This window comes from Pseudomonas sp. MF6751 (genome assembly GCF_016613265.1).
Lineage (GTDB): Bacteria > Pseudomonadota > Gammaproteobacteria > Pseudomonadales > Pseudomonadaceae > Aquipseudomonas > Aquipseudomonas fluorescens_BV.
In genome coordinates this window covers 1-43391 of record NZ_JAENSV010000038.1, presented here as the reverse complement: position 1 = coordinate 43391, position 43391 = coordinate 1, and the positions used below count along the sequence as shown (strand labels likewise).

At 60.3% G+C, this 43391-nt stretch carries 33 protein-coding genes and 2 pseudogenes; 28 read left to right on the top strand and 7 right to left on the bottom strand.

The annotated features are described in order from the left end of the window. Positions 1-213: 213 nt before the first annotated feature. A complete protein-coding gene (gene glnA, locus JJD66_RS22460; protein ID WP_003187811.1) occupies positions 214-1620 on the bottom strand; it encodes a type I glutamate--ammonia ligase in 1407 nt (468 codons plus the stop codon). Positions 1621-1954: 334 nt separating this feature from the next. Between glnA and thiI the strand changes: the two genes are divergently transcribed. Together thiI and typA are read left to right on the top strand one after the other, a co-directional pair. Then, positions 1955-3409, top strand: a complete 1455-nt coding sequence (thiI, locus tag JJD66_RS22455; RefSeq protein WP_034125541.1) for a tRNA uracil 4-sulfurtransferase ThiI — start codon at positions 1955-1957, stop codon at positions 3407-3409. A gap of 139 nt (positions 3410-3548) precedes the next feature. Beyond that, positions 3549-5369 carry a translational GTPase TypA gene (typA, locus tag JJD66_RS22450; RefSeq protein WP_014716526.1) on the top strand — a complete coding sequence of 607 codons (1821 nt, stop codon included), beginning with the start codon at positions 3549-3551 and terminating at the stop codon, positions 5367-5369. Positions 5370-5564: 195 nt separating this feature from the next. On the opposite strand, the gene JJD66_RS22445 is transcribed toward typA, so the two are convergent. Next, entirely contained in the window at positions 5565-5999 is a 435-nt protein-coding gene (locus JJD66_RS22445; protein ID WP_003187815.1) for a YkgJ family cysteine cluster protein, read from the bottom strand. A 237-nt stretch (positions 6000-6236) separates the two neighbouring features. Here JJD66_RS22445 and JJD66_RS22440 point away from each other — a divergent pair, with 237 nt between their 5' ends. The 4 genes from JJD66_RS22440 (at position 6237) to JJD66_RS22425 (ending at position 10944) form a co-directional block, all read left to right on the top strand. Continuing rightward, the gene (locus JJD66_RS22440; protein ID WP_105225447.1) at positions 6237-8687 is read left to right on the top strand and encodes a glycogen/starch/alpha-glucan phosphorylase; all 2451 of its coding nucleotides are present in this window, start codon (positions 6237-6239) and stop codon (positions 8685-8687) included. A 215-nt stretch (positions 8688-8902) separates the two neighbouring features. Next, positions 8903-9913, top strand: coding sequence for a class 1 fructose-bisphosphatase (locus JJD66_RS22435; protein ID WP_003187818.1), 1011 nt, complete (start codon positions 8903-8905; stop codon positions 9911-9913). A 176-nt stretch (positions 9914-10089) separates the two neighbouring features. After that, positions 10090-10344, top strand: coding sequence for a hypothetical protein (locus JJD66_RS22430; protein ID WP_003187823.1), 255 nt, complete (start codon positions 10090-10092; stop codon positions 10342-10344). Between the two features lie 30 nt (positions 10345-10374). Continuing rightward, complete coding sequence (locus JJD66_RS22425; protein WP_034117302.1) at positions 10375-10944, top strand: lipocalin family protein; 570 nt, start codon at positions 10375-10377, stop codon at positions 10942-10944. Between the two features lie 125 nt (positions 10945-11069). On the opposite strand, the gene JJD66_RS22420 is transcribed toward JJD66_RS22425, so the two are convergent. Beyond that, on the bottom strand, positions 11070-12434 hold the full coding sequence (locus JJD66_RS22420; RefSeq protein WP_198714947.1) for a formimidoylglutamate deiminase: 1365 nt from the start codon (positions 12432-12434) through the stop codon (positions 11070-11072). A gap of 147 nt (positions 12435-12581) precedes the next feature. Between JJD66_RS22420 and hutC the strand changes: the two genes are divergently transcribed. The 22 genes and pseudogenes from hutC (at position 12582) to JJD66_RS22310 (ending at position 39110) form a co-directional block, all read left to right on the top strand. Next, complete coding sequence (gene hutC, locus JJD66_RS22415) at positions 12582-13292, top strand: histidine utilization repressor (protein WP_232917554.1); 711 nt, start codon at positions 12582-12584, stop codon at positions 13290-13292. Beyond that, a complete protein-coding gene (locus tag JJD66_RS22410; RefSeq protein ID WP_105225450.1) occupies positions 13289-13849 on the top strand; it encodes a HutD/Ves family protein in 561 nt (186 codons plus the stop codon). The genes hutC and JJD66_RS22410 overlap by 4 nt, the downstream gene beginning before the upstream one ends. Positions 13850-14250: 401 nt before the next feature. Further along, entirely contained in the window at positions 14251-15921 is a 1671-nt protein-coding gene (gene hutU, locus JJD66_RS22405) for a urocanate hydratase (RefSeq protein WP_014716533.1), read from the top strand. Positions 15922-16010: 89 nt separating this feature from the next. Then, positions 16011-17456, top strand: coding sequence for a purine-cytosine permease family protein (locus JJD66_RS22400; protein ID WP_200649059.1), 1446 nt, complete (start codon positions 16011-16013; stop codon positions 17454-17456). Between the two features lie 69 nt (positions 17457-17525). Continuing rightward, the gene (locus JJD66_RS22395; RefSeq protein ID WP_198714949.1) at positions 17526-18491 is read left to right on the top strand and encodes an ABC transporter substrate-binding protein; all 966 of its coding nucleotides are present in this window, start codon (positions 17526-17528) and stop codon (positions 18489-18491) included. 71 nt (positions 18492-18562) lie between these two features. After that, complete coding sequence (locus JJD66_RS22390) at positions 18563-19414, top strand: ABC transporter permease (protein WP_003187838.1); 852 nt, start codon at positions 18563-18565, stop codon at positions 19412-19414. Further along, positions 19411-20235 carry a quaternary amine ABC transporter ATP-binding protein gene (locus tag JJD66_RS22385; protein WP_014716537.1) on the top strand — a complete coding sequence of 275 codons (825 nt, stop codon included), beginning with the start codon at positions 19411-19413 and terminating at the stop codon, positions 20233-20235. Before JJD66_RS22390 ends, JJD66_RS22385 begins: the two co-directional genes overlap by 4 nt. A gap of 143 nt (positions 20236-20378) precedes the next feature. Then, positions 20379-21887 (top strand): histidine ammonia-lyase, encoded by a 1509-nt coding sequence (hutH, locus tag JJD66_RS22380; protein WP_200649058.1) that lies wholly within the window; start codon positions 20379-20381, stop codon positions 21885-21887. A 26-nt stretch (positions 21888-21913) separates the two neighbouring features. Further along, the gene (gene hutH / locus JJD66_RS22375; RefSeq protein WP_198714951.1) at positions 21914-23452 is read left to right on the top strand and encodes a histidine ammonia-lyase; all 1539 of its coding nucleotides are present in this window, start codon (positions 21914-21916) and stop codon (positions 23450-23452) included. A gap of 100 nt (positions 23453-23552) precedes the next feature. Continuing rightward, a complete protein-coding gene (locus tag JJD66_RS22370; protein ID WP_034125549.1) occupies positions 23553-24962 on the top strand; it encodes an amino acid permease in 1410 nt (469 codons plus the stop codon). Positions 24963-24977: 15 nt separating this feature from the next. Then, complete coding sequence (gene hutI / locus JJD66_RS22365) at positions 24978-26183, top strand: imidazolonepropionase (RefSeq protein ID WP_200649057.1); 1206 nt, start codon at positions 24978-24980, stop codon at positions 26181-26183. 12 nt (positions 26184-26195) lie between these two features. Beyond that, positions 26196-26996, top strand: a complete 801-nt coding sequence (gene hutG, locus JJD66_RS22360; protein WP_200649056.1) for an N-formylglutamate deformylase — start codon at positions 26196-26198, stop codon at positions 26994-26996. A gap of 215 nt (positions 26997-27211) precedes the next feature. After that, positions 27212-28147: a choline ABC transporter substrate-binding protein gene (locus JJD66_RS22355; protein ID WP_198714955.1), complete on the top strand. Its 936-nt coding sequence runs from the start codon at positions 27212-27214 to the stop codon at positions 28145-28147. A 135-nt stretch (positions 28148-28282) separates the two neighbouring features. Then, the gene (locus JJD66_RS22350) at positions 28283-29212 is read left to right on the top strand and encodes an alpha/beta hydrolase (RefSeq protein WP_200649055.1); all 930 of its coding nucleotides are present in this window, start codon (positions 28283-28285) and stop codon (positions 29210-29212) included. Positions 29213-29315: 103 nt separating this feature from the next. Then, positions 29316-30287: a prolyl aminopeptidase gene (gene pip / locus JJD66_RS22345; RefSeq protein WP_034125552.1), complete on the top strand. Its 972-nt coding sequence runs from the start codon at positions 29316-29318 to the stop codon at positions 30285-30287. Then, positions 30284-30721 carry a D-aminoacyl-tRNA deacylase gene (gene dtd / locus JJD66_RS22340; RefSeq protein WP_198714958.1) on the top strand — a complete coding sequence of 146 codons (438 nt, stop codon included), beginning with the start codon at positions 30284-30286 and terminating at the stop codon, positions 30719-30721. Before pip ends, dtd begins: the two co-directional genes overlap by 4 nt. Before the next feature lie 267 nt (positions 30722-30988). Continuing rightward, the gene (locus tag JJD66_RS22335; RefSeq protein WP_003187856.1) at positions 30989-32725 is read left to right on the top strand and encodes a glucan biosynthesis protein G; all 1737 of its coding nucleotides are present in this window, start codon (positions 30989-30991) and stop codon (positions 32723-32725) included. Continuing rightward, positions 32718-35296 (top strand): annotated as a pseudogene (gene mdoH / locus JJD66_RS22330) (glucans biosynthesis glucosyltransferase MdoH); the annotation flags it as partial. The gene JJD66_RS22335 and the pseudogene mdoH, both read left to right, overlap by 8 nt. Positions 35297-35475: 179 nt before the next feature. Then, positions 35476-36276 carry a transporter substrate-binding domain-containing protein gene (locus JJD66_RS22325; protein ID WP_105225463.1) on the top strand — a complete coding sequence of 267 codons (801 nt, stop codon included), beginning with the start codon at positions 35476-35478 and terminating at the stop codon, positions 36274-36276. Between the two features lie 219 nt (positions 36277-36495). Next, positions 36496-37293: a transporter substrate-binding domain-containing protein gene (locus JJD66_RS22320; RefSeq protein WP_200649053.1), complete on the top strand. Its 798-nt coding sequence runs from the start codon at positions 36496-36498 to the stop codon at positions 37291-37293. A 130-nt stretch (positions 37294-37423) separates the two neighbouring features. Continuing rightward, the gene (locus tag JJD66_RS22315) at positions 37424-38383 is read left to right on the top strand and encodes an amino acid ABC transporter permease (RefSeq protein WP_200649052.1); all 960 of its coding nucleotides are present in this window, start codon (positions 37424-37426) and stop codon (positions 38381-38383) included. Further along, positions 38376-39110 carry an amino acid ABC transporter ATP-binding protein gene (locus JJD66_RS22310; RefSeq protein ID WP_105229067.1) on the top strand — a complete coding sequence of 245 codons (735 nt, stop codon included), beginning with the start codon at positions 38376-38378 and terminating at the stop codon, positions 39108-39110. Before JJD66_RS22315 ends, JJD66_RS22310 begins: the two co-directional genes overlap by 8 nt. A gap of 109 nt (positions 39111-39219) precedes the next feature. Here JJD66_RS22310 and JJD66_RS22305 read toward each other — a convergent pair whose 3' ends face one another. From JJD66_RS22305 to JJD66_RS22295, 4 genes and pseudogenes are all read right to left on the bottom strand, one after another. Then, entirely contained in the window at positions 39220-41127 is a 1908-nt protein-coding gene (locus JJD66_RS22305) for a methyl-accepting chemotaxis protein (RefSeq protein ID WP_200649051.1), read from the bottom strand. Between the two features lie 135 nt (positions 41128-41262). Beyond that, positions 41263-41976, bottom strand: a complete 714-nt coding sequence (locus JJD66_RS28540) for a methyl-accepting chemotaxis protein (RefSeq protein ID WP_370712509.1) — start codon at positions 41974-41976, stop codon at positions 41263-41265. Between the two features lie 144 nt (positions 41977-42120). Continuing rightward, positions 42121-43179: pseudogene (locus tag JJD66_RS28535) on the bottom strand (methyl-accepting chemotaxis protein); the annotation flags it as partial. A gap of 119 nt (positions 43180-43298) precedes the next feature. Then, positions 43299-43391, bottom strand: a 93-nt coding sequence (locus JJD66_RS22295) for an IS3 family transposase (RefSeq protein ID WP_181076956.1), incomplete at its 5' end; no start/stop codon positions are given.

The window sequence follows — 43391 nt, the reverse complement described above, 5'->3', positions numbered from 1 at the left end:
CGGCTGACAAAGACTGATTGATCGTCGTATGCTTTTTCATGGGCTCGCCCTCGCTGTCGTTGGCTTCTATAAGAATGCCACCGTGGCGCATAGACGCCTCGGCTTGGGCGAGTCCATCTAATTACAGGAGGGGGACGTAAATAATCTCAGGCAAAAAAAAGACCTCCCGAAGGAGGTCTTTCTCATCGCGCTACCTCAAGCAGCGCTACCGGATCAGCAGCTGTAGTACAGCTCGTATTCCAGTGGGTGTACGAAGGTGCGTACTTTGATTTCTTCTTCGCTTTTCAGGGCGATGTAAGCGTCGATGAAGTCGTCGCTGAAAACGCCGCCTTTGGTCAGGAACGCACGGCCCTTGTCCAGCTCTTCCAGGGCTTCTTTCAGGCTGCCGCACACTTGTGGGATCTCTTTGGCCTCTTCAGGCGGCAGGTCGTACAAGTTTTTGTCGGCGGCGTCGCCAGGGTGGATCTTGTTCTGGATACCGTCCAGGCCGGCCATCATCAGGGCGGCGAAGGCCAGGTAAGGGTTGGCAGCCGGGTCTGGGAAGCGCGCTTCGATACGGCGGCCTTTAGGGCTGTTGACGTAAGGAATACGGATCGAGGCGGAGCGGTTGCGTGCCGAGTAGGCCAGCATCACCGGCGCTTCAAAACCTGGGACCAGACGCTTGTAGGAGTTGGTCGACGGGTTGGTGAAGCCGTTCAGGGCCTTGCCGTGCTTGATGATGCCGCCGATGAAGTACAGAGCGGTGTCGGACAGGCCGGCATAGCCTTCGCCGGCGAAGGTGTTCTTGCCGTCTTTGGAAATCGATACGTGAACGTGCATGCCCGAGCCGTTATCGCCGTACAGCGGCTTAGGCATGAAGGTAGCGGTGCGGCCATAGGCATCGGCAACGTTGTGCACGCAGTATTTCAGGGTTTGAACTTCGTCAGCCTTCTTCACCAGCGTGTTGAATTTCACGCCGATTTCGTTCTGGCCGGCAGTCGCCACTTCGTGGTGGTGAACTTCAACGGTCTGGCCCATTTCTTCCAGTGCGTTGCACATGGAGGTACGGATTTCATGGTCGAAGTCGAACGGTGGTACTGGGAAGTAGCCGCCTTTCACGCCTGGACGGTGGCCTTTGTTGCCGCCTTCCACGTCCTGGTCGGACATCCACGAGCCTTGCTCGGAGAAAATCTTGAACATGGAGCCGGAGATGTCGGACTTGAACTTCACCGAGTCGAAGATGAAGAACTCTGGCTCAGGGCCGAAGAATGCGGTGTCGCCGATACCGGTGGACTTCAAGTATTCCTCGGCACGGTGGGCGATGGCGCGTGGGTCGCGGTCATAGCCTTGCATGGTCGAAGGTTCGATGATGTCGCACACCAGGATCAGGGTCGGCTCTTCGGTGAACGGGTCGAGTACGGCGGTGCTGTCGTCTGGCAGCAGGATCATGTCGGAGGCTTCGATGCCTTTCCAGCCGGCGATGGAGGAACCGTCGAACATCTTGCCGACTTCGAAGAAGTCATCTTCCAGCGCATCGCGAGCCGGCATGGTCACGTGGTGCTGAGTGCCTTTTGTGTCCGTGAAGCGCAGATCAATCCATTTAACGTCATGATCTTTGATGAGTTGAACCGACTTCGACATGGTGTCCTCCGGGTGGCTTCGGGCTTGGGTAGTGGAGTTAGCCCTTAGAATTTGGGTGATGCCGGCGCGGATACTCCGCCAAGGCAACCTGCCTCACAAGAGAGCAAATTGCATGCCAGTGCGCCAACATGGCCGTTTTGCCTCAAAATAGCCCCTATAACGGTGCAATCGGCAAAAACGGCATAAATCGCGCACTGCAATGTAGCGTTTATTTGTGTAAATGACCCGTTTTGGTGCATTGCGTATGCAATGCATATTAACTGGTTAAACCTTGAGCGATTTCCGCTATAATCCGCGCCCCCCTTTTTCAGCAGGCCCGGCGCGCGCTGTTTCCATGAAATTAATCGTTAAAGTCTTCCCCGAGATCACCATCAAAAGCCGACCGGTACGGACGCGTTTCATCCGTCAGTTGGCCAAGAACATCCGTGCCGTGCTCCGTGACCTGGACCCGGCTGTGGTGGTGAACGGCGTGTGGGACAACCTCGAGCTGGAAACCCGCATTACCGACGCCAAAGCCTTGAAGGACATGACCGAGCGCCTGAGCTGCATGCCGGGCATCGCGCATTTCCTGCAGGTGGATGAGTACCCTCTGGGCGACTTCGACGACATCACCGAAAAGTGCAAGCAGCACTACGGCAGTGCGCTTGAAGGCAAGATTTTTTCGGTGCGTTGCAAGCGTGCTGGCAAGCACCCGTTCAGCTCCATGGATGTCGAGAAATACGTCGGCAGCAAGCTGCGTCGTGAGTGCGGCGCCGCTGGAATTTCCCTCAAAGCGCCACAAATTGAAGTGCGCATGGAAATTCGCGACCAACGGTTGTTCGTGATCCACAGCCAGCACAACAGCATCGGCGGCTACCCGCTGGGTGCCCTGGAACAGACCCTGGTATTGATGTCCGGCGGTTTCGATTCCACGGTGGCGGCTTACCAGATCATGCGTCGCGGCCTGATGAGCCACTTCTGCTTCTTCAACCTGGGCGGGCGTGCACATGAATTGGGCGTGATGGAAGTCGCGCACTTTATCTGGAAGAAATACGGCAGCTCCCAACGCGTGCTATTTGTAAGCGTACCGTTCGAGGAAGTGCTGGGCGAAATTCTCGGCAAAGTCGATAACAGTCATATGGGCGTAGTATTGAAGCGTATGATGTTGCGCGCTGCGTCCCGAATCGCCGATCAATTGCAGATCGACGCCCTGGTGACCGGCGAAGCGATTTCCCAGGTTTCCAGCCAGACGCTGCCTAACCTGTCGATCATTGACTGCGTGACCGAGAAGCTGGTGCTACGCCCGCTGATCGCCAGCCACAAGCAGGACATCATCGACCTGGCAGAGCAAATCGGCACCGCCGACTTTGCCAAGCATATGCCTGAATACTGCGGGGTCATTTCGGTGAACCCCAAGACCCACGCCAAGCGTCACCGCGTGGAGCATGAAGAAAAAGAATTCGACATGGCGATTCTGGAGCGTGCGCTCGAGAACGCCAAGCTGGTGCCAATCGATCGAGTGATCGACGAATTGGGCCAGGATGTGCAGATCGAAGAAGTCAGCGAAGCCCTGGCGGGCCAGATCGTCGTCGACATCCGTCATCCGGATGCCGCCGAAGACGAGCCGCTGGAAATCGCTGGCATCGACGTGCAAACGCTGCCGTTCTACGCACTGAACGCGCGTTTCAAGGAACTGGATAACAGCCGTCAGTACCTGTTGTATTGCGACAAAGGCGTGATGAGTCGCCTGCATGCCCACCATTTGCTCAGTGAGGGGCATGCCAATGTGCGCGTTTATCGACCGAGCTAAGAGCCCGGGGCTGTTTGCCTGTGGCCTGCGTCACCGGCCCCCCGACTCTGCCGTCAAGCTGTAACGGCAAGGCCTGACTCTACTGTTAATCGCTGCCACGACCTGTCAGCACACCGAATCCTCTGATCGAGATACACAAGTGATCGAAAATCTACGTAACATCGCCATCATTGCTCACGTTGACCATGGTAAAACCACCCTGGTAGACAAACTCCTGCGTCAATCCGGCACCCTGGAGCGCAACGAGCTCAACGACGAGCGCGTGATGGACTCCAACGACCAGGAAAAAGAGCGCGGTATTACCATCCTGGCAAAAAACACCGCTATCAACTGGAACGGCTACCACATCAACATCGTGGATACCCCGGGCCACGCCGACTTCGGCGGCGAAGTAGAACGCGTAATGTCGATGGTTGACTCCGTTCTGCTGCTGGTTGACGCTCAAGACGGCCCTATGCCGCAAACCCGTTTCGTGACCAAGAAGGCTTTCGAAGCCGGCCTGCGTCCGATCGTGTGCATCAACAAGGTTGACCGTCCAGGCGCGCGTCCGGACTGGGTTCTGGACCAGATCTTCGATCTGTTCGACAACCTGGGTGCCACCGAAGAACAGCTGGACTTCCAGGTCATCTACGCCTCGGCCCTGAACGGTATTGCTGGTCTTGACCACACCGACATGGCTGAAGACATGACTCCGCTGTACCAGTCGATCGTCGACAACGTACCAGCGCCGAAAGTCGACCGTGAAGGCCCGTTCCAGATGCAAATCTCGGCACTGGACTACAACAGCTTCCTGGGTGTTATCGGCGTTGGCCGTATCGCTCGTGGTAGCGTCAAGCCGAACACCCCGGTTGTCGCTATCGGCGCCGACGGCAAGAAGCGTAACGGTCGTATCCTGAAGCTGATGGGTCACCACGGCCTGCACCGCATCGACGTTGAAGAAGCTTTCGCTGGCGACATCGTATGCGTGAGCGGTATGGACTCGTTGTTCATCTCCGACACCCTGTGCCAGCCGGACAACGTCGAGGCGATGAAGCCTCTGACCGTTGACGAGCCAACCGTTTCCATGACCTTCCAGGTAAACGACTCGCCTTTCTGCGGTAAAGAAGGCAAGTTCGTGACCTCCCGTAACATCAAGGAGCGTCTGGACAAGGAGTTGCTGTACAACGTTGCTCTGCGCGTTGAAGAAGGCGACTCGGCTGACAAGTTCAAGGTCTCCGGCCGTGGTGAGCTGCACCTCTCGGTACTGATCGAAACCATGCGTCGCGAAGGCTTCGAAATGGGTGTTGGTCGTCCGGAAGTGATCATCCGTCAAGTTGACGGCGTGAAGCAGGAACCGTTCGAAAACGTCACCATCGACACCCCTGAAGAATCCCAGGGCAAGGTCATGGAAGAGATGGGCCTGCGTAAGGGCGACCTGACCAACATGGTGCCGGATGGCAAAGGCCGTGTGCGTCTGGAATACAACATCCCTGCTCGTGGTCTGATCGGTTTCCGTAACCAGTTCCTGACCCTGACCAACGGTGCTGGCATCCTGACCTCGATCTTCGATCGCTACGACACCATGAAGTCCGGCGACATGTCCGGCCGTCAGAACGGTGTTCTGGTATCGGTAGAAACCGGCAAGGCGCTGACCTACTCCCTGGAAACCCTCCAGGCGCGTGGCAAGCTGTTCGTTGAACACGGTCAAGAGATCTACAACGGTCAGATCGTTGGTCTGAACAGCCGCGACAACGACATGGGCGTGAACCCAACCAAAGGCAAGAAGCTCGACAACATGCGTGCTTCGGGCAAAGACGAAACCATCGCTCTGGTTCCACCTGTTCGCTTCACCCTGGAACAGGCCCTGGAATTCATCCAGGACGACGAGCTGTGCGAAGTCACGCCTAAGTCGATCCGCCTGCGTAAGAAGATCCTGGACGAAGGCGAGCGTACCCGCGCTGCCAAGAAAGCCAAGAACTGAGTTAACTCAGGCTGAATGAAAAACGCCCCCGGTCGAAAGGCCGGGGGCGTTTTTTTATGCCTGCAGGTTTTGTGGTGACTGTGCCGGCCTCATCGCGGGCAAGCCCGGCTCCCACATTTTGGATCTGTGAATACATTCAAATGTGGGAGCTGGCTTGCCTGCGATGAGGCCCTTGAGGGCACTACAAAATCCGGATCAGAACTTGTCGAGGGTCTTGAAGTTAGTTTCGCGCACCACTTCCTTGGGCTTATACGCGCAATACCCCGGCCGCGGCCCGATTTTCGGGTGGTTACGGCACGTATCCGGGCGCTTGTCATAAATAGTGCAAAAGCGCGTCTTACGATCCAGGTACAGGCAGTCGTTGTTGCTCATGCGCTGCAGGGTAAAAATTTCGGACTTGTTGTTGTACCGCTCGACGATGCCTTCTTTCTGCAAACGCTTGGCGATGTTCTTCGGCGGATCGCCGCGCTCGAACTCATCGACGATGCCAATGCGGATCAGGTCCTTGATCTTCACCTCCACCGGCAGCGTGCAGCAGCTGGACACGCAGCCACCGCACATATGGGCGGAGTATTTCTGCCAGGTCTCTAGACGGTCGAGTTCCGCGGCGGCGATCAGTTGAGGCTTCATCAAGGTTCCAAGGTGGGGCGTTATCCGGGCGCGCGATCATACCGGGATTGGTGGTTTTTTGAACAATATTTTGCAGCTTTCAGCTCAAAGGTTTAGCCACGGTCTGATCGGGCACGACCCCTGCATCAAATTCAGCCCATGGCCAATGAGTTAAAAAACTGCCGAACCAGCACGTCTACCGTCTGTCAGACCGACTAGGCTCTAGCAACTCCTTCAATCTCGCCCGAGGTCGCACCGATGTCTCAGGAACCGCTTGCACGAGAAGCAGAGGTAGCCGCATTCCGCGATGCTGTCTTGACCAAACTCACCTACGCGGTGGGCAAGGACCCGGATCACGCCTTCGACCATGACTGGTTCGAAGCCATTGCCCTGGCCGCCCGCGACCAGATGGTCGATCACTGGATGGACCACACGCGGCGTATTTATCGCAAAGGCCAGAAGCGCGTTTATTACCTCTCCCTGGAATTTCTCATTGGCCGGTTGCTCTACGACAGCCTGAGCAACCTGGGTGTGCTGGAGATCGCTCGCGAAGCGCTGTCGGAGCTGGGCGTGGATCTGGAGCGCATCCGCCTGCTGGAGCCCGACGCGGCGCTCGGCAACGGTGGCCTTGGTCGGTTGGCGGCGTGCTTTATGGAAAGCATGTCGACCTTGGGGATTGCCGGTCACGGCTATGGCATCCGTTATGAGCACGGCTTGTTTCGCCAGGCCATTGTTGACGGCTGGCAGCAGGAACAGACCGAACGCTGGCTGGATTTCGGTAACCCTTGGGAATTCGAGCGCGCCGAAGTGATTTACCCGATCGGCTTTGGCGGCAGCGTCGAAACTGTCGCGGACGCCTCCGGCAAGATGATCCAGGTGTGGTCACCCAGCGAAACCGTACGTGCTGTTGCCTATGACACGCCTGTCGTCGGTTGGCGCGGCGCCAGCGTCAACACCCTGCGCCTCTGGCGTGCGCGGGCTGTAGAAGACCTGCACTTGGAGCGCTTCAACGCCGGTGACCATTTGGGCGCCGTCGCCGAAGTGGCCCGTGCCGAAAGCATCTCCCGAGTGCTTTACCCGGCCGACAGCACCGAAGCAGGGCAGGAACTGCGCCTGCGCCAGGAATATTTCTTCGTCTCCGCGTCCCTGCAGGATTTGCTGCGCCGCCACAAGAACATGCACGGTTCGGTGCTCAGCCTGGGCGAGCACGCCGCCATCCAGCTCAACGACACCCACCCGTCCATCGCCGTGGCCGAGTTGATGCGCCAACTGGTCGACCTGCACGATGTACCGTGGGAAGCCGCGTGGGATGTCACCGTCGAGACCCTTTCGTACACCAACCACACCTTGCTGCCCGAGGCCCTGGAAACCTGGCCTGTCGGTTTGATGGAGCGCATGCTGCCGCGGCACATGCAGATCATCTACCTGATCAACGCCCAGCACATCGACTCGCTGCGTGCCAAAGGCATCCACGACTTTGATGTCTTGCGCGCTGTGTCGCTGATCGAAGAAGACAACGGCCGCCGCGTGCGCATGGGCAACCTGGCATTCCTGGGCTCCCATAGCGTCAACGGCGTGTCCGGTTTGCATACCCAGCTAATGCGCAGCACGGTGTTCTCTGAACTGCACAAGCTCTACCCCGAGCGCATCAACAACAAAACCAACGGCATTACCTTCCGTCGCTGGTTGTACCAGGCCAACCCCAAGCTGACCGATATGCTGGTGGAAGCCCTGGGCCCGGATATTCTGGACCAGCCCGAGCAGCGTCTTATCGAGTTGGAACCCTTTGCCGAGAAACCGGCCTTCCGCAAAGCGTTCGCTGAACAGCGCCTGCACAGCAAGCGCGCACTGGCGCAGATCATCCATGAGCGCCTGGGCATTGCGATCAACCCGGCGGCGATGTTCGACGTGCAGGTCAAGCGCATCCATGAATACAAGCGCCAACTGCTCAACCTGCTGCACACCGTGGCGCTGTACCAGGCGATCCGTGCCGAGCCGGGCATCGATTGGGTGCCGCGGGTGAAGATCTTCGCCGGTAAGGCAGCGGCCAGTTATCACCAGGCCAAGCTGATCATCAAGCTGACCAACGACATCGCCCGCACCGTCAACAATGACCCGACCGTGCGCGGTTTGCTCAAGGTGGTGTTCCTGCCCAACTACAATGTCAGCCTGGCGGAAAGCATCATTCCGGCAGCGGATTTGTCGGAGCAGATTTCCACGGCCGGCTTTGAGGCGTCGGGTACCAGCAACATGAAGTTCGGCCTCAACGGTGCGCTGACCATCGGCACCATGGACGGCGCCAACGTGGAGATGCACGAGCGGGTCGGCGCCGAGCACATGTTTATCTTTGGCCTCAGCGCCCAGCAGGTAGAAGCCCGCAAGCACGCCGGCGAGTTCAGCGCCGGGCCGGACATCGCCGCGTCCCATCGCTTGAACGACGTGCTGCAAGCGATCCGTGGCGGGGTATTTTCGCCGGATGACCCGGGCCGCTATGTGGGCCTGATCGATGGGCTGATCGACTACGACCGCTTCCTGGTGTGTGCCGACTTTGACGCCTACTGGGACGCCCAGGCGCGGGTCGAGGCGCATTGGCACGACTCCAAGGCCTGGTGGCGCTCGGCCGTGCTCAACACAGCGCGCATGGGCTGGTTCAGCTCGGACCGCACCATCCGCGAATACGCCACAGAGATCTGGAAAGCCCTCGACTGACCGCCGCGTTTAAAAATGTGGGAGGGGGCTTGCCCCGATAGCGGTTGATCAGTCACTCATGCATTGACTGAATGACCGCAATCGGGGGCAAGCCCCCTCCCACATCAAGCCTGGTCGTGAACTCTATTGGCGTTAAATCCTCTGATTAGAGGAAATCAGCCCCGACTCGCGCTAAACTGCGCGGGTTTTTAGCCCCCCATTCTCCGGAGCCGTCCATGTCCCGCGTTACCTTGAGTCGCTATTTGATCGAGCAGACCCGCAGCAACAACACGCCTGCCGATCTGCGCTTCCTTATCGAAGTGGTGGCGCGTGCTTGCAAGGAAATCAGCCACGCCGTTTCCAAAGGCGCACTGGGCGGTGTCCTGGGCAGCATGGGCACTGAAAACGTGCAGGGCGAAGTGCAGAAGAAACTGGACGTTCTGTCCAACGAAATCCTGCTCGAAGCCAACGAATGGGGCGGCCACCTGGCCGGCATGGCGTCCGAAGAAATGGACAATGCCTACCAGATCCCAGGCAAATACCCGAAGGGCGCATACCTGCTGGTGTTCGACCCACTGGACGGTTCGTCCAACATCGACATCAACGCACCGGTCGGCACCATCTTCTCGGTACTGCGTTGCCCGAACGAATACCTGAGCCAGAACGAAGCCCTGAACGAAAAGGCTTTCCTGCAGCCAGGCACCGAGCAGGTTGCTGCCGGCTACGCGATCTACGGCCCACAGACCATGCTGGTGCTGACCCTGGGCGACGGCGTCAAGGGCTTCACCCTGGACCGTGAAATGGGCAGCTTCGTGCTGACCCACGAAGACATTTCGATTCCTGCTTCAACCCAGGAATTTGCCATCAACATGTCCAACCAGCGCCACTGGGAAGAACCGGTGAAGCGCTACGTCAACGAACTGATGGAAGGCGAAGAAGGCCCGTTGAAGAAGAACTTCAACATGCGCTGGGTGGCCGCGATGGTTGCCGACGTACACCGCATCCTGACCCGTGGTGGCCTGTTCATGTATCCGCGCGACAGCCGCGAGCCGTCCAAGCCGGGCAAACTGCGCCTGATGTACGAAGCCAACCCGATGTCGTTCCTGGTTGAACAGGCAGGCGGTGCGTCCACCGACGGCCACCAGCGCATCCTCGACATTCAGCCTGAAGGCCTGCACCAGCGTGTGGCGGTGTTCCTGGGTTCGAAGGAAGAAGTTGAGCGCGTGACGGCCTATCACAAGAAGTAAGCCGTAACGAGCGGTGAGCCGCTGTATTGTGAGATGGATCACCGTTAAAGAAGCCCCGAAACGTTTCAGCGTTTTCGGGGCTTTTTTGTTTTCGCTCGTCGGGAACCAGACACCTCTTTTCCCTTCTAAGCTTCTGGCAGATACCCCAGCTGCTTTGTCTCTCCAGGAGCTTTTCCATGTCTATACGCCGTCTCGCCCTGCTGGCTTTTTGCGTGCTCTTAGCCGCTTGCAGCAAGGTCACCCAAGAAAACTACCAAAAGCTCTCAGCCGGCATGGCCAAAGCCGAGGTGGAGTCGTTGCTGGGCAAGCCAACCGATTGTTCCGGCGCACTGGGCATGTCCAGCTGCACCTGGGGCGATAAAAACAGCTTTATCAGCGTGCAGTACGCCGGTGACAAAGTTCTGATGTTTTCCGGGCAAGGCCTGAAGTAAACCGGGGCGCGAGCCTGCGGGAGAAGAAGAATGATGCGTTTTGTTTTGTTCCTTTGCGCCAGCCTGTTTTTGGCGGGCTGCGCCAGCCATTCTGGCGATGATCTGCAACCCAAGACTGCGAGCAACGTCAACCTCAAGCGTTACCAGGGCACTTGGTATGAGTTGGCCCGGTTGCCGATGTACTTCCAGCGCAACTGTGCGCAATCCGAAGCCCGCTATACCTTGCTGCCTGATGGTGACATGTCGGTTTTCAACCGCTGCCTGACGCCTGAGTGGAAGTGGCAAGAGGCCAAAGGTACGGCTACGCCGCAGGTACCAGGCAAGACCGACAAACTGTGGGTGGAATTCAATAACTGGTTTACATCGCTGTTGCCGGGCGTTGCCAAGGGCGACTACTGGGTGCTGTATGTCAGCGATGACTACAAGACCGCCATCGTCGGCAGCCCGAGCCGTCGCTATATGTGGATCCTGTCGCGCACGCCGACGGTGAGTGCCGATACCCGCGAAGACCTGCTGAGCAGGGCGCGACAGCAAGGCTATGACACCACGCGGTTGATCTGGCGTACGTCGGATAAGCAGATGGCGAAGACGTCTCAGTAATTTGCAGCCCCCCCATCAAATGTGGGAGCTGGCTTGCCTGCGATAGCATCAACCCGGTGTAACTGAAGCACCGAGGTGTCTGTATCGCAGGCAAGCCAGCTCCCACAGTTGTTATGGGTTGGTCGTCAGTTCAGCAAGTCCTTCAGGACCTGGGTGAATGCCCGGCTGCTGTCTTCTTCGCCAGCATGATGCCCATCTCGCACCACCCATTTGCCATTGACCAGTACATCGCGTACTTGCCGATCACCACCGGCAAATAGCCAGCGGTTGAGAATCCCATCCTCACTGGCCGTCGCCAAGTACGGGTCGCTACCGTCCAGCACTATCCAGTCCGCACGCTTGCCCACTTGCAGTCGACCAATCGGCTGGCCCAGCGCTTGTGCGCCACCGTCCAGCGCAGCATCGAACAGCGTGCGACCCACCATCGGTTGGTCACTGCGATACAACCGATTACGCCGTTGATCGCGCAGGCGCTGGCCGTATTCCAGCCAACGCAGTTCTTCCACCACGCTCAGTGACACATGGCTATCGGAACCGATGCCCATGCGGCCGCCCTGAGCGAGGAAGTCCACCGCCGGAAAAATCCCATCGCCCAGGTTGGCCTCTGTGGTCAGGCACAAACCGGCAATCGCTCGGCTGTTGGCCATGCGGGTGACTTCGTCGGCATCGGCATGGGTGGCATGCACCAGGCACCAGCGATCATCCACCTGGACATTGTCATACAGCCACTGCAACGGGCGCTTACCGCTCCAGGCCAGGCAGTCGTCGACTTCTTTTTGCTGTTCGGCGATGTGGATATGCACCGGGCAGTTTTTGTCACTGGCGCCCAGCACGGTATGGATTTGTTCGGGGGTTACGGCGCGCAGGGAGTGGAAGCACAGGCCCAGTTGCTGGGCCGGTTGTGCCGCCAGAATGGGCTGCAGGCGTGCTTGCAGGTCCAGGTAGTTTTCAGTGCTATTGATAAAACGTCGCTGGCCTTCATTCGGCGCTTGGCCACCAAAACCCGCGTGGGTGTAGAGCACCGGCAGCAAGGTCAGGCCGATCCCGCTGCTGGCGGCCGCCTGGCTGATCTGGCGGGACAGTTCCGTACGGTCGGCATAGGGCTGGCCGCTGAGATCGTGGTGCACGTAATGGAACTCGGCCACCGAGGTGTAGCCGGCCTTGAGCATTTCGATATACAGCTGGCGCGCGATGACCTGTAACTGCTCGGGGTTGATCTTGCCGACCATGCGGTACATCAAGTCGCGCCAGGTCCAGAAACTGTCGTTGGGGTTGCCGGCCACTTCGGCCAAGCCCGCCATGGCGCGCTGGAAGGCATGGGAATGCAGGTTCGGCATGCCCGCCAACACCGGGCCCCTGAGCCGTTCCGCGCCTTCTGCACTGGCATTGGGCTCAACCTTTGTCAGCAGGCCATCGGTGCTGACTTCAAGACGTACATCGTTGGCCCATCCATTAGGCAGCAGTGCGCGTTCGGCAAAGAAAGCGGACATGATCAAGGCACCCCGGTCGTGTGTTTATTTGTATATACATATACAGACGTTTGCCTGCTCGGTAAACTCCGGCAATCTATGCATCTTTTTCCCCTGCAAGGATTCCCTGTGCCGACTCCGCCCGCCAACTCTTCGCTGGCTGCCCACATGGACGAAAGTCCGGCGCCCTTGTATGCCCGCGTCAAACAGATGATCAGCCAGCAGATCCTCAACGGCAACTGGCCGCCCCATTACCGCGTGCCGTCGGAAAGCGAGCTGGTCAGCGAGTTGGGCTTCAGCCGCATGACCATCAACCGTGCCCTGCGCGAGCTGACCGCCGAAGGCTTGTTGGTGCGTATGCAGGGTGTGGGTACGTTTGTTGCCGAGCCGAAAAGCCAGTCGGCCCTGTTTGAAGTGCACAACATCGCCGATGAAATCGCCTCCCGCGGGCATCGGCACACTTGCCAGGTCATCACCCTGGGCGAAGAAGCTGCTGGTTCCGAGCGCGCCGTCGCCTTGGAAATGCGCGAAGGCGGGCGGGTGTTCCACTCGTTGATCGTGCATTACGAGAACGACATTCCCGTGCAAATCGAAGACCGTTTCGTCAACGCCCTGGTCGCGCCGCTATACCTACAGCAGGACTTCACCCAGCAAACCCCGTATGCCTATTTGAACCAGGTCGCTCCGTTGACTGAGGGTGAGCATGTGGTTGAGGCGATTCTCGCCGATGCCGCCGAGTGCAAGTTGTTGCAGATCGAGCCGAGCGAGCCGTGCCTGTTGATTCGCCGACGCACCTGGTCGGGTCGTCAGCCGGTGACTGCGGCGCGGTTGATCCACCCCGGCTCCCGTCACAGCCTCGAAGGACGCTTCAGTAAATGAGTGAGATCAACGTCTGGCGCGCCGCCGACTACGTGCGCATGCCGTGGAAGAACGGCGGCGGCAGTACCGAAGAAATCAGTCGCGACGCCGGCACCGGCCTGGATGGATTTGGCTGGCGTTTGTCGATTGCCGATATCGCCGAGTCGGGTGGGTTTTCCACCTTCGCCGGTTACCAGCGCGTGATTACGGTGATCAAAGGCGCCGGCATGGTGCTGACCGTAGACGGTGAGGAGCAGCGCGGGTTGTTGCCGTTGCAGCCGTTCGCGTTCAAGGGCGAAAGCCAGGTGTCATGCCGTTTGATCACCGGGCCGATTCGCGACTTCAACCTGATCTACTCGCCACAGCGTTACCACGCACGGTTGCAGTGGGTGGATGGCGTGCAGCAGTTTTTCAGTACCGCGCAGACGGTGCTGGTGTTCAGCGTGGCGGACGAGGTGAAGGTGCTGGGTGAAAAGCTCGGCCACCACGATTGCCTGCAAGTGGACGGTAACACTGAACTGCTGGAAATATCGGTCACAGGCCGCTGCTGCATCATCGAACTGACCGCACTCGGTTAAAAACTGTGGGAGCTGGCTTGCCTGCGATAGCGGTGTATCAGCCTAGGATGTGCTGACTGACACACTGCTATCGCAGGCAAGCCAGCTCCCACATTTGTTTCTGCATTGTTCACAAAATCTGTTTCCAACCCGCGCACCCATTTGTTACCGAACGCCCCAGCGTGATGCAAAGCTTCGCTGCCGTGACAAATTCCCCTTGCTGCAAAAAACCTCCGTAAGAAATTTCATCAAGCGTTGAAGCCTTGATTTACAAGGCTCGTACGCCCCGTGCAAAAAAATCCCAACCCCTCCCGGCTAAAGTTGGCCGCTCGATTGCATATGCTTGTACATACAAGTAAAGATGTGTGCGTAAGACTTCGCACCATCCATGTTCGCGCATCGATCGCCGAGGAGTCCTAGCTGTGACCAAGCCTACAAAATACCGTGACGTCGAAATCCGCGCCGCCCGCGGTAACAAGCTCACCGCCAAAAGCTGGCTGACCGAAGCGCCGCTGCGCATGCTGATGAACAACCTCGACCCGCAAGTGGCCGAGAATCCCAAAGAATTGGTGGTGTACGGCGGTATCGGCCGTGCGGCGCGCAACTGGGAGTGCTACGACCAGATCGTCGAGAGCCTCACCAATCTGAACGACGACGAAACCCTGCTGGTGCAATCCGGTAAGCCAGTCGGCGTGTTCAAGACCCACAGCAACGCCCCGCGCGTGCTGATTGCCAACTCCAACCTGGTACCGCACTGGGCCAGTTGGGAGCATTTCAACGAACTGGATGCCAAGGGCCTGGCCATGTACGGCCAGATGACCGCCGGCAGCTGGATTTACATCGGCAGCCAGGGCATCGTTCAAGGCACCTACGAAACCTTCGTGGAAGCCGGCCGCCAACATTACAACAGCGACCTGACCGGTCGTTGGGTGCTCACCGCCGGCCTCGGCGGTATGGGCGGCGCGCAGCCTTTGGCCGCGACCCTGGCCGGCGCCTGCTCGCTGAACATCGAGTGCCAGCAAGTCAGCATCGATTTCCGTCTGAACAGCCGCTACGTCGACGAGCAGGCCACCGACCTCGACGACGCCCTGGCCCGTATCGCCAAGTACACCAAAGAAGGCAAGGCCATCTCCATCGCCCTGCTGGGCAACGCCGCCGAGATCCTGCCGGAACTGGTCAAGCGTGGCGTGCGCCCGGACATGGTCACCGACCAGACCAGCGCCCACGACCCACTCAACGGCTACCTGCCGGCCGGCTGGACCTGGGACGAATACCGCGCTCGCGCCAAGACCGAGCCGGCCGCCGTGATCAAGGCCGCCAAGCAGTCGATGGCCGTCCACGTCAAAGCCATGCTGGAATTCCAGAAGCAAGGCATCCCGACCTTCGACTACGGCAACAACATCCGCCAGATGGCCCAGGAAGAGGGCGTGGAAAACGCGTTCGACTTCCCAGGTTTCGTACCGGCTTACATCCGCCCACTGTTCTGCCGTGGCATCGGCCCGTTCCGTTGGGCGGCGCTGTCCGGTGACCCGCAGGACATCTACAAGACCGACGCCAAAGTCAAAGAACTGATCCCGGACGACGCCCATCTGCACAACTGGCTGGACATGGCCCGTGAGCGCATCAGCTTCCAGGGCCTGCCGGCACGTATCTGCTGGGTCGGCCTGGGCCAGCGTGCCAAGTTGGGCCTGGCGTTCAACGAAATGGTGCGCAGCGGCGAGCTGTCCGCGCCGGTCGTGATCGGCCGTGATCACCTGGACTCCGGCTCGGTCGCCAGCCCGAACCGCGAAACCGAAGCCATGCAGGACGGCTCCGACGCTGTCTCCGACTGGCCACTGCTCAACGCCTTGCTTAACACCGCGAGCGGCGCCACCTGGGTCTCGCTGCACCATGGCGGCGGCGTGGGCATGGGCTTCTCCCAGCACTCAGGGATGGTGATTGTCTGTGACGGTACTGACGAAGCGGCCGAGCGGATTGCGCGGGTGCTGCACAACGACCCGGCGACCGGGGTAATGCGCCATGCGGATGCGGGTTACCAGATCGCTATCGACTGCGCCAAGGAACAAGGCCTGAACCTGCCGATGATCAAGTAACGGCCGGCGCAGCACCTGTGGGAGCAGGCAAGCCAGCTCCCACAGAAGAGCAAGATGCATACAAAACAATCCATCAGAGGTTGAACAACATGGCTGCAAACGACACCACCCCGTTGATCGAGAAACGTTCGATCGACTACATCCCGGAAGCGGAAAGACATGGTCGTCTATTCAGCCAATTCACCCTGTGGATGGGTGCCAACCTGCAGATCACTGCGATTGTCACCGGGGCGTTGGCCGTGGTGCTGGGCGGTGATGTGTTCTGGTCGTTGATCGGCTTGCTCATCGGTCAATTGATCGGCGGTGGCGTCATGGCGCTGCATGCGGCGCAAGGGCCCAAGCTTGGCTTGCCGCAGATGATTTCCAGCCGGGTGCAGTTCGGCGTGTATGGCGCGGCTATTCCGATCGTGTTGGTGTGCTTGATGTACCTGGGCTTCACCGCCACCGGCACCGTGCTGTCGGGCCAGGCGCTGGGCCAGTTGTTCGGGGTCAGCGACAGCGTCGGCATCCTGATTTTCGCCAGTGTCATTGTGCTGGTCACGGTGCTGGGTTACCGGGTGATCCACTTCATCGGCCGTGTCGCGAGCGTCATTGGCGTGATTGCCTTTGTGTACCTGTTCAGCCGCCTGATGAGCCAGACCGACGTCGGCGCGCTCCTGCAGATCCGTCACTTCAGTTGGAGCAGCTTCCTGTTGGCCGTATCACTCGCGGCCTCCTGGCAGATCGCCTTCGGCCCTTACGTGGCGGACTACTCGCGTTACCTGCCGAGCCAGACGTCATCGGTAAAAACCTTTCTTGCTGCTGGCGCAGGTTCGGTTATCGGTGCCCAAGTGGCGATGGTCCTCGGCGTGTTTGCCGCGGCCATGTCCAACGGGCAGTTTGCCGGCCACGAGGTGGCGTACATCGTTGGCTTGAGCGGCACGGGGGCCACCGCTGCGTTGCTGTATTTCAGCATCGCGTTCGGCAAGGTCACCATCTCCACGCTCAATTCCTACGGCAGCTTCATGTGCATTGCGACGATCGTCAGCGGTTTCCGTGGTCGCCTGGAGGTCACACGTCTGCAACGCCTGGTGTTCGTACTCGCCATTGTCGGTACGGCAACCCTGATCGCCTTGCTCGGCCAGCACTCGTTCCTAGGTGCGTTCAAGTCATTCATCCTGTTCCTGCTGGCGTTCTTTACGCCCTGGAGCGCGATCAACCTGGTGGATTACTACTGCATCACCCGCGAGCGTTACGACGTGCCGGCGCTGGCCGACCCGAACGGTCGTTACGGCCGCTGGAACCTGCTGGGCATCAGCGTTTATGTGTTCGGCGTGCTGGTGCAGTTGCCGTTCATCTCCACCAAGTTCTACACCGGCCCCCTGGTGGCCGCGCTGGGTGATGTGGATATCTCCTGGATCATCGGCCTGGTACTGCCGGCGGCCCTGTATTACGTGTGTGCGAAAAAATGGCACGGCACGGTACCCGATCACCTGATCCTGCCAAAAGAGCAGGGCGCTTCACCCATAACAAACGAGCTGGCTGCACAAGCCTGATGGGACGTGGACAGGGCAGGACGCCTACTGACTGCCGTAATCCATTTCATGATTGGGAGCGTCACAACAATGACTATGAATAAGACCTTGCTGGCTACTTTGTTCGCGGCTGGCGTGCTGGCAACTGCCGGCGCCCAGGCGGCCGGCTGGTGTGAATCCGGCAAACCGGTGAAATTCGCCGGCCTGAATTGGGAAAGCGGCATGTTGCTCACCGACATCCTGCAAACCGTGCTGGAAAAAGGCTACGACTGCAAAACCGACAGCTTGCCGGGCAATTCCATCACCATGGAAAACGCCCTGGGCAGCAACGACATCCAAGTGTTCGCCGAGGAGTGGGTAGGCCGCAGCGAGGTCTGGAACAAAGCCGAGAAGGCCGGCAAAGTCGTCGGCGTCGGGGCTCCGGTGGTCGGCGCGGTCGAAGGCTGGTACGTGCCGCGCTATGTGATCGAAGGCGACGCCAAGCGCAAGCTGGAAGCCAAGGCGCCGGACCTGAAAAACATCGCCGACCTGGCCAAGTACGCCTCGGTGTTCAAGGACCAGGAAGAGCCGTCCAAGGGCCGTTTCTACAACTGCCCGGCCGGCTGGACCTGCGAGCTGGACAACAGCGAAATGCTCAAGAGCTACGGCCTGGAAAGCACCTACACCAACTTCCGCCCGGGCACCGGCCCGGCGCTGGATGCGGCGGTGCTGTCGAGCTACAAGCGCGGCGAGCCGATCCTGTTCTACTACTGGTCACCGACACCGCTGATGGGCCAGGTCGATCTGGTCAAGTTGGAAGAGAAGCCCGGCGTGGACAAAACCGTGAGCATCAAGGTCGGCCTCTCCAAGACTTTCCACGAACAAGCCCCGGAGCTGGTGGCCGTGCTGGAAAAGGTCAACCTGCCCATCGACCTGCTGAACCAGAACCTGGGCCGCATGGCCAAGGAGCGGATCGAGTCGCCGAAACTGGCGAAAATATTCCTCAAGGAACATCCTGAAGTCTGGCACGCCTGGGTGAGCGAAGACGCAGCCAAGAAAATCGACGCGGCCTTGTAGGTCAAGTGTGCACGGCTACCCTCAAGGGTGGCCGGGCGGCTGGTCACAACCCACTGGATCGAGAGCACGATATGTTTCCTGAGAGTTTTACCTTTTCCATCGCCGACTGGGTCAACGGTTGGGTGGACGCACTGGTCACCAACTATGGCGATGTGTTCCGGCACATCTCCGACACCCTGCTATGGGCCATCGTCAACCTGGAAGGCCTGCTGCGCGCAGCGCCCTGGTGGCTGATGCTGGCCATCGTCGGCGGTATTGCCTGGCACGCCACGCGCAAGGTGGTGACCACGGCGGTGATCGTCGGTTTGCTGTTCCTGGTGGGCGCCGTTGGCCTGTGGGACAAGCTGATGCAAACCCTGGCACTGATGATGGTGGCCACGGTGATTTCGGTGTTGATCGGCATCCCTCTGGGCATCCTGTCGGCGCGCAGTAATCGCCTGCGTTCAGTGTTGATGCCGCTGCTGGACATCATGCAAACCATGCCCAGCTTCGTGTACCTGATCCCGGTGCTGATGCTGTTCGGCCTGGGCAAGGTCCCGGCGATTTTCGCTACGGTGATCTACGCCGCGCCGCCGCTGATTCGCCTGACAGACCTGGGTATTCGCCAGGTCGATGGCGAAGTCATGGAAGCCATCAACGCCTTCGGCGCCAACCGCTGGCAGCAACTGTTCGGCGTGCAATTGCCGCTGGCGCTGCCAAGCATCATGGCCGGGATCAACCAGACCACCATGATGGCGCTGTCGATGGTGGTGATCGCCTCGATGATCGGTGCCCGTGGCTTGGGTGAAGACGTGCTCGTCGGCATCCAGACCCTCAACGTCGGCCGCGGCCTTGAAGCCGGGCTGGCGATCGTGATTCTCGCAGTGGTCATCGACCGCATTACCCAGGCTTATGGCCGCCCACGGCATGAGGCGAGCAAATGACGACTGTCAGCAAAATCGAAGTCAAAAACGTCTTCAAGATTTTCGGCGCACGCGCCAAGGATGCGCTGGCCATGGTCGGCCAGGGCAAGACCAAGGACCAGGTACTGGCCGAGACCGGTTGCGTGGTCGGCGTCAATGACCTGTCCCTGAGCATCGGCACCGGTGAGATCTTTGTGATCATGGGCTTGTCGGGTTCGGGCAAATCCACCCTGGTGCGCCACTTCAACCGCCTGATCGACCCCACCAGCGGCGCGATCCTGGTGGATGGCGAAGACATCCTGCAACTGGACATGGAAGCCCTGCGCCAATTCCGTCGGCACAAGATCAGCATGGTGTTCCAGAGCTTCGGCCTGCTGCCGCACAAGAGCGTGCTCGACAACGTTGCCTACGGCCTGAAAGTGCGTGGCGAGACCAAGCAAGTCTGCGCCGAACGTGCGTTGCACTGGATCGAAACCGTGGGCCTCAAAGGCTACGAAAACAAATACCCGCACCAGCTGTCCGGTGGCATGCGCCAGCGCGTGGGCCTGGCCCGCGCCTTGGCGGCCGACACCGACATCATCCTGATGGACGAAGCCTTCAGCGCCCTCGACCCGTTGATCCGCGCCGAGATGCAAGACCAGTTGCTCGAGCTGCAAAAGACCCTGCACAAGACCATCGTGTTTATCACCCACGATCTCGACGAGGCCGTGCGCATCGGCAACCGCATTGCGATCCTCAAGGACGGCAAGCTGATCCAGGTCGGCACCCCGCGAGAGATTCTGCACTCGCCGGCGGATGAGTATGTGGACCGCTTTGTTCAGCGGCGGGCGGCGGTGGTCTGATCCGGGCTGTGTGGTGAATCGGTTGACGCCATCGCAGGCAAGCCAGCTCCCACACTTGATCGGGTTCACATAGGTCAAATGTGGGAGCCGGGCTTGCCCGCGATGAGGCCGGCAATGCTGTAGAGATTATGAAGAGGTCAACGATGTCCCAGGCAACCAAAATCATCATCGCCGACACCCCCATGCGCTGGCAGGACGTCACCGCCGTCGCCCGCCACGGCGCCATGCTCGAACTATCGGGCCACGCCTGGGCGCGTATCGACAATGCCCAGGCCATCGTGCAGCGCATCGTCACCAGCGGCGAGCGTGCCTATGGTGTTAACACCGGCCTGGGCGCGCTGTGCAACGTCTCGCTCAAGACCGAGCAACTGAGCCAACTGTCGCGCAATACGCTGTTGAGCCACGCCTGCGGCGTCGGCCCGGTGCTCAGCGATGAGCAGACCCGTGCGATCATCTGCGCGGCGATCATCAACTACAGCCACGGCAAATCCGGCCTGCATCCGCAGGTGGTGCACGCGCTGCTGGCGCTGCTCAACCATGGCATCACCCCGCAAGTACCGTCCCAAGGCTCGGTGGGGTATCTGACCCACATGGCCCATATCGGCGTGGCCCTGCTGGGCGTTGGCAATGTGAGTTATCGCGGCCAGATCGTCACGGCGCAATACGCGTTGCAGGCTGAAGGCTTGCAGCCGGTGGTGCTCGGCGCCAAGGACGGCCTGTGCCTGGTCAACGGCACGCCCTGCATGACCGGCCTGAGCTGCCTGGCCCTGGCCGACGCGCATCACTTGCTGCAGTGGGCCGACGTGATCGGTGCAATGAGTTTCGAAGCCCAGCGCGGCCAGATCGACGCCTTCGACGAAGCCATCATCGCCCTCAAGCCGCACCCGGGCATGCAGCACGTAGGTATCAACCTGCGCGCCCTGCTCGACGGCAGTGAGGTGATTGCCAGCAGCAAAGGTATTCGCACCCAGGACGCCTTGAGCATTCGCTCGATCCCGCAGATTCACGGCGCGGCCCGCGACCAGGTAGAACACGCCACGCGCCAGATCGAGACCGAACTCAACAGCGCCACCGACAACCCGCTGGTGCTGGGCACCCCAGACAGCTACCGCGTGGTGTCCCAGGCCAACCCCCACGGGCAGTCCGTCGCGTTGGCGGCCGACATGCTCGCCATCGCCATGGCCGAGATCGGTTCGGTGGCCGAGCGTCGCCTGGACCGCCTGGTCAACCCGCATGTCAGCGGCCTGCCTGCCTTCTTGGTGAGTAACCCGGGCGTCAACTCCGGAATGATGATCGTGCAGTACGTCGCCGCGTCCTTGTGCGGGCAGAACCGCCAGTTGGCGCAACCCGCGGTGCTCGATAATTTCGTCACCTCGGGCCTGCAGGAAGACCACTTGAGCATGGGCACCAACGCCGCGCTCAAGCTGCACCAGGTGCTGGCCAACGTCACCCAGATTCTAGCTATCGAGTACCTGCTGGCGGCCCAGGCTTTCGAGTTTCTCAAGGACCAGCGCTTCGGCGCCGGTACCGACCGCGCCTGGCGTTTGCTGCGCGAAGTGGTCCCTGCGTATGAACAGGACCGCTGGCTGGCGCCGGATATTGCCGCCGCTGCCCAATTGCTTAAAGACACTGCTTTACCGAATTTGCACTGAACACCTAAGAACAATTCACAAGGAGTATGAATGTGACTGCGCTAAACCTGATTCCAGGCCAACTGAGCCTCGCCCAACTGCGTGCCATCTACCAGCAGCCAGTAACCCTCAGCCTGGATGACAGCGCCTCGGCCCAGATCGAAGCCAGCGTTGCCTGCGTGGAGCAGATTCTCGCCGAGAACCGCACCGCCTATGGCATCAACACCGGTTTTGGCCTGTTGGCATCGACCCGCATCGCCAGCGAAGACCTGGAAAACCTCCAGCGTTCCCTGGTGCTGTCCCACGCCGCCGGCGTCGGTGAGCCGATCAGCGATGCGCTGGTGCGACTGGTCATGGTGCTCAAGGTCAACAGCCTGAGCCGTGGCTTCTCCGGGATTCGTCGCCAGGTGATCGACGCGCTGATCGCGCTGATCAACGCCCAGGTGTACCCGCACATTCCGCTCAAGGGGTCAGTGGGTGCTTCCGGTGACCTGGCGCCGCTGGCGCACATGTCCCTGGTACTGCTTGGCGAAGGCAAGGCGCGTTACAAGGGCGAATGGCTGCAAGCCACCGAGGCACTGAAAATCGCCGGCCTCACGCCGCTGACCCTGGCCGCCAAAGAAGGCCTGGCGCTGCTTAACGGCACCCAGGTGTCCACGGCCTATGCCCTGCGTGGCCTGTTCGAAGGCGAAGACCTGTTCGCCGGCGCCCTCGCTTGCGGCGGCCTCACTGTGGAAGCGGTACTGGGTTCGCGTTCGCCGTTCGATGCGCGTATTCATGCAGCGCGTGGCCAGCGTGGCCAGATCGACTCGGCAGCGGCCTATCGCGACCTGCTCGGTGAGAGCAGCCAGGTGTCCCAATCGCACCAGAACTGCGACAAGGTGCAAGACCCGTATTCCCTGCGTTGCCAGCCGCAGGTCATGGGTGCGTGCCTGACTCAATTGCGCCAGGCCGCCGAGGTGCTGGTGGTAGAAGCCAACGCAGTGTCCGATAACCCGCTGGTCTTTGCCGCCGAAGGCGATGTGATTTCCGGTGGCAACTTCCACGCCGAACCCGTGGCCATGGCCGCCGACAACATGGCGCTGGCCATTGCCGAAATCGGCTCCCTGAGCGAGCGCCGGATCTCGTTGATGATGGACAAGCACATGTCGCAACTGCCGCCGTTTCTGGTGGGCAATGGCGGGGTGAACTCCGGCTTCATGATCGCCCAGGTGACCGCCGCCGCGCTCGCCAGCGAGAACAAGGCGCTGGCCCATCCCCATAGCGTCGACAGCTTGCCGACTTCGGCCAACCAGGAAGACCACGTGTCCATGGCCCCGGCTGCGGGCAAGCGTTTGTGGGAAATGGCCGAGAACACCCGGGGCATCCTCGCGGTGGAATGGCTCGCGGCGTGCCAGGGCCTGGACCTGCGCGACGGCCTGAAGACCTCGCCCAAGCTGGAAAAAGCCCGTGGCATCCTGCGCGACAAGGTGGCGTTCTATGACAAGGACCGCTTCTTCGCCCCGGACATCAACGCCGCCAGCGAACTGCTCGCCAGCCGCTGCCTGAATGAGCTGGTGCCGGCCAAGTTGCTGCCAAGCCTCTAAGAGCGACATTGACCCATGTGGGAGCTGGCTTGCCTGCTCCTACAGTTTGAGTGTTTGCAGCTTTGGATTTTCTCGGGATAAGAATAATTAGGGAAGAGAAATGCACCAGCCAGAAAAAGGTTTGAAACGCGGGCTCAACGCCCGACATATTCGATTCATGGCCCTCGGTTCCGCGATCGGCACCGGGCTGTTCTATGGCTCTGCCTCCGCCATCCAAATGGCCGGCCCTGCCGTGCTGCTGGCCTACCTGATCGGCGGTGCCGCTGTGTTCATGGTGATGCGCGCCCTCGGTGAAATGGCCGTGCACAACCCGGTGTCCGGCTCCTTCGGCCACTACGCCAGCACCTACCTGGGGCCCATGGCCGGGTTTATCCTCGGCTGGACCTACGCCTTTGAAATGATCATCGTCTGCCTCGCCGACGTCACCGCGTTCGGCATCTACATGGGCTTCTGGTTTCCCGAAGTGGCCCGTTGGGTCTGGGTGCTGGGCATCGTATTCCTGATCGGCGGCCTGAACCTGTGCAACGTCAAAGTCTTTGGCGAGATGGAGTTCTGGCTGTCGTTGCTCAAGGTCGGTGCCATTGTGGCGATGATCCTCGGCGGCTTTGGCATCATGTTGTTCGGCATTCACTCGGCGGGCGAAACCCAGGCCAGCGGCCTGAGCAACCTGTGGGCCCACGGCGGCTTCATGCCCAACGGCATTGGTGGGCTGATCGCCTCGTTTGCGGTGGTGATGTTTGCCTTTGGTGGCATCGAAATCATCGGCATCACCGCCGGTGAAGCCAAGGACCCGCAGCGGGTGATCCCCAAAGCGATCAACGCGGTGCCGCTGCGTATCCTGCTGTTCTACGTGCTGACGCTGTTCGTGTTGATGGCCATCTACCCGTGGCCGCAGATCGGCAGCCAGGGCAGCCCGTTCGTGCAGATCTTCAGCAACCTGGGCATTGGCTCGGCGGCGACCATCCTCAACATCGTGGTGATCTCGGCGGCGGTGTCGGCGATCAACAGCGACATCTTTGGCGCCGGGCGCATGATGTACGGCCTGGCCCAACAAGGGCAGGCGCCCAAGGGCTTCGCGCAATTGTCCAAGCAAGGCGTGCCATGGATGACCGTGGTGGTCATGGGCGCCGCTTTGCTCGGCGGTGTGGTGCTCAACTACCTGATCCCGGAAAACGTGTTCCTGCTGATCGCCTCGATTGCCACCTTCGCCACCGTGTGGGTATGGCTGATGATCCTGTTTACCCAGGTCGCCATGCGCCGCTCGATGACCAAGGCGCAGATCGCCGAACTGAAATTCCCGGTGCCGTTCTGGCCTTATGCGCCGGCGGCGGCCATTGTGTTCATGCTGTTTGTGTTTGGTGTACTCGGTTACTTCCCGGATACCCAGGCGGCGTTGATGGTAGGCGCCGTGTGGATCGTGCTGCTGATCATCGCCTACTGGCTGTGGGTCAAGCCTGCCGCCGGGCAAACGGCCAAGGTCGATTACGACCCGGTTTTGTCTCATCGATAACTTAGGGAGGCGTTGATGAAAACGCTTTGGCAGCACTGCCACGTCGCAACCATGGCCAACGGCAAATACTCGATCATCGAGGATGCCGCCATGGTGACTGCCGGCTCGCTCATCGAGTGGGTCGGCCCCCGCAGCCAGGCGCCAACCGCGGATTACGCCCAGGTGCATGACCTGCAAGGCGCGTGGGTCACCCCCGGGCTGATCGACTGCCACACCCATACGGTGTTTGGTGGCAACCGCAGCGGCGAGTTCGAGCAGCGCCTCGAAGGTGTCAGCTACGCCGAGATCGCGGCCAAGGGCGGCGGCATTGCCAGCACTGTGCGCGCAACCCGTGCGGCGAGCGAAGATGAGCTGTTCTTGAGCGCTGAAAAGCGTCTGCGCAGTTTGCTGCGTGACGGCGTGACCACGGTGGAAATCAAGTCCGGCTACGGCCTGGACCTGGCCAACGAACGCAAGATGCTGCGCGTGGCTCGGCGCCTGGGTGAAGCGCTGCCGGTCAGCGTGCGCGCTACCTGCCTGGCCGCCCACGCGTTACCGCCGGAGTACAAGGACCGCGCCGACGATTACATCGAGCATATCTGCAGCCAGATGCTGCCGGCCCTGGCCGCCGAGGGGTTGGTGGATGCGGTCGATGCCTTCTGTGAATACCTGGCATTTTCCCCCGAGCAGGTTGAGCGGGTATTCAAGGTCGCCCAGCAACTTGGCTTGCCGGTAAAGCTGCACGCCGAGCAACTCTCGTCGCTGCATGGGTCAAGCCTGGCGGCGCGCTACCACGCGCTGTCGGCCGACCATCTGGAGTTCATGACCGAAGAAGACGCCATCGCCATGGCCGCTGCCGGCACCGTCGCCGTGTTGCTGCCGGGGGCTTTTTACTTCTTGCGTGAAACCCAGTTGCCGCCCATGGACGTCCTGCGCAAACACGGCGTGAAGATCGCCATCGCCAGCGACCTCAACCCCGGTACTTCACCGGCGCTGTCGGTGCGGCTGATGCTGAACATGGCCTGCACCCTGTTCCGCATGACCCCGGAAGAAGCCCTGGCCGGCGCCACGCAACACGCGGCCACCGCGTTGGGCCTGGGCGATACCCATGGTTCCCTGGAAGTGGGCAAGATCGCGGATTTTGTCGCCTGGCAGATCGATCGCCCCGCCGACCTGGCCTACTGGCTGGGTGGCGAACTGGATAAACGCGTCGTGCGCCACGGCGTCGACGTCACTGTTTGAGAGGATGCAGTTGTGGATAAGGTTCTGACATTCAAACAAGGCCGCGTGCCGCTGCTGATCAGCATGCCCCACGCCGGCCTGCGGCTCACCCCTGCGGTCGAGGCCGGGTTGATCCCCGAGGCGCAAAGCCTGCCGGATACCGATTGGCATATCCCGCTGTTGTATGACTTTGCCGAAGAGCTGGGCGCCAGCACCCTGGCGGCGGAGTACTCGCGGTTTGTCATCGACCTCAACCGGCCTTCCGACAACACGCCGCTGTATGCCGGCGCTACTACCGGCCTGTACCCAGAGACGCTGTTCGATGGCGTGCCGTTGTTCCTTGAAGGGCAGGCACCCTCCGAGGAGGAACGCGCCACCTACCTGCAGAAGATCTGGGGCCCTTATCACCGCAAACTGCAAGAAGAACTGGCACGCCTCAAAGCCGAGTTCGGCTATGCGTTGCTGTTCGACGCGCACTCGATCCGCTCAGTGATCGCGCACCTGTTCGACGGCAAATTGCCGGATTTCAACCTCGGCACCTTCAACGGCGCTGCATGCGACCCGCAGCTGGCCAGCCAACTGGAAGCCATCTGCGCCCAGCATCCGCAATACACCCATGTGCTCAACGGGCGCTTCAAGGGCGGTCATATCACCCGTCATTATGGCAACCCCGCGCAGGATATCCACGCGGTGCAGCTGGAGTTATGCCAGAGCACCTATATGGAAGAGTTTGAACCGTTCCATTATCGCGAGGATTTGGCCGCGCCGACGCGGGTGGTGTTGAGGCAGTTGCTGGAAGGGGTGTTGGCCTGGGGGCAACAGCGCTACGGCTGAAATCGCTATCGCAGGCAAGCCAGCTCCCACACTTGAATGGGTTCACAGATCAACATGTGGGAGCTGGCTTGCCTGCGATGACGGCCCAACAGTCGCCCCTGTGCAACTGCCGGTCGCCACAGGTCGAGTTCACCAAGGCATCGCTGGGTAAGGTTGTGGATACGGCGCATCAGACGCCATCCCCACAATAAAAACTGCCGAGTGAGACCACTTCCATGAAACGACTGTTGTTGACCCTCGTGTTCAGTGGCTATGTGAGCAGCCATGCCATGGCCGCCGAACCGGCTTCCTGCAAAACCCTGCGCATGGGCGTGGTCAGTTGGACCGACGTGGTCGCCACCTCTGGCATGGCGGACGTGCTGCTCAGTGGCCTGGGCTACGACAGCAAACAGACCAGCGCGGTGCAGCAGATCATCTTTGCCGGTATCCGTGACAAGCGCCTGGATATCTTCCTCGGTTACTGGAAACCGGCCATGGACAACAACATCGCCCCGTTCCTGGCGGCCGGGCAGGTCAAGGTGCTCGAGACGCCGAGCCTGGCCGATGCCCAGGCCACCCTGGCGGTGCCGCAATACGTGGCTGATGCCGGCTTGAAGACCTTTGCCGACATTGCCCGCTTCAAGGACAGACTCGGCGGCAAGATCTATGGCATCGAGCCGGGCAGTGGCGCCAATACCGATATCCAGAAAATGATCGACACCAACCGCTTCGGCCTGGGCGGCTTCAAGCTGGTCGCGTCCGGTGAAGCGGGGATGCTCGCCGCCGTGCAACGTGCGGTGAATCGCAAGGAGTTCGTGGTGTTCGTCGGCTGGACCCCGCACCCGATGAATCTGAACATGAAAATGGACTACCTCACTGGCAGTGAAGATGTGTTCGGCCCCAACGAAGGTCGCGCCACGGTGTCTACGGTGACAGCGCCGGACTTTGCCGAGCGCTGCCCGAACGCCAACCGGCTGCTCACCAACCTGACCTTCACCGCCGCCCAGGAAAGCCAGTGGATGGTGCCAATCATGGCGCGTCAGTCGCCCCAGGAAGTGGCGAAAAAATGGCTGCGCGAACATCCCGAGGATCTGCAGCGCTGGTTGGTCGGGGTGACAGCCTTTGATGGCAGCGATGGTGTTGCTGCCGTCCAGGCCAGCCTCAAACTCTAGAGACACCATCGGGCCAATGTGGGAGCTGGCTTGCCTGCGATAACGGTGGTTCAGCAACACTTTTATCAACTGTTACACCGCCATCGCAGGCAAGTCAGCTCCCACACTAATCTCCATCGTGAATAAGGTGTGCACATGTACCCTATTTCTTCGCAGATGCGCGCCTTTGTTGCCAAGACCGAAGCTTTTACCAGCGATGGCTCATCGCTGACGGGCCTGCGCCAAACCTACGACCGCATGTGCCAGGCCTTCACCCCGCCCTTGCCCGCCGGGCTGCACGTCGCGGATTGTTCTGTAGGGGGCGTCACCGTGCGCAGCTATCGTCCCGAGGCGCCTGATCCATCAGAAGGCTGGCCCTGCCTCCTTTATATACACGGCGGCGGCTGGGTCGTCGGCGGGCTGGATTCCCACGATTTCATTTGCTTTGAACTGGCCGCTACCCTGCAAGTGCTGGTGATCGCCATCGACTACCGTTTGGCACCTGAGCATCCTTACCCCGCGGCCTACAATGATTGCCGGGCGGTATGGCAGGCGATCCAGGCAGGCGAGGGGCCGCATGCCATCAACCTCGAACGGCGGGTGGTGATGGGCGACAGCGCCGGTGGCAACCTGGCGGCAGCGTTGTGCCTGGGGCTGCGTGATGACCAGCAACCAATGCCCCGCGCCCAGATACTGGTTTACCCAGGCTTGGGTGGCCCCGCCGACTTGCCCTCGCGGGCTGATTGCTGGGATGCACCGTTGCTCAGCCGCGCCGACATTCAGGACTATCTGGCGTTGTATCTTGGCGACACACGCATACCTTCGCCCTACGCCATGCCATTACTGGCCGAGACATTCAGCGGGCTACCCAAGGCCTTGATCTCCGTGGCCCAGTTCGACCCGCTGCGCGATGATGGCCGGCTGTATGCCGAGCGCCTGCAAGCAGCAGGCGTGGAAACCGTGCTGTACCCCGGCAAAGGGCTGGTCCACGGTTGTTTGCGTGCACGCGGCCAGGTGCCGGAGGTGGATCGGCTGTATGACTATCTGCTCGGTTATCTGAGGAGCGAACTGCTGACACAGGTCTAAGTGCTCAAGGACATGCTCATTGCACAATTCGGGTTTATGATGCCAGACGGCAAAATAATAGACGTCCCCCCAGGGATGAACCCGACACCCTACGGAGCACGCAATGCAGACTTGGTACCCGCAGATCAAACCCTACGCCCGGCACGATCTGGCTGTCGATGACACCCACACCCTGTATGTCGATGAAAGTGGCTCCCCCGAAGGCTTGCCTGTCGTGTTCATCCATGGAGGCCCCGGCTCCGGTTGCGACGCCCAGAGCCGCTGCTATTTCGACCCGAACCTCTACCATATTGTCACCTTCGACCAGCGTGGCTGCGGCCGTTCCACGCCAAGGGCCAGCCTTGAGAACAACACCACCTGGGATCTGGTCGCCGACCTTGAGCGCATCCGCGAGCACCTGGGCATCGACAAATGGGTGCTGTTCGGCGGCTCCTGGGGTTCGACCCTGGCCCTGGCCTACGCGCAAACCCACCCCGAGCGCGTGCATGGCCTGATCGTGCGCGGCATCTTCCTCGCCCGCCCGCAGGATATTCGCTGGTTCTACCAGGAGGGCGCGAGCCGCCTGTTCCCGGATTACTGGCAGGACTATGTGGCACCAATCCCGGTGGAAGAGCGCCACGATATGATTGCCGCTTACCACAAGCGCCTGACCGGCAACGACCAGATCGCCCAGATGCATGCGGCCAAAGCCTGGTCGGGCTGGGAAGGCCGTATGTTGGGCCTGTGCCCGAGCCCGCAGCATGTGGAACGGTTTTCCGAGCCGCAGCGCGCCTTGTCCATCGCACGTATCGAATGCCATTACTTCACCAACAACTCCTTCCTGGAACCCAACCAGCTGATTCGCGATATGCACAAGATCGCCCATCTGCCTGGCGTCATCATCCATGGCCGCTACGATATGATCTGCACGCTGGATAACGCCTGGGAGCTGCACCAGGCCTGGCCCAACAGCGAGTTGCAGGTGATCCGCGAAGCAGGGCACGCGGCGTCCGAGCCGGGCATCACCGACGCGCTGGTGCGTGCGACCGGCGAAATGGCCCGGCGCCTGCTCGACCTGCCGCCTGAAGAAGCATGAAGGGCCTGTTGCAACGGGTGCGTGGCGCCCGGGTTGAGGTCGCAGGGGAGGTGGTAGGCTCGATTGACCAGGGTTTGCTGGTGCTGGTGGCCGTCGAGCCTTCAGATACGCCCGAAAGCGCCGACAAACTGCTGCACAAGCTGCTTAACTATCGGGTGTTCAGTGACGAGGAGGGCAAGATGAACCTGTCCCTCAAGGACATCGGCGGCGGTTTGCTGCTGGTGTCGCAGTTCACCCTGGCGGCGGATACCAAAAGCGGGCTACGGCCCAGCTTCTCCACAGCGGCTCCTCCGGCCCTGGGAGCGGCGCTTTTTGAGCACTTGTTGTTACAAGCGCAACAATTGCATGGCAACGTGGCGTCAGGGCGTTTTGGCGCGGATATGCAGGTGCACTTGGTCAATGATGGCCCTGTGACCTTCCTCTTACAGACATGAATGTATGAAAAACGACGTTAATGCCTAAAAACGCAGGATTTCGCTACAAATACTTCACTGTCCCTGATGCGTTGTCTCGCGGGCTACTAGATAATCGCGCGCTACGGGGATCAGCGTTGTTTGGTCCATTTTTGACTTAGGTAGAGCCTTGTCCGACAACCGCATGGGGAATCATTTCGCCCCAGAGGAGTCGGAACATTGCTCGCCAACCTGGCATATAGATAGCTGGCCGTTGGTTTTTTGATCTGTTTTCGGCGAGGGTTGCTCGTGATTGTTAGTCCCTGTAATGCACCAAAATTGTCTGCCAAACGGTTACGAAACGCACTGGTGACGGGCTCTGCCCTGTTTTGCCTGTTCGGCGCGGGTCAACTGTGGGCGTTCAGTCTGGATGATGTGTCGGCCAAGGCAAAAGAGCTGGCTGGGCAGAAATACGAAGCTCCGCGCAGCAATTTGCCGAACGAATTCCGCGAAATGAAATTCGCTGACTACCAGAAGATTCGTTTCCGCAATGAAAAAGCCGAGTGGGCCGATCAGAACACCCCGTTCAAGCTGTCCTTCTATCACCAGGGGATGCATTTCGACACCCCGGTGAAAATCAACGAAGTCACCGCCGACAGCGTGCATGAAATCAAGTACGACCCGACGCGTTTCGATTTCGGCGACGTGAAATTTGATCCTAAAGCCACCGAACAGCTGGGTTACGCCGGTTTCCGTGTACTTTTCCCGATCAACAAGGCCGACAAGCAAGACGAAATCATGACCATGCTCGGCGCCAGCTATTTCCGCGTCGTGGGCAAAGACCAGGTGTATGGCTTGTCTGCCCGTGGTATGGCGATCGACACCGCGTTGCCGTCTGGCGAAGAATTCCCGCGTTTCACCGAGTTCTGGATCGAGCGTCCAAAGCCGGGCGACAAGCACCTGGTGATTTTCGCGCTGCTGGATTCGCCACGCGCCACTGGCGCTTATCGCCTGATCCTGCGTCCTGGCACCGACACCGTAGTGGACGTCAAATCCCAGATGTTCCTGCGTGACAAGGTCAGCAAGCTGGGTGTTGCGCCGTTGACCTCGATGTTCCTGTTCGGCGCCAACCAGCCGTCCAAGGTCCTCAACTACCGTCGCGAGCTCCACGATTCCAGCGGCCTGTCGATTCACGCCGGCAATGGCGAGTGGATCTGGCGTCCGCTGAACAACCCTAAACACCTGTCGGTCAGCAACTTCAGCGTCGAGAACCCACGTGGATTCGGCCTGCTGCAACGTGGCCGCAACTTCAGCCACTACGAAGACCTGGACGACAACTACGACAAGCGCCCAAGCGCTTGGATCGAGCCTGAAGGTGACTGGGGCAAAGGCTCTGTCGACCTGGTCGAGATCCCGACCGCCGATGAAACCAACGACAACATCGTGGCGTTCTGGAGCCCGGCCGAACTGCCAGAAGTCGGCAAGCCGCTGGACGTGGCCTACCGCCTGCACTGGACACTGGACGACGCGGCCTTCCATTCGCCGGACAGTGCCTGGGTCAAGCAGACCCTGCGCTCCACGGGTGACGTGAAGCAATCGAACCTGATCCGTCAGCCGGACGGCAGCGTGGCCTATCTGGTCGACTTCGAGGGCCCGTCCCTGAAGAAACTGCTGCCGGACGCCCCGGTGCGCAGCCAGGTAAGCGTGGGTGATAACGCTGAACTGGTTGAAAACAGCGTGCGCTACAACGAACACACCAAAGGCTGGCGCCTGACCCTGCGTATGAAGATCAAGGACGCAAGCAAGCCGACCGAAATGCGCGCGGCACTGGTGCAGGATATCGTGCAGCCTGAGCCTGAGTCGGTTTCCAACCATGTGCTCAAGGCCGATAAAGTCTTGGCCAAGCAGCATGAGAAACAGGCCAAGAAAGACGCCAAGGACAAGGAAGCCAAACAGCCTGAGGCTGCCCCAGCCACACCGGAGCCGATCAAGACCGAGCAAGTCCTGACCGAAACCTGGAGCTATCAGTTGCCTGCCGATGAGTAATTCTCAAGTCAAGCCAGAGACTCTGTCCGAGTACCTGGCGCATCTACCCATGACGGCTGAGCAGCGCGCCGAGCTGGCGGGCTGCAAGTCCTTCAGCGAGCTGCACGAACGTCTGTCGTCCAAGACCTTCGACGCACCGACCGACGCTGCCCAAGCGTCGGTTGGCCGCCGCTTGACCCTCAACAGCGCCGAAGAGCTGCAAGACGCCGAGATGCTGGCGCTCGATGCCAGCGGTCGTGTGTGCCTCAAGGCCACGCCGCCGATCCGTCGGACCAAAGTGGTGCCCGAGCCTTGGCGCACCAACATCCTGGTGCGCGGTTGGCGCCGGATGACCGGGCGCACCAACCCGCCCAAGCCACCGAAAGACGAGCGGGTGCTGCCGGCTGCGCGCTGGCGTACCGTCGGCTCGATCCGTCGTTACATCCTGTTAGTGCTGATGCTGGGCCAGACCATCGTGGCCGGCTGGTACATGAAAGGCATCATGCCTTACCAGGGCTGGTCGCTGGTCGACTTCGACGAGATCCGCAACCAGACCCTGCTGCAAACCGCTACCCAGGTACTGCCTTACGCGCTGCAAACCAGCATCCTGATCATGTTCGGGATTCTGTTCTGCTGGGTGTCGGCCGGTTTCTGGACTGCGCTCATGGGCTTCCTGGAGCTGCTGACCGGTCACGATAAATACCGTATCTCCGGTAAAAGTGCCGGCGACGAGCCGATTCCCAAGGGTGCGCGAACCGCTCTGGTGATGCCGATCTGTAACGAAGACGTGCCGCGTGTATTCGCCGGCTTGCGTGCAACGTTCGAATCGGTGGCCGCAACCGGTGACCTGGACCGCTTCGATTTCTTCGTGCTCAGCGACAGTAACGACGCCGACATCTGCATCGCCGAACAGCAAGCCTGGCTCGACGTATGCCGCGAAGCGGGTGGTTTCGGCAAGATCTTCTATCGCCGTCGTCGCCGTCGCGTAAAGCGCAAGAGCGGCAACCTCGACGACTTCTGCCGTCGTTGGGGCGGTGACTACAAGTACATGGTCGTTCTTGACGCTGACTCTGTGATGAGCGGCGAGTGCCTGACCAGCCTGGTGCGCCTGATGGAAGCCACGCCGGATGCCGGGATTATCCAGACCGCGCCGCGTGCGTCGGGCATGGACACCCTGTATGCGCGTATGCAGCAGTTCGCCACTCGCGTCTACGGCCCGCTGTTTACCGCCGGCCTGCACTTTTGGCAGTTGGGTGAGTCCCACTACTGGGGCCACAACGCCATTATCCGTATGAAGCCGTTTATCGAGCACTGCGCCCTGGCGCCGTTGCCGGGTAAAGGCGCGTTTGCCGGTGCGATCCTCTCCCACGACTTCGTTGAAGCCGCGCTGATGCGCCGTGCCGGCTGGGGGGTGTGGATTGCCTATGACCTGCCGGGCAGCTACGAAGAACTGCCGCCGAACCTGCTGGACGAACTCAAGCGTGACCGTCGCTGGTGCCACGGTAACCTGATGAACTTCCGCCTGTTCCTGGTCAAAGGCATGCACCCGGTGCACCGTGCGGTGTTCCTCACCGGCGTGATGTCCTACCTGTCGGCGCCGTTGTGGTTCTTCTTCCTGGTGCTGTCCACGGCCTTGCTGGCGGTGAACACCCTGATGGAACCGCAATACTTCATGGCGCCGCGCCAGTTGTACCCACTGTGGCCACAATGGCACCCGGACAAGGCGGTGGCGCTGTTCTCCACCACCATCGTGCTGTTGTTCCTGCCTAAACTGCTCAGCATCATCTTGATCTGGGCCAAGGGCGCCAAAGAGTTCGGTGGCAAGTTCAAGGTAACCCTGTCGATGCTGCTGGAGATGTTGTTCTCCATGCTGCTGGCGCCGGTGCGGATGATTTTCCATACCCGTTTCGTCCTCGCCGCGTTCCTCGGCTGGGCCGCTACCTGGAACTCGCCGCAACGTGACGACGACTCCACGCCATGGAGCGAAGCGGTCAAGCGCCACGGTCCGCAAACCCTGCTGGGCTTCCTGTGGGCGCTGCTGGTGGTGTGGCTGAACCCGAGCTTCCTGTGGTGGCTGGTGCCGATTGTCGGCTCGCTGATGCTGTCGATCCCGGTGTCGGTGATTTCCAGCCGGGTCAAGCTGGGCCTCAAGTCCCGCGACGAGAGCCTGTTCCTGATCCCTGAGGAATACAACCCGCCGCAAGCCCTGCTCTCGACCGAGAAGTACACCCACGAAAACCGTTGGCACGCCCTCAACGACGGCTTTGTGCGTTCGGTGGTAGACCCACAGCAGAACGCCCTTGCCTGCGCCTTGGCGACCTCGCGGCACCGTGAGGCCGAGCCCATCGAGTACCTGCGCATGGAGCGTGTTCGCCACGCGTTGAAAGTCGGCCCGGCCGGCCTCAACAACAGCGAACGCCTGGCCTTGCTCAGCGACCCGGTGGCCCTGGCTCGCCTGCATGAGCAGGTGTGGAGCGAAGGCCACGTCGAGTGGCTAGGCGCTTGGCGTGCCTCGATCAAGGCCGATCCGCACGCGCCGTTGCTGCCCCTGCAACCACAGTCGTCCCAGGCCCAACCGGCCTGATTCAGGCACCCCCGAAGGCTCACTTCGGGGGTGTTTCAAACGTTGGTCCTACAGCGTTTTTCGCTTCTTCCTTTTTATCGCTAACTCCTTGTTATTTCGAAACAAAAGACCTTTGCTCGAGGCGTATTGCCGTGCCCGCGGCTGGGTTAGGATCGCCCCCCAAATTGGACTCGCCACTGGGGCATTCATGATCAAAAGGTATTGTTTGGCATTGCTGATGGGCTTTTTCCTGGGGGGGCACGCAGGCTTGCTTTACGCGGGCGCGCTGGACAACGCTGTGCGCCGTGGGGTGCTTAAGGTCGGCACAACCCCCAATAACGTCCCTTTCGAAATGCTCGATAAGCAGGGGCGCATCGTCGGCTTTGAAATTGACTTGCTCCATACCATGAGCCGCGCACTTGGCGTAGAGCTTGAATTGGTGGCAGTGCCTTACACGGATCTGTTGCCGGGGCTGATGACGAACAAGTTTGATCTGATTGGCAGCGGCATGACGGTCACTCAAGAGCGTAACCTCAAACTCAACTTCAGTGATTCATTTGTCGTGGTGGGCCAGACGGTGCTGCTGCATCCACGGTTGGCCGGGAAGGTCTCCAGTATTGAAGAACTGGACGACGCCAGTTACCGCGTGGTTACCACCCAAGGCACCACCGGTGAAGCCGCAGCGCAGCGCTTTCTTGTATCTGCGCGGCTCAGCAGTGTGCCCAACCCGGAAGAAGGCGTGCGGCAGGTCGTTGAAGGCAAGGCCGATGCTTTTATCCATGATGCGCCCTACAACCTGATCGCGATGAGTCGGCCACAGAACAGTGCATTGTTGGCACTGGAGCAACCCTTCACCTTTGAGCCCTTGGCGTTTGGCCTGAAAAAAGGCGATTACGACAGCCTCAATTGGATCAACCATTTTCTCAACCAGATCGCCCAGGACGGCACCTACGATCGCCTGCATGACAAGTGGTTCAGGGATACTGCCTGGATAGCCGAGATCGACTGATCGTCATAACTGCTTACACATCAATCCCTGATCGAGAGGCCGCGCTGAAGCGTCTGCGCCTGTGCTTGGCCGGGTCGCTGTCAGGGTTTTCCGACACACGCCGATAACATTTACCGGTGAAACCTTTGTGGCGGACAACGAGTGGGTTAGGATCGCACCCCGAAATGGCGCAGCCCTCTTGTGCGCCAACCTTATAAGAATCGTTCAGGGGTCTTGATGATGAAAAAGTATCTTTCGATGCTGATGCTCGGCGTCACTGCGCTGGTCGCTGCCACTACGGCCCAGGCCGGCGCCATTGATGAGGCGGTCAAGCGCGGCACGTTGAAAGTTGGCATGGACCCCACCTACATGCCGTTCGAAATGACCGACAAGCGCGGTGAAATCATCGGTTTCGAAGTCGACATCCTCAAGGCTATGGCCAAGTCCATGGGCGTCAAGCTGGAGCTGGTGTCCACCGGTTACGACGGCATCATCCCGGCCTTCCTGACCGGCAAGTTCGATATGATCGGCAGCGGCATGACCCTGACCCAGGAACGCAACCTGCGCCTGAATTTCAGCGAACCCTTCATCGTGGTCGGCCAGACGTTGCTGATCCGCAAGGAACTGGAAGGCACCATCAAGTCCTACAAAGACCTGAACGACGAGAAATACCGCCTGACCTCCAAACTCGGCACCACCGGTGAGATGGTCGCCAAGAAGCTGATCTCCAAAGCCAAGTACCACGGCTATGACAACGAGCAGGAAGGCGTGCTCGACGTGGTCAACGGCAAGGCTGACGCGTTCGTCTACGACGCACCGTACAACGTGGTGGCCGAGAAGAAAGTCGGTAACGGCAAGCTGGTGTTCCTGGAAGAACCCTTCACCTTTGAACCCCTGGCGTTCGGTTTGAAGAAAGGCGATTACGACAGCATCAACTTCATCAACAACTTCCTGCACCAGATCCGTAACGACGGCACCTACGATCGCATCCATGACAAGTGGTTCAAGAGCTCCGAGTGGCTCAAGGACATGGAATAAGGCCTGACACCGAGTTGCCTGTATCGCAGGCAAGCCAGCTCCCACATTTGACTGTATTCACACATCAACTTGTGGGAGCGGGCTTGCCCGCGATGGCGGCCTATCAGGCGACACCTATGCGGAAAGTGAAATGAAACAGAAAAAAGCCCAATGGCCCTGGCACCTGCTGACGGTGGTCGTGCTGGTCGGTCTGGCGGGTGCCTTGTGCTACGCCACGTCGTTGATGTCTTACGAATGGCGCTGGAACCGCGTCCCCCAATACTTCGCCTATCAAGCCGAGACCTCCCAGCGCGCCGCGGATATTTCCACCGTGGTCGAGTTGGTGCGCAAAGGCGATACGGCCGAAGTCACCCTGCGCAACGACGCCGGAGTGGAGCAAAAGCTCACAGTCGCCGATAACAGCCTGCAAGTGGCGCGCGGTGACGATGTGGCTGAAGGCGATGTGGTCGGCGTGACCCGGCAATGGGCATTGGGACCATTGATGTGGGGCTTGTGGACCACGCTGTGGCTGTCGGTGGTGTCCGGCATCCTGGGTTTGGCGATTGGCTTGGCGACCGGGCTGTGCAGGCTGTCGAAAAATCCCACCTTGCGCGATCTGTCGACAATCTATGTCGAGCTGGTGCGGGGCACGCCGCTGCTGGTGCAGATCTTCATTTTCTATTTCTTTATCGGCACGGTGCTCAACCTGTCCCGGGAGTTTGCCGGGATTGCCGCGCTGTCGTTGTTCACGGGTGCCTACGTGGCCGAAATCGTGCGCGCCGGCGTGCAGTCCATCACCCGTGGCCAGGACGAAGCGGCGCGCTCCCTGGGCTTGAGTGCCAGCCAATCGATGCGCCACGTGGTACTGCCGCAGGCCTTCAAGCGCGTGCTGCCGCCCCTGGCCGGGCAATTTATCAGCCTGGTCAAGGACACGTCCCTGGTGTCGGTGATCGCGATTACCGAGTTGCTCAAGAGCGGCCGCGAAGTGATCACCACCTCGTTCTCGCCGTTTGAAATCCTGTTTTGTGTGGCGGGCTTGTACCTGCTGATCAACCTGCCGCTGTCGAAGATGGCCAGCCGGCTTGAGCGGAGGCTTGCCCAAAGTGATTGAAGTACGCGATCTGGTAAAAGTCTTCGATACCCGTGGGCAGGTGGTGCGCGCGGTGGATCACGTCACCACCCAAGTGGCCAAGGGCGAGGTGCTGGTGGTGATCGGGCCCTCGGGCTCCGGCAAGTCCACCTTCTTGCGTTGCCTGAATGGGTTGGAGGCGTTCGATTCGGGTTCGGTGAGCATCGACGGCCTGCAACTGGCCGACCCTAAGACCGACGTGAATGCCTACCGCCGTGAAGTCGGCATGGTGTTCCAGCACTTCAACCTGTTCCCCCACATGACCGTGCTGGAAAACCTGTGCCTGGCGCAAAAGGTCGTGCGCAAGCGCGGCAAGCAAGAGCGGGAGGCCAAGGCCCTGGCGCTGTTGGAAAAGGTCGGTATTGCGCAGAAGGCCCACGAGTTTCCATCGCGCCTGTCTGGCGGCCAGCAGCAGCGAGTCGCCATTGCCCGAGCCCTGGCCATGGAGCCCAAGGTGATGCTGTTTGACGAGCCCACCTCGGCCCTCGACCCGGAAATGGTCGGTGAGGTGCTCGACGTGATGAAGACCCTGGCCCTGGAAGGCATGACCATGGTGTGCGTCACCCACGAGATGGGCTTTGCCCGGGAAGTGGCAGACCGGGTGTTGTTTTTCGATCACGGCAAACTGCTGGAAGACGCCGCCCCGGCCGAGTTCTTCAATGCGCCAAAAGACCCGCGTGCCCAGGCCTTCCTGCGCCAAGTCCTGTAGAAATATTTGCCTCTGTGGCGAGCGAGCCTGCTCGCGCTGGAGTGCGAAGCGCTCCCAAGATTTTGGGGCCGCTGCGCAGCCCAGCGGGAGCAAGCTCCCTCGCCACAGGTCAAAGCTTGAATTTGTCGACCAGCGTCTGCAAGTCCAGGCTTAACCTCGTCAACTGAACACTCGCGGCCGCCGTTTCCTCGCTGGCGGCGGCGGTTTGTTCCGACACGTCCCGCACCTTCAATACACTGCGGTTGATCTCCTCGGCCACAGCGCTCTGCTGTTCCGCTGCGGCGGCAATCTGCGGGTTCATTTCCTGGATGATCGACACCGTGCGGGCAATGGCGCTCAGGGCGTCGCCGGCGTCGCGGGTCAGGGCGACGCTGTTGTCGGTCAGGTTGCGGCTGCTGTCCATGATGTCCGCCACCTGCTGAGTGCCATTGTGCAGGCCGAGGATCAGCCCTTCGATCTCCTCGGCCGATTCCTGAGTGCGTTGGGCCAGGCTGCGCACTTCGTCGGCAACCACCGCAAAGCCTTGGCCGGCAGTGCCCGCACGTGCCGCTTCAATGGCGGCGTTCAGGGCCAGCAGGTTGGTCTGCTGAGAAACAGACTTGATCACGTCCAGCACACTGGCGATCTTCTGGCTCTCCTGTTGCAGCGCGAGCATCGCACGGCCTGACAGCGCCATTTCACTGGCCAGGTTGCCAATCTGCTCCACGGCCTGGGTGACCACCTGCTCACCGGCGCCGGCCTGATGGTCGGCTTCTTGGGCCGCCACCGAGGCGCGTTCGGCGTGGCGCGCCACTTCCTGGGCAGTGGCGAGCATTTCATTCATTGCCGTCGCCACCTGGTCGGTTTCATCTTTCTGCTCGTTGAGCCCGCTGCGGGTCTGCTCGGTGACGGTGGATAACTGCGTGGCCGCTCCGGCGATCTGCCGGGCGCTGTCACCGATACTGCTGATCAGGCTACGCAGGCTGCGGGTCATTTGCCCAATGCTTTGCTGCAACTGGCCGAGTTCGTCGCGACGGTCGACCGCCATGTCATGGCTGAGGTCGCCCTCGGCAACACGGTGGGCGGCGCCGAGAATTTCTCGCAGTGGCGCCGCAATCTGCCGGGCGATCCACCAGGCGGCCAGCGTGCCCAGTGCCAGGGCGGCCACTGTCACGCTGATCAGCAATGCACGGGTTTGGTCCGCCTCGTTGTTGCGCCTGGCATTCTGGCTCTGGCTCAGCAGATTGCTCTTGTCCCGCAGCTCGTTGAGTTGCTGTTCGAAGCTGTTTTGCACGGTTTCGGTATCGAGCTGGGCTTGCTTGAGCTTTAGCAGTTGTTCACGGTAGTTGGCCAAATCGGTCTTGAGCAGCGTCGAGTCCACCGGGAGCGCGGTGACGGAAGCCAGCGCGGCCTGCAGTTCATCAAGCGACTGGTCGAACGCATCGGCGTAGGCCTTTAAGGTAACGGCCGCCCAGGCGGGGCTCTGCGCTCGATCTTCGGCTTGCTCCATGGCCTGGCGCAGGTTCTCGATGGCGTCGAGGGCCTTCTCGTCATTTTGATCGGGCAAGTCACTGGCCAGTTGAGCGAGGGTGTCACTGGCCTGCAGGGCGGACTTCTTGAGCGCCGGACGGATCTGCTCACGCGCGGCCAGCAACGGTGGCAACTGTACGAGCGCGGCTTTCGAGCCCGACACCAACAGAGCCGCTTCTTCCAGCCATTGTCGGTCGGTGGCGGCTCGCAAGCGGCTCGAAAGGCTGGTCAGATACTGGTCGATCTGTTCAATCCTTTGGTTCATCTTGTCCAGGCTGTTGCTGTCCATCAGCGTGCGGTACACGATGCGGTCGGCGCGCATGGCCTCGGCTTCGACAGCCAGATGGCCCAGGACCGTCAGACTGTCGGATCGGTAAAGCACGGCGCTCAAGGCTTGCCAGCCCGTGGCTGCGATCAGGAAACTGAGGATCAGCACTTGGCCAAAACCCAGGGCTAGCTTGAGGCGGACGCTGGCATTGACCAGCACGCGGGTCAGCCGAAGAAACATGGTGAACCTCCGAATCAGAGAAAGCGTTTCGCGACACATGAAACGCTAATTCGATTCGGGACCGTGGAGGGCTGATAACTGTGTAGGAGATTTCACAAGTTGCGGCGGCTTTGGTAAGCCGCCGTGTAGGGTAATTCAGACTCGGAAGCGCCCGACGAGGGTCTGCAGGTAGATCCCCAGGCGCGCCAGTTCGGCACTGGAGGACGCAGTTTCTTCGCTGGCCGACGAGGTTTGCTCGGAGATGTCGCGCACATTCAGCACGCTGCGGTTGATCTCTTCAGCCACGGCGCTTTGCTGCTCGGCGGCGGTGGCGATCTGTGAGTTCATGGCCTGGATGGTCGAGACGGTACGGGTGATATTGCCCAGCGCGTGGCCGGCCCGGCGCGTCAGCTCAACACTGCTCTCGGTCAGCCCGCGGCTGTTGTCCATGATGGTTGCCACCTGCTGGGTACCACTTTGCAGGCCGACGATCAGCTCTTCGATCTCTTCAGTGGACTTCTGCGTGCGCTGGGCCAGGCTGCGCACCTCGTCGGCCACCACGGCAAAGCCGCGCCCGGCCTCACCGGCACGCGCCGCCTCGATGGCGGCGTTAAGGGCCAGCAGGTTGGTTTGCTGGGCCACGGATTTGATCACGTCGAGCACACTGCCGATCTTGTCACTTTCGCGCTTGAGTTCACCCATGGCCACCGTGGAATTACCCACTTCGGTGGCCAGGCGCTCGATCTGGGCGATGGCTTCACCCACCACCTGGTCGCCTTCACGGGCTTGCTGGTCGGCAGCCACGGCGGCTTCCGAGGCCTCTTCGGCGTTGCGCGCCACTTCCTGCACGGTGGCCGCCATTTCGTTCATCGCGGTGGCCACCTGGTCGGTCTCGACCTTCTGGCTGTTGACCCCGGCGCTGGTTTGTTCGGTCACGGCCGACAACTGCTCAGCGGCGCTTGCGATCTGGGTGACCCCGTCGCTGATCCCGCCGATCAACTCGCGCAGGCCCACGGTCATGCTTTGCATGGCACGCTGCAATTGACCCAGTTCGTCCTGGCGGCCCGATTCCAGGTTGTGGCTCAGATCGCCGGAGGCCACACGCTCGGCGACTTCGAGGGTCTGGTTCAGGGGGATGACGATCTGGCGGGTGATGGCCCAGGCCGCGAACAGGCCGAACGCCACCGCCAGTACAGTGGCAAGTAGCAATAAGTACTTGGCCTGGGCCACATCATGGTCGCGCACTGCGGTTTGCGAGGTGGTGAGCTTCTCGCTATGGCCCAACAGGATATCGCCCTGGGCACTTATGATTTTGAGGGCTGCGGCACTGGCCACCTGAGAGTCTCGGTATTGACTGACGGCGGCGCGATAGGCTTGCAGTGAAACACCGGCCTCTTGCAGGTTGGCCTGGTATTGCACCGGCAGTTGGCCTTGCAATTCGGTGATTTTCTTCAGGCCATTGTCGATAGCGTCGAGGGCGGGTTGCTCGGCTTCGACCTTGCCGCTGTAGGTGTAACCGCGTACCTGGAAGCGTGCTTGCTGAATCAGCTTGCTCAGGTCAACCACGCTGTTGAACTGGGTGACGCTGTCGCCTTGCAGCAGGCTTTTTTCAATCTCGTTGGTTTTGGCCACGGCATTGTCGGCGGTGTCTCCGAGCTTGCTGCGAGCACCCTCACGTTTGAGGCCCGCCTGGACCATGGCAGCAAAGGCTTTTTTGTATTGGCTCAAAGCTTCCTGTTGCTGTTCGACGAGAGCTTTGTCATTGGGTTGTTCGATTAACTGCGCGGCAGTTTTAAGGCCGTCGTCCAGCTGAGTGATCAGGCTTGTAACTGCGTCGGTGCCTTGCTCGCCACGGCGCATATCGAAGTCCAGGCGTGCCAGGCGCAGGTCTTTGGTCAGGCCATTGAGGCTGGAAATAAAGCCCAGCTTGTCGCCGCGACTGATCACATCCCCCAGGCCGGTCCAGCCGGTAAAGGTGATCAACAGCGTCAGGAGCAACACCAGGCCAAAGCCCACGCTCAGCTTGCGGTTCACGCTTATATTCCCCAACTTCTCGGCTAACCAACGATACATGCTGCGAACTCCCCTGGAACAAGGCTTGGACTTATTCAAAGGCTATCGGCAACGCACGGAGATACTTGATCGTTCCCACGCAGAGTGAACTGACCCCACAAAGTTGGACGATTTTCTATCTATGCCTGAGCGGCCTGAATTCTGTATTCAACAGGACTCAGGCCGTTTAGCTTCAGTCTGATACGCGAGTGATTGTAATACTGGATGTACTC

Coding starts and splice junctions, on each gene's coding strand:
- glnA (WP_003187811.1), bottom strand. CDS start 1,620: ATGTCGAAGTCGGTTCAACTCATCAAAGATCATGACGTTAAATGGATT.
- thiI (WP_034125541.1), top strand. CDS start 1,955: ATGAAATTAATCGTTAAAGTCTTCCCCGAGATCACCATCAAAAGCCGA.
- JJD66_RS22445 (WP_003187815.1), bottom strand. CDS start 5,999: ATGAAGCCTCAACTGATCGCCGCCGCGGAACTCGACCGTCTAGAGACC.
- JJD66_RS22440 (WP_105225447.1), top strand. CDS start 6,237: ATGTCTCAGGAACCGCTTGCACGAGAAGCAGAGGTAGCCGCATTCCGC.
- JJD66_RS22435 (WP_003187818.1), top strand. CDS start 8,903: ATGTCCCGCGTTACCTTGAGTCGCTATTTGATCGAGCAGACCCGCAGC.
- JJD66_RS22430 (WP_003187823.1), top strand. CDS start 10,090: ATGTCTATACGCCGTCTCGCCCTGCTGGCTTTTTGCGTGCTCTTAGCC.
- JJD66_RS22425 (WP_034117302.1), top strand. CDS start 10,375: ATGATGCGTTTTGTTTTGTTCCTTTGCGCCAGCCTGTTTTTGGCGGGC.
- JJD66_RS22420 (WP_198714947.1), bottom strand. CDS start 12,434: ATGTCCGCTTTCTTTGCCGAACGCGCACTGCTGCCTAATGGATGGGCC.
- hutC (WP_232917554.1), top strand. CDS start 12,582: ATGGACGAAAGTCCGGCGCCCTTGTATGCCCGCGTCAAACAGATGATC.
- JJD66_RS22410 (WP_105225450.1), top strand. CDS start 13,289: ATGAGTGAGATCAACGTCTGGCGCGCCGCCGACTACGTGCGCATGCCG.
- JJD66_RS22400 (WP_200649059.1), top strand. CDS start 16,011: ATGGCTGCAAACGACACCACCCCGTTGATCGAGAAACGTTCGATCGAC.
- JJD66_RS22395 (WP_198714949.1), top strand. CDS start 17,526: ATGACTATGAATAAGACCTTGCTGGCTACTTTGTTCGCGGCTGGCGTG.
- JJD66_RS22390 (WP_003187838.1), top strand. CDS start 18,563: ATGTTTCCTGAGAGTTTTACCTTTTCCATCGCCGACTGGGTCAACGGT.
- JJD66_RS22385 (WP_014716537.1), top strand. CDS start 19,411: ATGACGACTGTCAGCAAAATCGAAGTCAAAAACGTCTTCAAGATTTTC.
- hutH (WP_200649058.1), top strand. CDS start 20,379: ATGTCCCAGGCAACCAAAATCATCATCGCCGACACCCCCATGCGCTGG.
- hutH (WP_198714951.1), top strand. CDS start 21,914: ATGAATGTGACTGCGCTAAACCTGATTCCAGGCCAACTGAGCCTCGCC.
- JJD66_RS22370 (WP_034125549.1), top strand. CDS start 23,553: ATGCACCAGCCAGAAAAAGGTTTGAAACGCGGGCTCAACGCCCGACAT.
- hutI (WP_200649057.1), top strand. CDS start 24,978: ATGAAAACGCTTTGGCAGCACTGCCACGTCGCAACCATGGCCAACGGC.
- JJD66_RS22355 (WP_198714955.1), top strand. CDS start 27,212: ATGAAACGACTGTTGTTGACCCTCGTGTTCAGTGGCTATGTGAGCAGC.
- JJD66_RS22350 (WP_200649055.1), top strand. CDS start 28,283: ATGTACCCTATTTCTTCGCAGATGCGCGCCTTTGTTGCCAAGACCGAA.
- pip (WP_034125552.1), top strand. CDS start 29,316: ATGCAGACTTGGTACCCGCAGATCAAACCCTACGCCCGGCACGATCTG.
- dtd (WP_198714958.1), top strand. CDS start 30,284: ATGAAGGGCCTGTTGCAACGGGTGCGTGGCGCCCGGGTTGAGGTCGCA.
- JJD66_RS22325 (WP_105225463.1), top strand. CDS start 35,476: ATGATCAAAAGGTATTGTTTGGCATTGCTGATGGGCTTTTTCCTGGGG.
- JJD66_RS22320 (WP_200649053.1), top strand. CDS start 36,496: ATGAAAAAGTATCTTTCGATGCTGATGCTCGGCGTCACTGCGCTGGTC.
- JJD66_RS22315 (WP_200649052.1), top strand. CDS start 37,424: ATGAAACAGAAAAAAGCCCAATGGCCCTGGCACCTGCTGACGGTGGTC.
- JJD66_RS22305 (WP_200649051.1), bottom strand. CDS start 41,127: ATGTTTCTTCGGCTGACCCGCGTGCTGGTCAATGCCAGCGTCCGCCTC.
- JJD66_RS28540 (WP_370712509.1), bottom strand. CDS start 41,976: ATGAACGAAATGGCGGCCACCGTGCAGGAAGTGGCGCGCAACGCCGAA.